The sequence below is a fragment of the Pseudomonas juntendi genome (assembly GCF_021560075.1).
Classification (GTDB): Bacteria; Pseudomonadota; Gammaproteobacteria; order Pseudomonadales; family Pseudomonadaceae; genus Aquipseudomonas; species Aquipseudomonas juntendi.
Map to the genome: position 1 here is coordinate 1,420,553 of NZ_CP091088.1, position 52,262 is coordinate 1,472,814.

Below are 52,262 nucleotides of genomic sequence, written 5' to 3' on the forward strand. Positions count from 1 at the left end.
CCTGGCGCAGGTTGATGTGCGCGATGAACACTTGCATGACGCCGACGAGGTTTTCGCCGTAATCAGCGGGCGCGCGCAAGTGGGGCTGCGGGTGGGCGAGTGGGTGTATTCGGTGTTGTGCGAGAAAGGCGATCAATTGCACGTGCCGGCTGGCACGCGGCGCTGGGTGGAGCTAGGTGAGGCGCCGTTCTGCCTGGCCTTGCGTTTGTACGGCAGCGAGCAGGGGGCGCAGGCGAGGTTCACCGGAGATGTGAGTGCGCGGGCATTTCTGGGCATTGACGAGTTGTAATGCCTGCACCGGACTTTTTGTGGGAGCGGGCATGCCCGCGAACACCGGTGTAGCCGGTGCCAGCCATGTCACTGGATTCTTCGCGGGCACGCCCGCTCCCACACAAGTTCCCCGCTCGACTACGCAGACCCTAGGGCTGTGTTATCTCCACAGCATTCAGCGGTAGGTCGGCAAGGCAAACCGTTGCTGGCTCTGCAGCATCGAGATCACCGGCAGCTCACTGGCCTGTTCAGCCAGGTCCCGGCGGATGGCACTGATGGCCCACGACAGCTGCTCAGCGCTGTGCAATTGCCCATAGGTCAGTACGCGTCGGGTCACTTTGCCATCAGCCGCACGCAGGGTCAGCAGGACGCCGCCGTCCGGGCGAGCCTGGGTGGTCACTTCGTAGGCCGAAAATACCGAAACGAATTTTTGCTGAATAAGGTCCATAGCAACTCCTGGCTGTTGTGTGGCAGACATGAGTAGGTAGTTGCAGTGACCGTGCCAGAATCTGAATTCATGGAAAGTCCTTTAAATTCAGTGGCTTGCGATGCTTTTGCAGAAGCGCTTCCGTGCAGCTTGCAAGGTCGTGCATTTTGCACAGTGCAATTTGCACGAAGCGGGCGTTGGCTATCGGCGCAATAGAATATGAACCTTTGACCGTAATTGCGTGCCTGACAAACACTTGGGCAATCATTTACGCAAGGAGGTTCCCGATGACCAGCCAAGCCGCACACGCCACCATGACCGATGACGAAACAGCAGCCTTTGCCGAGCAGGTGTTCGAACGAGCCCGCCAGGGCGATGCCGAGATGCTCGAGCGCTTGCTCGCCAGCGGCCTGCCGGCCAACCTGCGTAACCACAAAGGGGACACCCTGGTCATGCTGGCCAGCTACCACGGTCACCACGACGCAGTGCGTGTGCTGCTGGCCCACGGCGCCGACCCGCTGATTGCCAACGACAACGGCCAGTTGCCGATAGCCGGTGCCGCCTTCAAGGGTGACCTGGCAATGATCCGCCTATTGCTCGAGCACGGCGTGCCGGTAGACGCAGCGGCCCAGGATGGGCGCACGGCGCTGATGCTGGCGGCCATGTTCAACCGCTGCGAGATCCTCGATTACCTGTTGGCCGAGGGCGCCGACCCGGCGCGCCAGGACGCCCGCGGGGCCACCGCGCTGATGGCCGCGCGCACCATGGGCGCGGTGGATACGGCAGCACGCCTGCAAGTGCAGGCCGGCTAACGGCCTGGGGGCATTTGCGGCTATCCTTGGCGACTTTCACCCGCCGCAGGCCCCCCTCATGAAAACTCAGTTGCTCGAATTCATCAGCCTCATTGGTGCTGGCTGCATGCGCGAGGCCGACATCGAGCGCATCGCCGACGAGGCCGCTCAGGCTTACGCCGACCCGGCCGCGTTCCTCGCCGCCAACCCTGATATCAACTACGACGACACCTTCCCGATCCCGCTGGGCGAATGGGTGGTGCTGGGCAGCCTGCCGGACACCGTGGTGTTCCAGGCCGACAGCTACCTGGCGCTGTTCCAGCAGATCAGCGACTCGTTCGACAACAGCGTGCCGTTCACCCTCAAGCCCAAACAACTGGCCCGCACCGAGCCGCTGACTGCCTTGAACCGCATTCAGGTGCAGATGGGCGCGCTGAACAAGGAGGCCGGCGGTTATGTGCTGCTGAACTTCAGCCAATTGCTGGATGACGAGCTGCAGATGGTGATGGTGGGCCAGCACGACCTGGCGCGGGTGCTGGAACTGGGCGCGGAGCTGGGGATCAAGGTCGAGCCAGCCCTTGAAGCGCTGAAAGTTGCCGTGCATGCCTGAGGGCCTGTACAGCCAACCCAAAACTTCAGCCCAGCGCGGTATCCAGAAACATCATGACGGCAAACCCACCCATCAACCCCAGGGTCGCCGCCGTCTGGTGCCCGTTGCGGTGTGTTTCGGGGATCACTTCGTGGCTGACCACGAAGATCATCGCCCCCGCCGCCAGGCCCATGCTGATGGGGTAGGCGAGGGCGAAGCCGGTCGAGATGCCGAGCCCGATCACCGCCCCCAGCGGTTCCATCAGCCCCGAACCAATGGCCACCAGCGCAGCCTTGAAGTTCGACAAGCCGGTAGCGCGCAAGGCCAGCGCCACGGCCAGGCCTTCGGGAATATCCTGGATGGCAATGGCGCTGGTCAGCGGCAGGCCGATGTTCAGGTCGCCGTTGGCAAAGCTCACGCCAATCGCCATGCCCTCTGGCAGGTTGTGCAAGGTGATCGCCAGCACGAACAGCCACACCCGGTTGATGCGCTCGGCATCGGGGCCACACGGGCCGGTGCTTTCATGCTCGTGCGGGGTGAAGCGGTCCAGGCCTAGCATCAGTAGCACGCCCAGGCCCATGCCCAGCACCACGGTGAACGCCGCCGCCGGGCCGCTGCCGGTGATTTCGCGGGCGGCGTCCAGCCCCGGCAGAATCAGCGAAAACGAACTGGCTGCCAGCATCATGCCGGCGGCGAAGCCCAGCATCACGTCCTGGGTGCGTGCGCTCACATCGCGCAGCACCACCGCCAGCACTGCCCCCAGTGCCGTGGCGCCGAACCCCGACAACCCGCCCAGCAGCGCCAGGTGCAGGTTGTCGGCATGGTCGCCGTTCACCGCGTTCCAGAAGCTGGCCGCCAGCAATGCACAGACCGCCAGCAGGCTCAGCGCCAGCCCGGCGCTGAGCCACGGGGCATTCACGACCTGTTGGCGCCAGGCGTTGCGCAGCGAGGGTGGGGTAGGGCTTTGCGGCTGTGCGACGGGCATGCGGACCTCGGTTCAATGGCTGCTGGCAGTTTACTCAGGGACCTGCCGCCACCGCCAAGGATTCCCTTCTATTGCCGTGATAGCTGACTATGCTGTGCAGCACAGCCTTTGAAAGGGAGTCAAAGCATGGGGTCGACATTCAACAGCCTGGTTGGGCTGATCATTCTGGCGCTGGATATCTGGGCCATCCTCAACGTGATCAAGAGCGGCAGCGAGGTGGGCAGCAAGGTGTTGTGGATTCTGCTGATCGCACTGCTGCCCGTGGTGGGGCTGGTGATCTGGGCCATCGCCGGGCCGCGGGGGAATGTGCGGATCTGACCGCTCCATGCCCCCTGTAGGAGCGGCCTCGCGTCGCGATGGGGCGCGTAGCGGCCCTGAACGTGCACAGTGGCATACATTTTTGGGGCCGCTTTGCGCCCCATCGCGACGCGAGGCCGCTCCTACAGCCCAAATGAACGGCAATACACCCGTGACAAAATTTTCACATTGGTTTAAACAGAATCCGCACCCGCACAATGCTGCGTTGGCCCAGTGCCAGCGCCCTCTTCGCAACCCGCAATCCTAGGACCTTCCCATTCATGGCTAACACGGACGCCTTGAAGCAACGGGGCGCGCGAGCACCGTTCTCGCCCACCCTGAAATCCCACCTGGCCTACACGCTGCTCAGCGGCCTGGTGATCATGCTGATGCTCAGCCTCGTGCGCCTGGCGCTGTTGGTCTACAACAGCGATATGGTCGGCGATACCCCTTACTCCACCGTCGCCGAAGGCTTCATCAATGGCTTGCGCTTCGACCTGCGGGTGGTGGTGTACCTCAGCATTCCGCTGTTGCTGGCCATGCTCAGCCCCTGGGCCATGGCCCGGCGAGGAGTGTTCCGTTTCTGGCTGACACTCACCTCCAGCGTGGTGATGTTCCTTGGCCTGATGGAAATGGACTTCTACCGCGAGTTCCACCAGCGCCTCAACGGCCTGGTCTTCCAGTACATCAAGGAAGACCCGAAAACCGTACTGAGCATGCTCTGGTACGGCTTCCCGGTGGTGCGCTATCTGTTGGCCTGGGCCTTCGGCACCTGGCTGCTGAGCCTGCTGTTCAAGGGCATCGACCGCATCACCCGGGGCCAGGGCGCACAACGCGTGGCGCCGTGGTACAACCGCCTGGCCGTGTTCATGGTGGTCTTGCTGGTGGCCGTGGTCGCCGCCCGTGGCACGCTACGCCAAGGCCCGCCGATGCGCTGGGGCGATGCGTTCACCACCGACTCCAACTTCGTCAACCAGCTGGGCCTGAACGGCACCCTGACCCTGATCGACGCCGCCAAGAGCCGCTTCGGCGAAGACCGCGCCAACATCTGGAAGCCGGTACTGGAGCAGGGCCTGGCCACCGAAACCGTGCGCAAGCAATTGCTGACGCCGAACGACACCCTGGTCGATGCCGACGAAGCTGCCGTGCGCCGCGACTTCCTGCCGCCGGCCGAGCGCACCCTGCCGGTCAAGAACGTGGTGGTGATCCTGATGGAAAGCTTTGCCGGCCACTCGGTCGGTGCGCTGGGTAGCCCGAACAACATCACCCCGTACTTCGACAAGCTGGCCAAAGAGGGCCTGCTGTTCGACCGCTTCTTCTCCAACGGCACGCACACCCACCAGGGCATGTTTGCCACCATGGCCTGCTTCCCCAACCTGCCGGGCTTCGAATACCTGATGCAAACCCCGGAAGGCGGCCACAAGCTGTCGGGCCTGCCAGCCCTGCTCAGCGCCCGTGACTACGACGACGTCTACGTCTACAACGGCGACTTCGCCTGGGACAACCAGTCCGGGTTCTTCGGCAACCAGGGCATGACCACCTTCATTGGCCGCAACGACTTCGTCAACCCGGTGTTCTCTGACCCCACCTGGGGCGTGTCCGACCAGGACATGTTCGACCGCGGCAACGAGGAGCTGGCCAAGCACGACGGCAAGAAGCCGATCTATGCGTTGCTGCAGACCCTGTCCAACCACACCCCGTATGCGCTGCCCAAAGACCTGCCCGTCGAGAAGGTGACCGGCCAGGGCCGCCTGGACGAGCACCTGACCGCCATGCGTTATTCGGACTGGGCGCTGGGCCAGTTCTTCGAGAAGGCGCGCAAAGAGCCGTACTTCAAGGACACCCTGTTCGTGATCGTTGGCGACCACGGTTTCGGCAACCACCAGCAGGTCACCGAGCTGGACCTGGGCCGTTTCAATGTGCCGCTGCTGCTGATTGCCCCGGGCATTCAGGAGAAGTTCGGTGCGGTCAACCACACCGTGGGCACCCAGGTCGACATCGTGCCGACCATCATGGGCCGCCTGGGTGGCAAGGCCCGCCACCAGTGCTGGGGGCGCGACCTGCTCAACCTGCCTGAGGGCGACCAGGGCGTGGGCATGATCAAGCCGTCGGGCAGCGAACAGATCGTCGGCCTGGTACAGGGCGACCGCATTCTGATCGAGTCCAAGGACATGACCCCGCGCATGTACCGCTACCAGTTGGGCAGCGAGTTCAAGGCCGAGCTGATCGAAAGCCCCGACCAGCCGCAATTGCTCAAGCAGCTTGAAGCGTACATCCAGACCGCCACCAAGAGCCTGCTGGACAACACCGCCGGTGTGGTGCACGGCACGCCGAAGTAAAAGCTCGCGGGTCACCCGCTGCCACAGTGGCTGCGCCAGCTTCGTGCTGGCGCTACCCCTGCGGGCGGCCCTGGGTCGCGATGGGGGCCCCACGTTTCGACGCCTGCCGCTTTCATCCTACTGAACATTCTCCCTGCCCCAAGGTCAGTTGTTCAGGCGTAACACACACCCTGTGTTCCTTGACTCAGAGGGTCCGTTAGATGAAAGAGTGGGAAGTCATTTTTGCCGACCAGAAGGGCGAACCGTCCACTCTGGTGTTGAAAGCCGAGCATCGTCCTAGCGAGGAAGAGGCGGCGAGGGCCATTCGTTCTCACCTGTTTCCGGTAATGGCCGAGCTGGACCTCAACGACTTCCAGGACCGCAGCATTTCCCCCACTGCACGCTGGCTGCGTGAGCACAGCGGCGTAATGATCAAAAGCATTGAGGAACAGCCCTAACCCACACGTTTGCGTGGTGCCTTGGCAGGCGCTACGCTGTCAGCAGGTGCTCGCCTAATATGCGGGCTGGCACCGCATACATTCGCGTCTTGCATCAGCTCGTACTGCCCGGCCGCTGCCGGCAGGTGCGCAGTAGCACGGAAAGTCTATCCATTGCATTATTCAGGAGGACGTTTCATGAGCAGCCAGAACGACGATATCAGCAGCAACGTCCTGCGCCAGATGAAAGCAGGCGGTTTCGACTTCACCCAGATCCACCCCATCGAGTTCTATGCCGTATTCCCCGACGAAGCCGGGGCGCGCCGTGCTGCCAGGCAGTTTCGCGGCGAATCGCTCAATGCCCAGGTGAAGGAGGGCGACGGTGGCTGGCACCTGGAACTGAGCAAGGTCATGTATGCCACCTATTGTGGGATTGGCGACTTTGAAGAGGCCTTCGAGCAGTTGGTGACGCCCTATGGCGGCGAGGTGGAGGGTTGGGGGGTCAAGCACGAGCGGCTCACGGCCTAGCAGCCCTGCGTGGCCATCATCTCAGGCACACCCGCGCCAGGCAGGGGCGGGTTTACCCTAAGCAGCCACTAACGCTTGCGCTTGGCCATATGCTGCAAATAGCCCAGCAGCGCATCCAGTTCCTTGTCGCTCAGCACGCTTTCGGCAAAGCCCGGCATCTTCGCCTGTGGCCACTGCCGCAGGCTTTGCGGGTCGCGGATCAACATGCGCAAATAACCCGGCTGAAAGTATTCGGTGGGGTTGTGCGGCACATTCAAGTCCGGCCCAACCTGCGCATCCCCCGCACCGTTCAGGCGGTGGCAGGCCATGCAGTTTTGCTGGAACAGGGCAAAGCCCTGGCGTACGGGGCTGTCGGCGGGTAGCGTCGGGTCGGGCAGCAGTGCCGGGTACCGCTGGGCTACCGGGGCGAGCTGGCGCAAGGTGGCGATCTGGAACGGCCATTGCTCCGGACGTATACCGCCGGCCTGCGCTGCTGTCCACACCAGGTAGAACGGCCCTGCGCCAGGTTTGCCTGCACCCAGCGGTGGCCAAGGTTGGTTGGGGTCTTCCACGGCTAGCCAGGCCTGCGCCGGGCCTTTCTGCAACAGCGGCGCAGCGGGCATTTCTGCGGCAAAACCGTCCAGTGCCACCGCCTGCAGGTGGTCGCTGGCGGTAACGCCAGGCAACAGTGCAGCCAACGGCACCGCCCGGTACTGCATGGGGCGGTTGTAGGCTACGTCCTGCTCGATGCGGATGGTCTGCGCTTGCGGGTGGCTGAGCAGTTCGTCGCTGCTCCACTGGCGCTGGGTAGCGCCGAGTTCAAGGTGCAGTTGTGCCGCCGACAGTGGCAGGCTCAGCAGCAGCGCAAGCAGGGCAAGGCAATGGCGCATGGGTACACTCCGACCAGAGAGGCCAGCAGGTTACCTGCGTACTGCCCGTAGACGCCACTGCTGCAGTCAGCCGAACAACCGTGTCAGGTTCGGCACGATCAGCAGCAATGTAGTGGCGAATAAAATAAGCCCGGCTTGGCGTATTTTCGAATGTCTGAACATGGCGGACCGCCTTCTTGTTGTTATTCCTGAGTACCCGTTGGCTTCCTTGTCGCGCTTCGGGTCGATCGCAATAGCGTGGTGTGGCGCCTTAACTGCCTGCCTTTTATGAGTGGATATACAACCAACAGTAGGGCGTGCGTTATCCATGTTCGAGAACTCTTTGTTCTAGTAGTCGAGACTTTCAGGCCTCATGGCTATGAGGCCATGTGCCATCTCGCTAGCATGCTCTCGCTAGACGGTGGCGCAGCCATCCATAGGGCGCCGACAAAATGTGACCGTTCGTCAGTGCCGCCTACTTGCTTGTACGTGCCTTTCGCGTCAGGCTCTACAGCAGATTCCCACCCATGTCGTTCAGGACTAATCCTATGTCGTTACGCATCTGCATCCTTGAGACCGATGTTCTGCGGCCGGAATTGACGGCGCAATACCAGGGCTACGGCAGGATGTTCGAGCAGCTGTTCTCGCGACAGCCGATTGCCGCAGAGTTTCGTGTGTACAACGTGATGAACGGCGATTACCCCGCCGACAGCGAAGTGTTCGATGCCTACCTGGTCACGGGCAGCAAGGCAGACTCGTTTGGTACCGATGCCTGGATCCAGACGCTGAAGGCCTACCTGTTGAAGCTTTACGCGCGTGGCGAGAAATTGCTGGGTGTGTGTTTTGGCCACCAGCTGCTTGCGTTGACCCTGGGTGGCAAGGCCGAGCGTGCCGACAAGGGCTGGGGCGTGGGCATTCACCGCTACTCGCTGGCGGCGCACGCCCCGTGGATGGACCCTGAGGTGTCGGAGCTGACCTTGCTGATCAGCCACCAGGACCAGGTGACCGAACTGCCGGAAGGCGCCACGGTCATTGCCTCCAGCGATTTCTGCCCGAATGCGGCGTATCACATCCGCGACCAGGTGCTGTGCTTCCAGGGCCACCCGGAGTTTGTCCACGACTACTCCCGCGCGCTGCTCGATGCGCGCCAGGAATACCTGGGCGACGAGGTGTACCAGAAGGCGGTGGCCAGCCTGGCCAGCGAGCACCAGGGCGACCTGGTGGGCGAGTGGATGTTGCGGTTCATCCAGCAGCCGGTCAGCAAACACGACGCGGCGTAATGGCCGGGGGCTGCTGCACAGCAGCCCGATCGTGCCCCACGGCCGCCCCGGGGCTCAGCGCCCCATCATGTCCCGGACCATGCGCTGCTGCTCCATGATCTCGCGTTGGCGCTGGTCAATCTGCGAAGCCAGCGGGAAATTCCCGCCGGCCCGGCGCTTGGCGTAATCCAGCTGCTGGATCGCCTGGTCAAAGTCCCCCACCAAGGTGAAGTACTCTGCCCGCGCCCGGTGCAAGCCGATGGTATTGCCCGACAAACCGCGCACCTCGGCCATGTCGTACCACACGTCCGGATCATCCGGCCGGCTTTTCACCAGCTCGTCCAGCACTTTCTCGGCTTCGGCAGGCTTGTTCAGCTTGACCAGCAAATCGGCGCGCACTTGTTTCAGCGGGTAGTTGCCGGGGTATAGCTGCTGCATGCGCTCGGCGCGCTGCTGGGCATCGGCCAGGCGATTGTTGGTGATGTCCAGGTCAATCTGCGCCAGGTTGTAGGTGATGTCGTTGGGCGCCTTGGCCAGTAGCGGCTTGAGCATTTCCCGCGCTTCGTTCAGCTGGCCGCCCTTGATCTGCGCCAGGGCCAGGCCATAGCGTGCAGCATCGAGTTTGGGGTCTTCGTCGAGCTGGGCACGGAAGCGCTTGGCCGCCAGCCCTGGGATGCCTTCGTAGATAAGCGCCACGCGGGCGCGAATCAGCTGGTAGCGTGCGCTGTCTTCGATACCGCCCGGTGGCGCCTGGTCGGCGCGGTTGCGGGTGTCGGCGATCCGCGACTCGGTCACCGGGTGAGTCAGCAGAAATTCCGGTGGCTTGGCGTCATAGCGATACTGGCGGGCCAGGCGCTCGAACATGGTTGGCATGTTGCGTGGGTCGTAGCCGGCCTTTTCCAGGTTCAGGATGCCGATGCGGTCCGCTTCCTGCTCATTTTGCCGCGAGAACCGGCGCTGCTCCTGAATGGCCGCCGCCTGGGTGCCGGCAATCATGCCGATGCCGGCGTCGCCAGCGCCCCCCGCCGCCAGTACGATCCCGGCCAGCAGCGCTGCCATCATCGGCAGTTGCATGCGTTGCTGGGCCTCGACGCCGCGGGCGAAGTGGCGTTGCGACAAGTGCGCCAGTTCGTGCGCCAGCACCGAGGCGTATTCGCCTTCCGTCTGTGCGTTGAGGAACAGCCCGCCGTTGACCCCCACAATGCCCCCGGGCGCAGCGAAGGCGTTGAGCTCGCGGCTGTCGATGAGGATGAACTCCAGGCGCCGGTCCTGCAGCTGGCTGGTCTCGGCCAGCTTGTACACGCTGGTTTCGACATAGTCCTTGAGTTGCGGGTCGTTGAGCTGGTTGACCTGGCCGCGCAACAGGCTCAGCCAGGCGCGGCCGAGCTGGTGTTCCTGCTGCGGTGAGACGATCGCGGAGCTGGCGTCACCCAGTGATGGCAGGTCGTCAGCATGGCCGGGGAGGGCCAACAGGCAGGCCAGCGTCAGCAGGGTAGGGCGCAGTAGTTTCATGCACGAAGCTCGCGTCGGTGTCAAAGATAGCTACTGTAGCGGGCTCACACGTTGGCGACCAGTGGCGCTATTCTAGGCAGCCCTGCCAACAAGCAGTCTGGCAATGCCTTTGGAGATCCTGCAATGAGTGACACCCTGACCTGCGACGCCGTACTCGACGCCAGCGGGCTGAATTGCCCTTTGCCGCTGCTCAAGGCCAAGATGGAGCTCAACCGCCTGGCCAGCGGCGCGGTGCTCAAGGTGATCGCCACCGACACCGGCTCGCAGCGCGACTTCCGCACTTTCGCCACGTTGGCCGGTCATACCCTGCTGCAGGAAACGGCCGAGGCCGGCACCTACACCTACTGGCTGCGCAAGGCCTGAGTCTTTACCAAGGATCGTCAATGTTCAAAGTGCTTCGCGACTGGGTGCAGCGCTACTTCTCCGATGAAGAAGCGGTGGTGCTGGCGGTCTTGCTGTTCCTGGCGTTCACGGCCGTGCTAACCCTGGGTGGCATGCTCGCGCCGGTGCTGGCGGGCATGGTGCTGGCGTTCCTCATGCAAGGCCTGGTCAATGCCCTGGAGCGCTTGCGGGTGCCCACGCGGTTGGCAGTGATGCTGGTATTTGCCCTGTTCATGGGGGCGCTGGCGCTGTTCATGCTGGTGTTGGTGCCGCTGTTGTGGCACCAGCTGATCACCCTGTTCAACGAGCTACCGGGCATGCTCGGCAAGTGGCAGTCGTTGTTGCTGTTGTTGCCCGAGCGTTACCCGCACCTGGTGTCGGACGAGCAGGTGCTGCATGCCATCGAATCGGTGCGCGGTGAAATCGGCAAGTTTGGCCAATGGGCGCTGACCTTCTCGCTGTCCAGCCTGCCATTGCTGGTCAATGCCATGATCTACCTGGTGCTGGTGCCGATCCTGGTGTTCTTCTTCCTCAAGGACCGCGAACTCATCGGCCGCTGGGTCAGTGGCTACCTGCCACGCCAGCGCACCCTGCTGAACCGGGTGGGTAGCGAGATGAACCGGCAGATCGCCAACTACATCCGTGGCAAGGGCATCGAGATTCTGATCTGTGGCATTGCCACCTACATCGCGTTCATCAGCCTCGGGCTCAATTATGCCGCGCTGCTGGCGTTGCTGGTGGGGCTGTCGGTGGTGGTGCCCTATGTGGGCGCGGTAGTGGTAACGGTGCCGGTCACGCTGATTGCACTGTTCCAATGGGGCTGGGGCGATCAGTTCATCTACCTGATGACGGTGTACGCGATCATCCAGGCGCTGGATGGCAACGTGCTGGTGCCGCTGCTGTTTTCCGAGGCCGTGAGCCTGCACCCGGTGGCGATCATTTGCGCGGTGTTGTTGTTTGGCGGGCTGTGGGGGTTCTGGGGGATCTTCTTCGCCATCCCGCTGGCGACCCTGATCAAGGCTGTGCTGGATGCCTGGCCGCGGCAGGAGCCTATTGTTTCACCGATGCTGTAAATTTGGGGCTGCTTTGCAGCCCATCGCGACACAAGGCCGCTCCTACAGGCATCGCGATTTCCGATGATGCCGGCCCGCCCCCTCAGTACTGCCGGCCGCCCCCGCCCGGCGTAGGAGCGGCCTCATGTCGCGTAAGGGGCGCAAAGCGCCCCCAACGATCTCAAGCCTTGTTCAGTGCCTGAGCTGCTGCCAGCACGGCATCCACATGCCCGGGCACCTTCACCCCACGCCATTCCTGGCGCAGCACACCGTCCTTGTCGACCAGGAAGGTGCTGCGATCGACGCCCATGTACTCCTTGCCATACAGCTTCTTCAGCTTGATCACGTCGAACAGCTGGCACAGGGCCTCGTCCCTGTCGCTGATCAGCTCGAACGGGAAGCCTTGCTTGGCCTTGAAGTTCTCGTGCGACTTCAGGCCGTCACGCGACACGCCGAACACCACGGTGTTGGCTGCGGCAAAGGCTTCATGCTGGTCGCGGAAGCCCTGGCCTTCGGTGGTGCAGCCCGGGGTGCTGTCCTTCGGGTAGAAGTACAGCACCACCTGCCGGCCCTTGAGGTCGGCCAGGCTCACGGTTTGCCCGCCGGTGGCCTGGGCCTGGAAGTGCGCTACAGGTTGGTCGAGTGCTACAGCCATGATCGCTTCCTTACATTGGGTTCTGTGGGCGCCATGGCTCGATCAGCGCATCGAGGTTCAGGGCGTCGGCAAAGTCCAGGAACTGGTCACGCAACCAGCTGATTTGCGTGCCGGCCGGCAAAATGACGGTGAACTGGGCATTGAGCATGCTGCTGCCGGTCTGCGGCGCCAGGTAGGTATCGCACGTCATGGCTTCCAGCTCGACGCGGTGGTCGAGGAAGAACTGGCACAGCTCGTTGATGATGTCCGGGCGGTAGGCGGCGCTGACGTAGGCCACATAAGGCAGGGCCTGCGGGCGTACCTCCTGGTCGGCGCTGCGCACCACGTCCAAGGTCAGGCCGTGCTTCTTGCCCAGGCTTGGCAACATGGCTTCAAGGCGGGCCAGGGCGTCCCAGCTGCCGCCTACCTGCAGCACCAGGGCGCTGGTTTCGCCGTGGCGGCTCAGGCGCGAGGTAACCACCGCGCAGCGGTTTTCGAAGGCAGCGCGGCTGAGGACGTTGGCCAGTTCCATGGGGTTGGGCCCCAAGGCACTGATGACGAGGAATTGTTCGCGGACGGTGGGGGTGGACATGCAGCATTCCTAAAGCGATGAGCGGTCGGTACAGGACGGGAGAAAGCCTCCAGTCGGCAGGGCCCGGGGCTCGCATGCGAGGTCTTGGACGCTGGCCGGGAGCAAGGTCGACGGCCCGGCGGGCCGCGCTGCACCGATCAAAGCATCAAGGGTAGCGAAATAAGGCGCCGAGGGGAATGCTCCGCCCGCCTGCTTCGCTTGTGCAAGGCCGATGCCCCCAGTACCATTACCGCTCTCTTTTTCCGGCAGGAGCAGTTACATGATTGCGGGCAGTATGGTGGCATTGGTCACACCCATGGATGCACAAGGGCGTGTTGACTGGGGCAGCCTCGACAAACTTGTAGACTTCCACCTGGAAAACGGCACCCATGCGATCGTCGCTGTCGGCACCACCGGTGAGTCGGCCACGCTCGATGTCGAAGAGCACATCCTGGTCATCAAGCATGTGGTCGAGCGCGTCAAGCGCAGCAACAAGCCCATCCCGGTCATCGCCGGTACCGGTGCCAACTCCACTGCCGAAGCCGTGCACCTGACCCAGAACGCCAAGAATGCCGGCGCCGATGCCTGCCTGCTGGTGGTGCCGTACTACAACAAGCCAACGCAAGAAGGCCTGTACCAGCACTTCAAGCACATTGCCGAAGCCGTCGACATCCCGCAGATCCTCTACAACGTGCCGGGCCGCACCTCCTGCGACATGCAGGCCGAGACCGTGATCCGCCTGTCGACTGTGCCGAACATCATCGGTATCAAGGAAGCCACCGGCGACCTGGCCCGTGCCAAGGCCATCCTGGAAGGCGTTGCCAGCGACTTCATCGTCATGTCTGGCGATGACCCGACCGCTGTCGAGTTGATCCTGATGGGCGGCAAGGGCAACATCTCCGTCACCGCCAACGTCGCCCCGCGCGAAATGGCCGATATGTGCGAGGCCGCCCTTGCGGGCGATGCCGAGAAGGCCCGCGCTATCAACGAAAAACTCATGCCACTGCACAAAGAGCTGTTCTGCGAAGCCAACCCCATCCCGGTGAAGTGGGCGCTCGTTGAAATGGGCCTGATGAAAAAGGGTATTCGCCTGCCGCTGACCTGGCTCAGCGAAGGTTGCCACGACAAAGTCCGTACTGCCTTGCGCCAGTCCGGCGTACTGGTTTAAGAGGAAGTACACCGCATGAAGCGACTGGCTGGTCTTTCTGCCCTTGCCCTGATTATCTCCAGCACCAGTGGGTGTGGCTGGCTGTGGGGCGAGGATGGCTATTTCCGCGACCGCGGCAGCGACTACCTGCAGGCGCACCCTACCGCGCCCATGCAGCTGCCGCCGGACGCCAGCAACGTCAAGCGGCTCGACCCGCTGTTGCCAATTCCGCGTAACGTCGCCGATGACAACGTCACGGGCGAGTACGAAGTGCCGCGGCCGCAACCGTTGACCGGTGGCGCTGGCCAGGTCACCGACTACAGCCTGCAGCGCAGCGGTAGCAGCCGTTGGGTGCTGGCCCAGCACTCGCCGGCCGAGGTGTGGCCGGTGGCCCGCCAGTTCTTCGAGGACAACGGCTTCCGTATCGACGAAGAGCGCCCGCAGACCGGTGAATTCAACACCAGCTGGCAGCGCTTCGACGAGCTGTCGGCATCGCTCGGCCAGCGCCTGGCCAGCACTGCCAGCAGCGCTGACAGCGAAGTGCGCGTACGTGTGCGCATGGAGCCTGGCGTGCAACGCAACACCTCCGAGGTGTATGTGGTCAGCGTCGAGCGCCCGGCCGGCAGCACCGCCGAGCCCGCGTTCCCGTCCACCTCCGCCAATGCCGGCGCCGATGCCCTGCTGGTCGACGAAATGCTGGCCAGCATGAACCGCAGCGCCGAGAAGGGCGGTTCGGTGTCGCTGCTGGCTGAGCGTGATTTCGACGCGCCAAGCCGCGTCAGCCTGAGCGAGGACGGCAGCGGTAACCCGGTACTCTACCTGGGCTCCGACCTGGACCGCGCCTGGTCGGGTGTAGGTCGCGCCCTGGAGCAGGGTGGCCAGTGGCGTGTCGAGGACATCAACCGCAGCCTGGGCCTGTACTACATCAACCTGTCGGAAAAGCCTGAAGACAAGCAGAACCAGCCGGGCTTCTTCGGCCGCCTGTTCGGCAGCGAGCCCACCAAGGAAGAGCGTGAAGCCCGTGCCGAGCGCTACCAGGTGCGCCTGAGCAAGGTGGGTGAAAGCGTGCAGGTCACCGTCGAGAAAAACATCAACACCGTGGCGCCGCCCGATGTCGCCCGCCGCGTGCTGAGCGCCATTCAGGACCACCTGGGCTAAGTGCGCTTCGCGGTACTCGGAAGCGGCAGCCAAGGGAACGGCACGCTGATCGCCAGTGGTGACACGTTCATCCTGGTCGATTGCGGCTTTTCCCTGCGCGAAACCGAGCGGCGCCTGGCGCTGCTCGGGGTTTCGCCGGCGCAACTCAGTGCTGTGCTGGTCACCCACGAACATGCCGACCACGTGCATGGGGTCGGCTTGCTGTCACGGCGCTACAATGTACCGGTCTACCTCAGCCAAGGCACCCTGCGCGGCATGCGCAAGCCGGTGGAGGTGGCCGGTTTTCTGGCCTGTGGCCAAAGCCTGCATATCGGCAGCCTGCAAGTGAACGCCGCGCGGGTAGAGCACGACGCCTACGAGCCCTTGCAGTATGTGGTCGGTGACGGCAAGCGCCGTTTTGGCATGCTCACCGACCTGGGCTCGTACGACGCGCTGTTGCTGGAACGCTACCAAGGCCTGGATGCACTGCTGATCGAGGCCAACCACTGCCGCGACCTGCTTGCGCGCGGTCACTACCCGGCGTTCTTGAAGCGGCGGGTAGGGGGCATGCAAGGGCATTTGAACAATCACCAGGCCGCGCGCCTGGTGCACGAGTTGGGCTGGAACAACCTGCAGCACCTGGTGCTGGCCCACCTCAGCAGCAAGAACAACCTGCCACATCTGGCGCGCCAGTGCTTCGTCGACACCCTTGGGTGCGACCCGGACTGGCTCCAGGTGGCGAATCAGGAACACGGGCTCGACTGGCGCGAAATCGCCTAGCCCAACACCTCAAGCAAGCGGAGCCCAATCATGGAAAAACGCGACGAACTCTACCGCGGCAAGGCCAAATCGGTTTACAAGACCGATGACGCCGACCGCTTGATCCTGCTGTTCCGTAACGACACGTCGGCGTTCGACGGCAAGCGCATCGAACAGCTCGACCGTAAAGGCATGGTGAACAACAAGTTCAACGCCTTCATCATGCAAAAGCTGGAAGAAGCCGGCGTGCCGACCCAGTTCGACAAGCTGCTGGGCGACAACGAATGCCTGGTCAAGAAGCTGGACATGATCCCGGTCGAATGCGTAGTGCGTAACTACGCGGCCGGCAGCCTGGTCAAGCGCCTGGGCGTTGAAGAAGGCATCAAGCTGGAGCCCTCCACCTTCGAGCTGTTCCTGAAAAACGACGAGAAGGGCGACCCGTTCATCAACGAGTCCCACGTTGTCGCGTTCGGCTGGGGCACCGCCGAGCAGTTGGCAGAAATGAAAAAGCTGTCGTTGAAGGTCAACGAAGTGCTGAGCAAGCTGTTCGATGACGCCGGCCTGCTGCTGGTCGACTTCAAGCTGGAGTTCGGCGTATTCCACGGCCAGATCGTGCTGGGTGACGAGTTCAGCCCAGACGGTTGCCGCCTGTGGGACAAAGAAACCCGCAAGAAGATGGACAAGGACCGCTTCCGCCAGGGCCTGGGCGACGTGATCGAAGCCTACGAAGAAGTTGCCAAGCGCCTGGGCGTACCGCTGTAAGCGGTGCGTTCACGCAAGCGCCTGATACCACGCGATTTTTTTTAAAAAAAGGTTTGCGTTTTAAAAGAACGCTGGTATGATGCGCGGCATTGGAGAGATGCCGGAGTGGTCGAACGGGACGGATTCGAAATCCGTTGTACTGGCAACAGTACCTAGGGTTCAAATCCCTATCTCTCCGCCATATTAAAGGCCCCGAGCGCTGTATAGCCCTCGGGGCTTTTTTCATTTGGGGGAATTTTGGGGGAATGGGGGAGCGTGTATTTCCCCTAGGCGTTCGCTATCATTTCCCCCATGGCCTACTACGAAAAGCGCGGGGACGCCTGGCGCGCCCAGATCCGCCGCAAAGGATATCCAACCCTTTCCGCCACCTTTGACACCAAGGCAGAAGCCCAGCGATGGGCCGCCGAGATCGAAGGCGATATGTCGCGCGCTCGATTCGTCGACATGCGCGAAGCCGAGAGCACCACGCTCGCCGAGGCCCTGGACCGCTACCTGTCAGAAGTCACGTCCACCAAGAAGGGCGCCAAGCAGGAACAGGTTCGCATCAAGAAGTGGAAAGAGCACAAGCTGGCCAGCAAGGGGCTCGCCGCGATCCGCTCGAGCGACATGGCAGCGTATCGCGATGCTGAACTGAGGCAAGGGAAGTCTACGGCAACAGTACGCCTCAACCTGGCGGTGATCAGCCATCTCTACACCGTGGCCACCAAGGAATGGGGTATCGAGGGACTGACCAATCCGTGCCGAGCTATACGGATGCCCAAGGGCAGCAAGGAAAGGGATCGGCGCCCGACGCCGGCAGAGCTCGCCGCACTGTACAAGGCAGCCGGCCAGATGAATGCCCAGCTTCCGGTGTTCATTGAGCTGGCGGTGGAGACGGCGATGCGCCGGTCTGAGCTGTTGATGCTGCGCCGTGACCAGGTGCGCGGCAAAGTGGCCTATTTGGAAGACACCAAGAACGGTGAGCGGCGCGCCGTGCCATTGTCATCCCGGGCGATCGCTCTGTTGGAGGGCTTGCCCACGCCGATCGGTGGCGGCCGGTACTTCAACCTGGCACTCAACACGATCAGCAACTACTTCCCCCGGGCCTGCGTGGCCGCCGGAATCGAAGGCCTACGCCTTCACGACCTCCGCCATGAGGCGACCAACATTGCAAATGTTTCGCAAAACACAGCTATTACCCTGTAGGGGGCGAGCCTGACCGCATCGGCCTCATGCGTTGCGCATAAGGGGAGCACACTGAATTCGGAAAGTCATGCGCTACGGTTTTCGCGAACTGCTATGGGTGGGATTTCTTATACGTCTGGATCGGGAAGCCCGGCACTACTGAGCACCTTTCGAAGCACTTCGCGCTCTTCGCGATATGTCCAGGCACTTGGATGGTGGATTGCAAAATTCCGCGATGCCTCTTCCCAAGAGGTGTACCAGCTATCTTTTGCAGCGATGAACACCGGCGGGCGTCCTTCGAATTGGTCGCTGGTGATGTCAATGACGACGCCATCTAACTCAATCCAGGCATGAGAGCCACCGTCCTTTTCGCCGCAAACATACTCAACCCGCAACCCAAGCTGCGTATTGAAATAGTCACCGAGCAGTTCAGACACCACGCCGCAGCAGCCACATGGAAATTTCTTCAAGTGGTCCGGGAGTTGATCCAAGCCCTTCTGCTTCTCAAGCTCTTCCCGGAAGGCGTAGGCGACAAGGATATAGTCCAATGGGCTTTCCTCGGTATTCGTAATGAGTTCAGCGTCTCACGAGTCGCCGGAAACGAAAGGCCATAATCTGCCCTAATTGCTCGCGCCATCAGGTCACACAACGAAATATGTCCTGAAGATAACGGACTTGGTCGAAATCCCAACTCAATGCCGCAATTTTCCCACACCCAAGCGGTTTTCAACCCTCAATCCCGGCCCGCAACGGTACGAAACCTACGCCAAGCACAGCTCGAATGCCCGGCGAAGGGTGTTTTGATCAACGCTGAGGTACGGCTTGCTGTGATCCAGGTGTTGTTGGCCCAGGATAGTTTGCAGAGTCTCAACGTCACCTATCGCGGCCAGAGCTCGGGCAGCCAGCGAGCGCCGTCCACTATGCGAGCTACCGGGCTTTATAGCCGGCGGATCACCTGTTGGAGTGCGTGACAGGCCCGGTAAACCTTGCCGCCTTTCTCGCCTGTCCGCCAATTCGGCAGGCTGGGCTGACACTTGATCAGTTGTATCGTTTGTTTTCCTATTCCATTTGTATCAGTCTTGGCACTGGGCAAGCTTACAGGCTTTGCCAGTGTCTGAAGCCAACACCGACAGAGTGTTTCAAAAGCCAGCAGGAGCTGTGGTCGAACGCAAGCAGGTTGCCATGGAGGCACTATTGCCTCTAGCGCCTTAAGGTCGCTCGCAGGTCAGCAGTAGGGAAGCCAATATGCAAATCATCGTTCGGGGCAATGGGCTGCACAAAAGCGAGACAAATGCTCTGGATCAGATGCAGAAGCATCTGCGGGACAGTTGGTATGGCTACGCTTCAGTGCTAGTGGCCGACAAGCAAGGCTCGATGGAATTTGACCTTATTATCGTCACCCATGACCGGCTGCTGGTTGTCGAGCTCAAGGAATGGCATGGCAAGCTGACTAGCTACGATGGCAACTGGATCATAACGACCAAGCGTGGCGAGCAGAACCGAGGCAAAAGCGCATATCACCGTAAGCGCGACCAGGGCTACCGCCTGGCAGCCATCCTAAAGACTGAACTTGAACACAAGCTGGGGTATTGCCCCTATGTCGAGGCGCATGTCGTACTCTGCGGCAGCGCTACCCCGGAGTACCTACCGGAAAACGAACGTCAGTTCGTCCACACCCTGGAAGACTTTCTGAAGATCGGCGGTAAACACTACGAAGATTACGTTCAGAAAGTCAGGATGATCATATTCGATGAGATGGGCAGGTCGCGTCCGAACCAGAACCAGCCCATTTTTGACAGCTTCTTTCGTGGAAGTCGTGTCGAGCTCGCAGAGTTTCAATATCTTGAATACACGGCAGCCATTGCACCTGACCGTGTGCATGACCAGCACCTGTTCAGTGAGTACCCCGCCACGAACGCCGGCCCACCCATCAGCAAAGCCATGATGCGTCGCTGGGATCTGGCAGCACTGGGCCTGGCGTTTCACGATGACGAAACATGGCGTCGGATCGTTACCCGCGAGGACTTTGTGTTCCGAACCGCCAGCGCTGCCAACAGCCCACTGGAAGACTTCCTGCTGAGGCCCCTGTCTCCCATGGTGGAAGACAACATCACAAGCGACTGTGTTGAGTTGTTCGAGTTGCGCAAGAACACCCTGCGCCTTGAGCAGCATCTCAATCTTCACGGCCATAAATGGTCGGTGGATGATCGTCTCGACCTGACCAAAGCCTTACTTGCGCCCTTTGCTGAAATGCACAGCATGGGCTTCGCCCATCGAGATATTGATACCCAGAACCTTTGGTACTCACAGGATTCGCGCATTGTGCTGGCCTCAAGCTTTCATGCAGCGTTCATTCCTGACAAGGGCACAGTCAAGGATCTGGCTGAGCGCCTGAAAAGCAGCTCTACGCTGCTGCCCGAGGATGTCTACGCGGCCGAAGGGGATGTCCTCAGCCCTTTTGCGAAGGATGTGTACCTCTTGGCCCTTGTGGCCCACAAGATTTGCTTTCATGGCGCCAAGTTTGTCCTGGAAGAGGGAATTCCCGTCTGGCGTTCGATACCCAATGATCCCTTCGATGGCGAGTTGAATACTTTTTTTGCCAAGGCAATGGATCTTGAGCCGGAGAACCGCTTTGCCAACGCCTCGGAAATGCTTGCCGAGTTAAACACCCTGGCAATCGGCAAACCGCTGCAATACGACGACACACAGGAGGTCATGCAGGAGATCGCCAAAGGCGACTTCATCAAGGCCGACTGGAACCCTTACATGCTGATGAGTTACTTCCCTCCAGCACCGGGTGTAATCCCTGAGACGACAGCTGAGAAGATGGTCTATCGGTGCGTATTTGAAGGCGAAGAGGCACTTCTCAAATTCTGGCCGAAGGCTGTTGTAGACATCAAGAACCCTGGCATCAATCGCCGAATTCTGCGCATGCGTAAGCGTATCGAGCAGACTCTGGAAGACGAGTTACCATTACCGAGCCTGTTGAGCCATGGCATGTTTGCCAGCGGCAACGGACTGTTTGTGGTCACTCGGTTTGAGGAGGGCAAAAGCTGGCCAGATTTCATTGCAGGTCTGGACACTCTTGAAAAAAAGCTAGAGGCGGCCTCGGCGCTGTGCAACCTGCTGATCAATGTTCATGGCAGAGATTTCGCACATGGAGATCTGCACCCAGGCAACATTCTGGTGTGCCCAAGCCAGGCGGATGAGCTACTGTCCCTCATCTTCATTGACGCCCTGGATTTTGGCGATACGTCAGATCCGTACAACGTTGAGTATGGCCCGATCAATCCGGCGAGCACCGACAGCTTCGGGCGAGATTGCTATGCGGTCTATCAGATCGTTGAGGAGCTTCTGGGGGAGGAAGCTCCCAAGGCCCTAGCCATCGAGTTTGCCTTGGCCAAGGAGCAGCCTAACGGCATTCCGGTAGCCATCGATCCATTGGATGAAAGCATCAAGGCCGAACTTGAGGCCCTGAAAAAACCCTCACTCCCTGAAATACAGCCCCTCAAATTCGTAGCTGACGTTTTCAAGTGGCCTGCTACAGAAATGCTGCTTCAGGCAGGTGAATCGGCGTACTACCTGCAAGTCGAGCGTGCTGATCGTAACCCAGAGCAGCTGTACATAAAGATCACTGCGCAGGATAAGCGACTTAGTTTCAATTTCGACCCTGTGCGAGAGACCTTGTCGTCTGCATGGCTGTCGGACGTATCCTTCAGCGATTACATTTCCGCAGGCCATAAAGCTCAGGCTACCTTCACCCAACCTATTGCCATTCAGAAAGGTATTTCCACCAAGGCAACGGAAGAGGCATTCGTCCGCTTCCTGTTAAACCAGGAGCCCGTGCAGAGCTTCCTCAAGAAGTCTGATGAGGTGGAAGGCGAGGAGGTTGTCGAGGATGAATGTGATGCTTTCGTCGATCAGACAGTAAGGCCCTTCACCATTTGGAAGGCCATGCTGGAGACGGAGGGCGACCAATTGATGAGGGTTGAGATTGAAAACGCGACCTTCGAGGAGAGCCAGACCGGAGCGCTGCTAATCCCCTATGTGGCGCAGAATGGCCGGGATCTGGACTTCAACGAGGATGCAGGTGATATCGGCATCTACCTAGATGGTGAAAGTCGTCCATTTGGGGAAGTGGTTGCCGAGGAATGCAGCTCGACCCGACTGGCAGTGCGCATGTTTTCTGCCGGCATTCGCAGCGTGAAGCAAAAGCTGACTCCTGGTACGGAGCTGATTTTTGAGTCAAAACTCAACAATGCATCACGTGAGCGCCGCAAAAAAGCGATGGAGCGCGTGCTGAATGGTGTATCCCGCATCTCGAACCTGCCCGCCTATTTTGATCAGGACGGTGCACAGCAATCGAAAGTCATTGGCAAGATTCCAGAAGAAGTGGCGATCAGGGCTCGATACGACTCTGAATTCGAGCAACTGAACCCCCGGCAAATTGTGGCCTTCCAGCGAACCGTCTCCGAGGGCCCGATTTCTGTCCTCCAGGGCCCGCCAGGCACTGGCAAGACCGCTTTTGTCACCAAGCTGATCCACTACCTGTTCGAAAATGAGTTGGCGGGGAATATCCTTCTGGTGGGGCAATCGCATGCTTCGGTAGACACTGTGGCGATCAAGGCCCGAGAGCTGTGTTCAGCGCTTGGTACAGACTTGAGCGTCATTCGCCTGGGTCATGAATCGGCTATCGATGACCAAATGCTCCAGTGTCATTCCAGTTCGATCCAGCGCCAAATTCGCTACAAGTTTCAGCGTGAATATGAAAAGCGGATCAATGCGCTTTCCTCCCGCCTGATGCTCAGCCAGGAACTGGTGGAGGAATTGGCCAAACTGCATCGCAGCATCAGCCCAATTCTTGATCGAGTGCGCACGTATACCAAGCAGAGAGATGAAATTGCCGCCAAGCGCCAAATCAGTGAAGAAACGCGCATCGACAAGGTCATGGGCTATGACGCCAAGATCAAAAGCTGTGTGGAGTCGCTTCAGCACCACATGGACAGCCGAAAGTATGAGTTCAATCTACCATCACCTGCTGCTCCGGAGTTCTGGAGCGAGCTGTCCACTCAGGTGGCACGGCAGCATGGCGTCACCAATCAGCTGGCACTTCAGCGGTTGAACAATCTGATTGGAATCAGCCAGGACTGGATTGACGTATTGGGCTCAGGGGCTGCGAACTATGACAAGTTCCTGGTCAAGACCTCGCAACTGGTGTGCGGCACTCTGGTGGGAATCGGGGCGGGCGGTATTCACATTGAGGAGATGGAGTTCGACTGGGTCATTGTTGATGAAGCAGGGCGAGCACAAGCTTCGGAATTGATGATCGCTATGCAGTGCGGTCGCCGTGTTCTCCTGGTGGGTGACCACAAGCAGTTGGCGCCCATGTATGAGAAGAAACATATACGAGAGGTCGCCAGGAAGCTGCAGATTGATGAACGGGAGGTGCTCAAAACCGATTTTGAGCGCGCCTTTCTCGTGAACAATGGCATTGCCTTGGATACTCAGTACCGGATGATTGAGCCGATCGGCAAGGTCGTCAGCCATTGCTTCTATAACAACGAGCTGTACAGCTTCCGCAAGAAAGCTGATCCCTGGTGCTCGGAATTGCCTTATCCCTTGAACAAACCAGTCAGCTGGATCGACAGCGGCACAGGGGAGCGGGCGGTCAATGAAGACGAGCCTCAGAAAGGCAAGTTCGTGAACAAGCATGAGGTCGCTGTGTGCCTGCATCTGCTGCGGCAACTGGCACGCCCCGAGCACATGGAAAAGCTCAACGCCAAGCGCACTCCAATGAGCCCACAGCCGATTGGCTTAATCACGATGTACCGGGGGCAGAAACGTCTGATCGAAGAGGAACTGAGTCGAGCGGAATGGGCGGCCCCACTGCGCGATGCCGTCAGGATTGATACTGTAGATTCCTATCAGGGCAGCGAGAATGCTTTATTAATCCTCAGCTTAGTTAGGAATAATGACAAGGGTCTTCAAGGTTTCCTGGTAGATCAATCCAGGATCAATGTGGCGTTGTCCCGAGCCAAGGATCGCCTGGTGATCATCGGCTCCAAGCGCATGTGGAGTGGCGTGAACGCACCTTCCGCGTTGGGCAGCGTTGTTCGCTATGTATCCGAGCAGCACGCCATTTCGCCAGATGATTACGAAATCGTTGACGGCACCACAGTGATTGAGGGCCAGCGCAATGAATGATGAATATCAAGCCGCCGACGCCTCTGGCTTTCGCATCTGCAACACCATTTCCCTATTGGTGCCGGCGTATCAATACCAGATCAACTGTGCTTGGACGAAGGAGGTTTCCCTTCCTGCGGTTGAGGAGTTTACCTGCCGCTTGCTGCTGGCCTTGCAGGAAGTGCTGCCTGGCGAGATCCGAGATTATTTCGGCCTGTCTAAGCGCGAATGTGACGTGTTGATCGAGACGCTCATCCGTAACAAGCTGGCGGTCTACACCAATGATGGGCATCTGACGCCGTCATCGATGCTTATGGATCGCACCAAGGGCAGTTCATCGGCCAGTCCGAGCCTCACCAAGTATGAGGAGAGGATTGAGCGCCCCATCTTCGAGCTGCTCACCAAGACGATCATGCCGCCAAGCCAGCACAACCGAACCCGCTGGGGGCTTCCACAGATCCCTGTGCCGCCAGAAAGCAAGGGGTGGTCTGTACTGGCTGTCGCGGATGCCTTCGGCGATCAATACCGAGCTTTCCTAGATTTCTCGAAACTCTCCGAGTCGGAAACCCGCAAGACCCGACTCTACAAGGTCGGCACCTGTGACCAGATGGCCCCAGTCAATATCCAAGTGGATCTGGAAATCGGCTTGTTGCCAACGCAGGCCGGCAATGTTGAGATCATCAAACGTGTCGCCGAGAAAGTCGGGGGTACTCGCCAGCGCCCGTTAAGCATGGATCTGGAAGCCAAGATATCCGACTACCTCAACAGTCTCAGGATGCCCAAGGACGGGATGAGTCCACAGGAATACTGCCAGGAGTTCAAAGACGAGGTACTAGCACGTTACCTGGACGATCGAGGGTTGGACATCAACTCATGGCTGATCGATCACAAGGATCGCAAAACCGGGTATGGCAACCAGGAAACAAGGGCGATGATTGGACCCTTGTATGACAACAACAACCGAATCACTCTAGGCCGCATGCTGGAAGACCTCTCCAAGGACTGGCCTGAGGGTACGATTCACTCTGCCCTATGGTTGTCGAGCTCTGTCCCTCTTTGGGCGGCCAATGGAACGCTGCTGAGCGATTTCTGCCGCAAGACAGCAGAAAAGCTGAGCGAAGCCCCACATGTCAAAGGCAAGATCACTGCGATCCTGCCATTCGATGACAAGAAGGAGTTCGGCCAGCTGCGCAGCACCTACCATAACCGTATTCCAAACGGGATCGCGTTCGAAGGATCGGATCTTCAGGATCGTTTTGAAATCTTCTTGATCCCCGGCCAGCTCGCTGTGGTGCAGTACCACTTCCAGCCGAGCGATGATAGTGCTGCAACCGTGCCGATTGGCTACATCACCCGTGATCCTGTGCGTGTTGCCCACATCGACAATTTCCTCAACTCTCGGCTGTCCGGTCGGGGAGAGGGTTTTGTTGTGTGGAGCGAGGATTCGGAGAAGGACATCACCAATCACATGGAAAAGGATCGTCTAGAGCTGATTCAATCCAGTAGCCTGGGCTTTCCTATGACTAGTCAGGTGAAGCTTACAATTAGAAAGCCGCCCAGAAAGTGGTAAGTGAGCTTAAAACGGTTACTTGGACTGAATCGCCCCGGCTTTCCTAGAGACTCTCCAAGTTCTGGTGAACTTCCCCGGTGACATTCCCGTCCACAAAAGCCAGGGCAGCCAATTCAGGCGGGTGACCGTGCCGGTGCGGCTGGATCGAGCGATCATCTACACAGCCGTTAGACGGGCTTGGGCTCTTTGGCCTCCGCGTTGCTCTACCCAGCGGACAGCGCCAACAGGCGTTCAGAGCGGTTTCTATAATCGACTATAAAGACCTATAAAACCCATTCTAGAGCGGCTCACGCTATCTCCGCCACCGGCAAAGCGGAGAGCCATCGGGCTCGTTGCTGTTTTCCATCCAATACCTGCAAAGCAAAGAAGGTTGGTAGTCGACGAGCCACCTGCGTTCTGCAAGTGATCTGGGCTCAGTAACCCACAGGGTTGAGTCGGAACACCTACTCCTAACGCTGCGAGCAATGCTTAGAGCGGTCTTAAAGTACAGTGCCCTGGGTTCACTCGGAGTGATCGCGGGGCCCGGCGACCGACCTCAGCGGAACCGACTTCGCAGTCACGGCCAATCTAGTCTGCAAGTCCGCTATGAGCTTGTCGCGCTGCTGGATAGTGGCTTCAAGCTCCCGTACGCGGTGAGTCAGCAAATAGTTCTGACGAGCCCATGCAGTAATTTCATCTCGCGCCGCCTCGAGTGCCTCCCGATACTCGCGGGCCTTGGCCTGTGCTTCCCCCAGCTCCCCTTGCTTAGCCTCCAGTTGCTGCTTCGGCATGGTTTCGTTGAACTTGCGGATCGCCGTCAGGATGGGCTCGTGGAAACGATAAAGCGTGGAGCGATCGATACCCGCTTCTCTCGCCACTGTCGTTGCGCTGATCGCAGCGCCGCGCTTAACGCGGCGCGGATTGCCATTTCTTAGGCGAGCGAGCGCCAACTCTAGCTCTTGGCGGGTCTGCCGCTGCGACGCTTCCTTGTGCGCCCGTAGCGCCTCGGGATTACCTGCTGCGTCCACGCCGCTCATGCTTCCGACCTACTGCCATCGAGTTTGCTGATCACCTGATTCGCTTTCTCCAGAATGCGGTTGGCCCGGCTCTTGGCCGGTACGCCCATATCGGGTAGTTGCAGCACCACTAGTTGCTGCTCAGCAATTTCTTTCCAAACAGGAAGGTGTTCAGGGCCGATCAGCGCCATATTGCAGTCGACGCACATATCGGCCTCGAACAGACACAGCCCACCGCAGCTGCCCCCTTTGGCATTACCGGCGCACCAACTATGCCCGGTACCGTTGAGGGTGATCGTGCTGCTCAACTCCTGAATCAACTCGTCCTTGTTCTTGGCGGTGCGAACCATGGGGCGCCACGTGCCCAGCCAATCCTCACCTTTGGCCAAGGGGGTATCGGAGTCGAGGTAACCGGCCAGTATCTCCGCTTGGCGTTCCTGTTTAGCGCGCACCACGTCGTCCAGCAGACCGTTATCGATCTGGTACTCGTCGGCCCCGCCGTCGGCATACAACATGGTCATGTCGAGGCTCCAGTGCCCATAGTGCTCTTTTAGGTACAGCAGATCCCCCAGCTCCGAACGAGCATAGTTGTAGGCGAACGTGCGCCGGAACTGGTGGGAAGCCAGGTCCCACACTTCGCCGTTGTCGGCTCGGATCTGGAAATGCCGGCAGAAGTCCTTCAGCCACCTGTTGACGGCGGCGCCGCCCGGCATCACGGCCACCGGTCCCTGCTGGCTATAGTGCGTCGCCAAGAACAGCTTGTTCTTGCTCCTGGATATTTCCGCCAAGCGCTTTGCATGCTTCGACTCGATGGTTTCCAGCTTGCGAAGCTTCCGCTCTTCGTCCCGGAGCATCGATTGGAAAGGCTCGATCATGCGCTCGGCGAGATCGACCGCTTGCACCACGATCGGCGGCACTAGCCATTTGTGTGGTCGCTCGCCGGTCTTGTAGATCGTGCCATGCAACCAGATGCACTCGTAGCTGCCATCGATTCCGGGCTCCCTTGAGATGCACCCGGACTCCAAGGACATCATTTCGGAGTTGCGCAGGCCGGAGAACATGTTGATGCAGATGTAGCTGGCCGTCCTGAGTAGCGCCATTTCGGCATGCAGTTCTCTGAGCCCTGCATAGCCGTGTGCCCTGGCCACTTCCGTACCAAAGACCTGTCGATAGGCATGCCCTTTCACGCCACGCGCCTCGGCTGCCGCCATGGCCTGCTCCGCCTCGGCCTGAACGACCAAGATCGCCGGCGCACGCTGCTCAACGTACTCAATGGCTTTCTGAGCAAGCGGTACGAACACCGACTCGGGAATCACCGGCGTTTTCGGCACTCGGTGGGCCATGCGTTGGTCCATGCCGGCCAGCAGGGCAGCACTTTCAAATGGCCAGGGATGAGATGGCAGGTAGTCATCGATCTTCCCCACCTGCGCATACAACTTCTCGACCAGGAGCAACCTCTTCATCACGGTACTTTTGGCGGACTTTCCATCCTTGGCTGCCACTACGTACTCCAGGGTTCTGCCATCCAACTGGGCAAACCTGGTGATGCCTTGACTGACCATCCAACGCAGCAGAAACGCTAGGTTGCCCATCAGGGAGATCAGTGTCTTCAGCCCCAGGCGCTTCCCGCCCTCGATGGGATCGACATGAAGCGACCAAATGAAATCCTTGGCCGAGGCCAACAAGCTGCGATGCGCCTCGTCGGTCAGCCTTGAACCGTCCGGCAGCGCGATACCCCAGATGATCCGCTTTTCACCGTCCTTGGCATTCTCCCTTGAGATGTACGGCCAGAAATTCCAGACGTCATCTTCGTACCGGCTGATTACCACCGGCGAGCCTGCCGTATCGACGGCGGCCGAGACAGGCAAACGTGCTTTTTGCAGGAAAGTCAGATCTGCCAGGCGAGTAACGTCAAGCGGCAGCGGGATCATAATGCGGCTCCAGAGACCGCCCAGGCGGGATGAGGTGTCAGCCTGGCCTTGCTCTTTGCTGCCTCGACCAGGTCAGCCGGAAATTGCGTTGCTATGTCGTTGTCGATGGTCTTGATGACCCAGCCGTATGTCTTGACCCAGTGATGCGGGGCGATCTTGTTTCTTTCGGCAAGCAGCTTGTTGTAGAAGCTGAACATCTTCCAGAGATCGTCCTCGAAAACCACCATCTGCGGGCATCTGAAGCAGACCATGTACTTGCCGCAAACCTCTCCTCCCTCGCGAAAGGGATTCTTGCAGCGAGCAACGACGGTGTTGTATCCGCCGCTCAGGAGTTCGTGCACGTTCTGCAGCGGAATCCTGCCATCGGCGGCCAGTGCCGTGGCTTTTGTCTCATCCGCGGAAGTGATCCAGCCCACCATCGCTTGACCCACAAAGACATGATCCCGCTCAGCAACTGCCGGTAACGACACATAGTGGCGTGCGGTGGTCTCGGCGGATGCATGGCCCAGTGCGAGTTGGACTTTGCGAATATCTCGTGTTCGGGCATACAGGTTGGTGCCGAAGGTCGGGCGACAACGAGCGACGCTGAAGAGAAGGCGCTCCCCACGGTCATCCACCAGTTCATGTCGTGCCACGAAATCCGCGATGGCGTTTCGGGCATCCACTTGGGTGAAGCGGTTAACCCGCCCCTGACGGGTGGATCTTGGGTGGCGCCCGGTATGGGGCACCTGCCACAGGAATACGACGTCGCGATCCTCGGCGCGCGCTTCGTCGCTCAGTGAGCGGGTGAATTCAGCCAGCCACCGGAAGTGGTTGCCCACGGTGGTGGGAATCGTGAGTATCTGCTCTTGCTCAGCCCCCTGGTCGGCAGCCTGCGCCCGGTATGATGCGGCCTGCGTGGAACCGCCGCGGCGTTTTTCAGTGATGAGAACTTCCCGATCCTTGAGCGGATGGGGTTTTAGGCTATCTCGTCGCAGCTCAAGCAGGCCTTGAAAGTTCCGGCCGGTGGCCAATGCCAAAACGATCAGGTGCACCGCCAAAACCTGGGCCGGAGACAATGAGTCTTCGCCCCTTTCATTGTGAATCCGCTTCAAGTCTTGGTTGCACGCCGCAATGATCCTGTTCTGCTCGCCCTTGCTGTAGGACGCGCGCTTCGGCACCAACCGATTGATATTGGGGAACGGCGACTTGGGGAACCTCAACTGAGTGCTGACCGACTCCGGCGTCTTTTTCATTCGGTTGGTCAGCACTGTCTTCAGCGCAGAATAGGCGTTTTTCTTCGCCGAGAGTGACAGCGGTTGACCGGTCCGCCGCCCCCCGCCGGCGATGCGTCGCTCGAGCCACGCCAGGAAATCTCTGACCATCTTCTCGTCAATCTGGCTCAAGCGGCTGACAACGCAGCCACTCTTCTCAAGGTCATCCAAGAATGGCAAGAAGTAAGTGGCGAGTTGCTGAAATATCCCCTGCAGGGTGATTCCCACCAGCTCATGCCGCAGCGACCACACGGCATCCCGTACATGCATCACCAGGTCATCGCGATCACGCCGGCACCATGGATCGAAATCGAAGCGGATTTCACCATGGTGCTGACAGCTGATGGTGAAGCACCATGACGGCGGCAAATCGACAACAGTGCCATCCAGTGTGATGGACTCGACTTTCCGAACGACCCGCTTCCTGCCAATCATGAACGACTCCCTACGCGCTGCAGGACCTCTTCAACGTAACCGTCCACCTCATCATGTTTCAGCAGGTCCGCCGCATGCACGTAAACCTCGGTGGTGGTGATGCTCGAATGGCCCAGACGATCCCGTACCCAGTGCAACGCGCCATCCGTGCCGCGCCGCTCGGACATGCGCAAAAATTCGTAGGTGCCGAAGGTGTGTCGGAGACGATGAGGCGTGCACTTCACCCCAGACTTGGCCGAGGCTCGTTGAAAGGTCACATCCAAGCCATCCAGCGACAACTCAGCGCCATCACGGGTCAGGAAGAGCCTGGTTGTCTCCGCGCCATGGCGCTTGTGGTACATGCCGGCTAGTTTCGGTCGATCCCGCATCATGTAGTCGAACAGATGGCCCGCCAAGTCGTATGGCACCATCACCCAGCGCTCCTTGGAGCCCTTAGTCGGCGTAAGACTCGGATCGAGCGTCATCTTGATGGCCTTACTTGGGGAATGTCCGGCCGGCGTCGGCAGAACCCGAACATCGAGCGCGCAGGCCTCCTCACGACGCAGACCACATAGCAACATCAGGTAGGCCACCAGTTGCGTCCTGCGAGGCGACAGCGCCCCGATAAACTGGACGGCCTCCGGGATGCTCAGAAACTTGGGGAGTTGCTGCTGAGTACGCAAGGTCAACTCATTGGCCTGCAGGCGATTCCCTGAAGCATCGACGTGGGCCAAGAACCCCTTGGGTTTTGACACAAGCACATCCTGAGTTTCGAATGGCAGCTGTTCGGCCAAGCCCTGGCGAGCGCACCAAGTGTAAAACGCACTGGTGGTCGAAAGGCGCTTGTTGATCGTGGAGCGGGACAGGCCACGATCCAGCATCGAGTTGCGCCAGACCGCAATGTGCTCCTGGTTCACCCGAGTCCAGAACAAAGCGTTCTCTTCGAGGAAGGAGAAAAACTCGTAGAGGTGGTCTGCGTAGGTTCGCCAGGTGGCGGGAGAGCGAGTGCGCCCTCGCACGACCGCGATGTGGAAAAGGTAACGATTGGCCGACTCGATCAGCTCTGCACCGGCATTGGCCAGGAACGGAATCCCTGGCAAGGGCACGCCATTCAGCTCGAAACTCTCATCCGTGTAGAACACCCGCATAGGCCTTTCCCTTCTAGCAACACCATGATGGTAGTGTGCTGATTCTTAAGGATATTTGTCAGCAACACCTTGATGCTAGTAGAACATGAGTTCTCCCAGTCGTTTCTTCGAGCGCGGCTTCACGATGATGGAGGTCGCGAGTATCACCGGTCACAAGACCCTGGCGATGCTCAAGCGCTACACACACCTCAGCCCGCAGGACCTCGCCGAGAAACTCGGCTAGGCAGCGGCTTACATTCTCCACAGGTTACTCATCCTGCGTCTCTTGAAAAAAATGACGCCATAGCGTAAAAACCCCCGCTAAGCTTAGTTTTTGCGGAAAATCCGCAAAAATAGCCAGTTTGAGAGGGTAGGGAGCAAAATGCTCATCGAGTTCAGCGTCACCAACTTCAAGTCCATCCGTGAGCGTCAAACGCTTAGCATGGTCGCTTCCAACTACTATAAGGAGTTAGTAGATGAAAATACATTTGAAGTTGAGTCCGAGGAGAGTTTTCCTCGGTTGCTGAAAAGTGCTGTTATCTATGGGCCTAACGCTTCGGGAAAATCGACGCTAGTCGAGGCTATGGAATTTGTTGATAACTTCGTATGCACATCCTCCAATGAAAGTCAGTCTGGCGATAGAGTGGCGGTGGTACCATTCAAGCTATCTGCTGAAACTAGAAATGGTGATTCCCAATTTGATGTAGCATTTTTTGAGGAAGGCGTGCGCTTCGAGTTTGGGTTTTGTGCTAACTCAGAACGTGTGACCGCCGAATGGCTGTATGCCTACCCCAAAGGAAGGGCTCAGCGAATGTACACTCGTTACTACAATGATGATGTGGACTCTTATCATTATGTATGGGGGAAGAATTTTCTCGGAGGAAGACGTCGTACCGACTGGAAAAATAGCACTAGACCGAATGCTCTTTTCCTGTCCACCGCTGTGCAGCTTAATTGCGAGCAATTGCAGGCGCCTTTTAACTGGTTTAAAAGTCGGATTGCTACTCTTGACCCGAGTGTTCTTTCTGCAAGTTATACAATGAAACACTTCGAGGAAAGAAAATCAGCGATTTTGGAGTTTCTTTCTGCGGCAGATTTATTTATTGCAGATATTAAGATTGATAAAATCAAATTTGATCCTGCATTGGTCCCCTCAGATATGCCGCCAGGGCTCAAAGAGGAGGTCATCAAAAATATGTCTGGGAAAGAATTCGCGGAGGCAAAATTTTACTTAAAATCTGTTGATGATGGAGAGTTGATTGAATTCGCTGACGACGAAATCTCTGCGGGTACAAAAGCGTTGTTCAACTTCTCAGGGCCTTGGATTGATGTGGTAAGTCGGTCCCGGGTGCTTTTTGTCGATGAGTTAGATAGCAGCCTGCATCCGCTTGTAGTTCATCAGCTAATCCGCATCCTTCACAATTCCGGCAGACCTGTTCAGATGGTGTTCACTACCCATGATACTTCCATTCTTGGGCACAAAGGAATCTTGCGCCGCGATCAAGTATGGATGATCGAAAAAAGTGATCAACAAGCGAGCATTTTAACACCGTTGTCAGATTACTCCGTACGTGATGACGAAGCCTTGGAGAAGGGATATCTTGGTGGTCGTTATGGTGGAATTCCATTTGTAAAGGATCTATCAATTGGGAACTGATAATCTTCATCATAAGCGTAGAGCGAAGTCTTACGAGCGGAAGCTAGGCAAAAAGCCTCCGGGAATGAGGTTGTTGATTGTTTGTGAGGGCTCTAAGACGGAGCCCCACTATTTTACTGAGCTTAGGCATGATCAGCGTTTGAAAACTGCAAATATCCGGATTTGCGGTAAAGAGTGTGGGTCTGATCCTGTCTCTGTTGTCAAATACGCTGAAAAAATATTTGATGATGAGGCAGGCGCTTACGACAGGGTTTATTGTGTAATGGACACTGATACTCACGCTAATTTAGAGCGTGCGTTAAAGTTGATAGAGATGCGAGGAAACCCGTTCATAGCCATTGTCTCATCGCCGTGTTTCGAGTTTTGGCTTATGTTGCATCATCTCCTGCACCAGACCTCCTTCCGTGCCACCTCTACCAAATCTATTGGCGAAGTCGTCGAAAGCGCGTTGCGCAAGCTAGACAAAGCTTACACGAAAGGCAAGCCCGGGGTTTGGGCCAGATATAAAGATAAGCTGACAACGGCTATAGATAACTCTAAAAGAGTTCATAAAGTCGCGAAAGCTACCGGCAACACCAATCCGTCTACTGAGGTGCACGTAGTCGTTGAAGCGATGATGACCCTGAAGGCGTGATCAGGCGGCGTGGAGCGAAGGGGGTACCTTTCGCTTGCGCCCCGCCTTCTGCTTTTTGTGGTCTCCATCTCGAAACTCGCGCAGGAATCTGCGCACGTCCTCTTTCAGCCAGCAATGCCGGTTGCCCATCTTGAAGCTCTTGGGCAGCCACGGTACGCCGCGGCGAATCCCCTCCCTGATTGACGCCTCGGTGCGGCCCAGCAGCTTGGCCAGGCCCTCGACCGTCAGCACCTCTGTCTCTTCGCTCATACCTTGCTCCCGACCTGACGCGCCAGATTCTGGTTGTCACGCTGATCTGTCACGTCAGTCGTCTTCAGTTCATTGATCACTGATTCGATGCCAGCCACATAGCTGCCAGGCCGGCCTGCCGTTGCTCCGACCAATCGCTCTGCTACTACCTCTACCGGCGACCCCCGCAGCGAGGCGACCAGGTCAACGGCCCAGCGCCTCGCCTCCAAGTACATGAGCCGGTTGATTGGCCCGGTTGCAGGCATTGATACCCCTGAGGCCCTGATGCCTTGGTCCACGGCATGCGGAGCCGGTACTTTCGCGGCCGATCGCGACACGACCGAGTTGACCCGGCCGCGGCCCCGCTTGAGCCCCATCGACTCGATGATTTCCATCGCTGCCTGGCTCACATCCCGCTTGCTCATGAGCACCTCCGGAAATGGTCCGCCAGCACTCGGCGCCCGTCCAGGCCGCAGGCGGCGGACAGGTCGAGGACCTGCCCAAAGGTTGTTTCACGGTGCTGCAGGGCATCCCATAGCAGCAGGAGCAGGCCGGTCTGGCTCATGGCTGCTCCTCCGGCTTTGGCTCCTTGTCGCGATCAAGGAGTTTGTCGATGCGGGCAATCAGCCTGTCGCGGAAATTGTCATTTCCCTGATAGTCATTGATGAAGGCGATTGCCTCCCTGAGCAGCACGTCGGCCTCTGCCAGTTGCGCCTCGCGCTCTGCGAGCTTGGACGGCAGGTCGACCTGAGCGGATGCAGTAGAGGGCAGGTTGCCGCCCTCGACTCGAATGCGCTCGAAGATCTCTTGGCGATGCACGGCGACGCCTGCAGGGGCTTCCACCCCGATACGCGTTTGCATGCCTTTTACGCCCAGAATGGTCACAGCAATGTCGTTGTTGATGCGGATGGTCTCGCCAACACGACGGGTCAAAATCAACATGGTCAAACTCCTTGTAGGTGAGGGCGGCGAGCGCCGCCCTTCAGTTCACTGCGTTGTGCGCAGTTCGTTGCGTGGTACCCAGCCGCCGGTGGTTTTCACCATGCAGCCGACGTAGGGCGCGAACTTGGTTTGCCGCTCTGTCTGGTAGCCGTACCATTGGCACGACCCCCAGTTCACTGCGGCGGTGATTGCGAGCGCGGACAGGGCGAGCCCCGTAACCGCGCCCAGGCCAATGTGCTTTCGTTTCACGCCTCGATCCCGAAGTCTTTCGGGCGAAGGCCCAACTGCACGCCTACTTCGGCCAGGACCTTCAACTCTTCTGGGCTGATGTTCCCGTCACCTTCGGCAACGGTGATCATGTTCACGAACACCTCTTCAGCATCGAGGGGGTTGTTCTTGATGTCCGCGATCTCGCGCATGATGTTCATGCGCCCCAAGCGGAACCCGGCCTGCAGCTGCTCGGTGAACAGATTCACAGTGGCGGTGATTTCCTGGCCGAAGTGCTCGAGGTTTTTGTTGGCGCGGATCTGAATGTCGATCTGCGCTGCCTCATTCTTGCTGATCTCGCCATCAGCTGCAGCGACCAGCAGGCAGCCCCCTACGATGGCCTGCATCAGGTCGCGGTTTTCCAGCTTCTTGACTGCGCGCTTGGCGCCGAACAACTTCTTTCCAATGCCGAACATAGGTGTTTCCTCTGGTTGGTTGATGTTTCTTCGGGCAAGCCGGGGACCTGCCGCGTTTGTTGGCTTTCGCAAAAATCAGGGTTGGATCAAGTCAGGCGGGGAGCGTCACGCCACCGCCAAGGCGCATTCGGCGCGCCGGTTTGCTACACGGGTTTCAATCTTTCTTTCGCCACTGTTGCCACCGCGGCGGATGCGGGTGAATTCATCAGAGCTAGCGACAGAGTGGCCGACGAGGATGGCACACAGAGCAACAATCATCGGGGAGATCAGTCCGCGGCGCATTGCTTCAGCCACAAGCTGGGCACGCTTGATGACGCCGAGCTTAGTGCTGGCGGCAAGTAATCGCTTGTCGATGGTGTCCTTGGCTATACCTAGTTCCCGTGCGGCCTCTTTACTTGTCAGCCCGCATGCCACAGCCATGACGCACTGGAGCTCTCGCTCCGCCAAGCCCAGCCCAAGGCTGCCAGTCCAGTTCCCGAAAGTCAGTGCGTTCATGTGCTTCGCTCCGTGCGAGTGAGTTGATGGGGTGAATAATGGTTTCCCTTTATCCGCCTGTCAACAGGTATACCTTTATTTCTTGGCGGCGCTTCCCTCAGGCATCCTCACTTGGTTACCCTTTTCTGTATGGATATACAGTAATCAGGGGATGGGTGTGGCCAAGCAAAAAAAACAAGCGGCAGAGCAGCGCACAGAGATGACAGGCATGGAACGTTTGGTCTTGAGAGTTTCTTCGATGATCAACCACCCGATAGCTCAGACCCAGAGGTGGGTGACAATTCACCAGCTTGATACTGATAGTGATCAGAATTGGGAGGAGGTCATGAGCATGATCGCCGAAACCCCAGGAATAGAAATGACCTTCAGCGATGATGGAAGCGTGACGCTTCAGTGGGAGGCCGATGAAGAGCAGACCTCCACCTTGGCGATGGAGGGGGCAGAAGCCGAAGAGGAGGTCGCCGCCCCGTTTTGAGCCCGCATGTGCGCGCTGAGCCCTGACTCGGCGCGCTAGAGCAGGTTGCCATTCCAGACGTAGAGGACCTTTGCCTGGATGTAGGTCTCTTCTTTGCGGATCATCCGATCCTTATGTTTGGGGTTGTCGGAGATCATCTCGAAGTGCTCATCGTCCGCGACCTGCAGTCGCTTGATGTACTCATGGCCACCCCAGGATATGAAGTACACACCATCCCCCACGAACTCTCGAACGGTTACGTCGACGATCAGCGGATCTCGGTCTTTGATCGTTGGGGCCATAGACTGCCCCCACCCCGTGACGAGTTTCAGGTGGTGCGGCTCCTTGAAGTCCAGCCCCAGCTCTCGCAGGTGCCGCAGGCTGACGCGTACATCTCGGAGCATTTCCGGGTAGTCGTGCGTCACCTGGCCGCTACCCATTGCACCCCGCACGTCGTAATGTGCGATTCGGATCATATCGCCAGCGGAGCCACGGCTAGCGCCTACCTTTGCAGAGCCGTCGCCAGGGGGGGAATCGGTCTCTTCGGCAGCTTGGAGTAGACGATTGCGCGCCTCTTCCGACAGGCCCGAGCCCGTTTTTGCCAGCATCTGCCTGACCATGTCCGCAGCCGAGAGCTTCTGTATCTCCTCACCGACGAGAGCGTAACCTGGCTCGGTTGGGGCGGGAATGCTACCCACTCCCTCCGCCAACCATAGCGCGTCAACCCCGCAGATCTGGGCGATCTTCACCAGGTGGCTGCTGGATCGGGAGAGCCCTCTCTCGATTTCCGAGATTGAGGCTTGCGCGATGCCAGCCCTTTCGGCCAGCTCGGTCTGGGTAAGCCCTTTCAGGCGGCGGGCGTGTTTGAGTCGATCTTTGAGTTCCATAACGCACCAATCTAATGGTTAGCCTTTTTCCTTGCAAAAAGGTATGCCTCTAAAATACAGTAAAGGCATACCTCTATTCGGCGTTAAGCCCATGAATGAAATCTTCAATGACCTGGTCAAGTTTTTTGGCGGCCAGGTGGCAACAGCGAAAGCGCTAGGCGTGACGCAAGGCACTGTCAGCGGTTGGGTGCGCGGCGTCCATGGCTGCTCTGCTGATATGGCGCTGATCATTCAGGCCAAAACTCATGGGCGTTTCGCCGCTTCGTGCATTCGTCCATCGCTGGCGGAATCGCTTCCGACCTTGGAACAAAAGGTAGCAGCAAGAAGCCATCACGCGCAGCCCAACGAATCTGCTGTGAATTCATCCAGTACGGCGCTGGCCAGCTGATGAGCACCCACGCCGCTCAGTTTTTGTTGTCCGGCTGACTTTTCAGCAGGCAACAAAAAACCCGCTTGCCGGCGGGTTCTTTAGATCCGGTCCCTTGCCGGGGACCTTCTTGAAACGTCTTTGATTAGGAGACGGCGATATGTCGCACCCAAAAAATACCACCGAGGCACCGCCAACGCAAGCCGGCCCGCTTGTGACCATGGCGACTAAATTCAACCAGAACGGGGACGAGTACTTCTTTTCGACGGTGCCTGGGATCAGTTGCTCTGAGGCGTTCAACTTTGCAAGTGCCAATCTGAGCGCAGCAGAAGACCTGCTCGGCCAGCTCGTCCAGGTCAATGCAAGCTGTAACTTGGCCTTTGCGATCCGCGCATTGGTTGGCCAAGCGAGAGCGCTGATCGACTCCGGGGTTGGATCTGTCGAGCAGGCCGAAGACTTCGCGCCACAAAACCTTGTATCTCCGATTCGTGGCGCGGGGGTGTCGGAATGAGCCATCCCATGACCAGGTTTTCTTCCCCCGCCAAGCGCATAGAGGAGGGGCTTGAGCTGCTGGCGATCCTCGCCGAGGTGCTTGAGCACAACGGCGGTTTCAAGGACAGCGGCCCAGGCGAACACCCAGCAATGATCGGCGAACGCGGCGAGGACGGCATCATCCGTTCCATGCGAGTAATCGCCTGGGCGGCTCACCGTGAGTTTTGTCAGATGGCTACGGACTTGGAGATCCCCCAATGAACCAGATTGTCCCGGTGTGGCAGCCAGATGGCTTGCATGGTGAGATCGTCCACGACGTGACCCTCACCGCAGCGGATATCGCGCGTTTTAACGAAGCGCGCGAATCATTCAAGTTGATCAAAGCCTTGTACTGGGCGCATGTCGTGCCCTCGCTCGGCGGATTCGACAACCCTGTAGCCGGCGAACTTGAACGCCTGTTTGAACGTGTCGTTTTCGACACGCGAAACTTTATGTGGCCTCACCGCAACGCAGCTGCCTTCCATGATGCAAAGGATGTGGGAGGTGCAGCATGAGCAGCGTTATCAATTTCCCCGCCGCCCCCGCAGCTGAGGTGATCGACGAAGCCTTCTTCGAGAAGTTCGCCGATGCTGCCCTGCTGATGACGTGCTTCGAGACCGTCGCCAACGCCATCGAGGTGGTGGAGGAGGGCGTCAAGATCCATGAGCGCGACGAAACGCACATCAGCCTCATTGAGGCATGCATGGCGCTGGCGGTGCTCTTCCGTAGGCGAACTGGCTATGCCGTGCAGAATGTTTCTGCTGATCACCTGGAGAAGCAGCGCCAGGCGCTGTTGGCAGGAGAGGTGATCAGTTCTCTACCAATCCCTATCCGCCCGCCTGAGCTCAAGCCGTTGCCCGCGTCTGCTTTTGCCGGCCTGGCCGATCTGGAGCTGGCGCAGGCTGGATTCAACTACATCAGGCGTGTCGGTGAGCTCATCAACGGAAACTGCCCTCACTTGGTTGAGCTGGACCTGGCGAGAGCCCACTCGGTTGACGCCTTGAACGTATACAGCCAACTGATCTCCCGGCTTGCTGGCAGTGCTGCGCAGGATGTGAGTGCTTCTCTTCCGGCCATCACCGGTCCCTCATCGGAGACCCTCCAATGACCACGCCCCCAAACCATGCCCAGGCGCTCCCGCAGCGCGCTGTCGCGTCGATCATCACCGGCCCTTGGCCAAGCTACGCCGCATTCCGGGACCTGCCAGAGCGCGAGCGTTGGGTGCTGTACGGAAGCGCGAAGGCTTATCGCGAGGCGCTGGAGCTTCAGGGGTTCCAGATGGCCGAGAGCTACGACCAGTTTGTCCGGCGGGTGACCGCTGAGTTGGAGATTTGAACCGATGAGCGTTCAAGCAATGACCTGGGCCCTAGAACAGCAGGAGGTTGGCGAGCCGCATGCCCGGCACGTCCTGCTGTGCCTGGCCAACTATGCCGATCAGGATGGGCGCGCCGCATTCCCTTCGGTGGCTCGTCTTGCAGTCGATACCGGCCTGAGCCCTCGCACTGTCCAGTATCGGCTTCGAGACCTAGAGCAGAAGGGGGCGATCCGCCGGGGCAACCAAGCTATTCCCGCTGCCTACATCACCCAGCGCGATCGCATTCCGGTGTGCTACGACATCGCCATGGAGCGGGGTGCACAGCATGCACCCGGTGCACGCCAAGACGTACCGGGGTGCACGCCAGAACATAACGGGGTGCACGCCACGACAGAACGAGGTGCACAGCATGCACCCGAACCATCAATTAACCACCAATTAACCACCCATAACCGTAAAGAAGGCGCAGACGCCTCAGGTGATGGCAAAGGGAAGCGGAAGGCAAAGGAATCCTTTGACCCTCTGATGGCCAAGCCGGAGAACTGCTCTGATCGCGCTTGGGCCGACTTCTGCGAGATGCGCAAGGCAAAGCGTGCACCGCTGACCAGGCGCGCTTGTGACCTGATTGCCAAGAAGCTGGAAGGGCACCAGAACGCTGATGCGGTCCTCGACAAGTCCACCGTCAGTTGCTGGACCGATGTTTACCCAGAGGCGACGGCAAACGCTGGCGCACGGCCAGGCCGGCCTGGCGCATTCAACAACATCCCTCAGCACACCGATGACATGTACCAGGAGAGCCACGATGGCCGCCCAAATTTCTGATCTGTTTCACCGTACCCCGGCCAAGCGCATCTTCTCCGGCCAGTGCCCGGTGCATGGTCGCGTCGATATGAGCGAAGTCGAGCAGTTGGACGGCTCGATGCTGGCGCGTGGCTGCAAGCGCTGCGCTTGGGAGGCCTTGCATACCAGCCCCCGCGACTCGGCAGAACGCGCCCTGGCCACTGCCCAGCACAAGGTCGAGAAAGCCAGCGAAGCGCTGATCGCTGCCGGGATAACCCCGCGCTTTGCCGGCGCCACCTTCGACAGCTACCGCGCCGATACGGAGCCGCAGCACAGGGCTCTGGCCAAGTGCCAGGCCTATGCCGAGGAGTTCCCGGCCAATTTCCGGGCGGGCCGCTCCCTGCTGCTGACCGGCAACGTCGGTTGCGGTAAGACTCACCTGGCCAGCGCTATCGTCCGTACGGTGGTGGCCGATCAATGCCGTGCGCTGATCATCCCGGCCGGGGACATTGTGAGCATTGCCCGCGCTTCCATGGTGCCCGGCTCGGGCTACACCGACCGTGACGTGGCAGTCCATCTTGGCGGCCTGGACCTGCTGGTGATCGATGAGATCGGTGCGCAGAAGGGCAGCGAGTACGAGCTGGGCCTGCTGCACAGCATCATCGACCGCCGGTATCAGTCCGTGCTGCCGACTGTGGTGATCAGCAACTTGAACGCTGACGGCCTCAAATCCTACATCGGCGATCGCGCCCTTGACCGATTGCGTCAGAACGGCGGGCAGCAAGTCGGGTTCACTTGGGAATCGAAGAGGGCTGCGGCATGAGGGCTCTCTACAGCGACGAGGCTGAGCACGGGGTGCTTGGTGCGGTCATTCACGCTTCGCTGCAGCAAGACGAAGGCCTGGTCGAGGACATGCTCGGCCAGATGACCTCGGCCGACTTCTATCACGCCGACAATGCGGCCCTGTTCGAGGCCATGCTGGAGTGCCGCGAGCAAGCCATGCCCATTGATCCGGTGACCTTGGGGGCAGTTCAACGGCTGCTCCCGGGTGGCGACAACGTCATGGCCTATGCCGCTGAGCTGGCCAGCAAGGTGCCTTCTCTGGCCAACTGGAAGGCCTACGCTAAGCATGTTAAGGAATGGGGCGTGATTCGGCGCATTCTTGACGTGGCAGGCGGCGCGCAGGAAATGGTGCAGGCCGGGGCACCTACCGGCGAAGTAATCGCCGCTGCCCAGCAGGCCATGGCAGACCTGCGCAACCTTGATGGCGAGGCCAAGGGTTACAAGCGGCTGGATCAATGGATGGGAGATGCCGCCGTCCTGGTGGATGAAAAGCATCGAGGGGTGGCGCCGAAGTGGCCCTCCACGGGGCTCGAAAAGCTGGATGAGCTGGTCCAAGGCCTTCGCCCGAAGAAGGTGACCGTAATCGCCGGCCTGCCGGGCAGTGGCAAGACCACCCTGGCCCTGCAGATCGCACAGCACAACGCCGTCAAGGAGCGGAAGCCGTGGCTGGTGTTCTCCATCGAAATGCCCGGCGAAGAACTGGGGCTGCGCGCTATCGCCTCGCTTGGAGGGGTGGCTCTGCACAAGCTGGATAACCCGGCCCAGATGCGCGAAGACGACTGGGCCAGGATGAGCGGTGCCGTAGGATTGGCCCTGGAAGCCCCGCTCTTCGTCTGTGACGACCCGGTGCAGACGCCGTCCACTATTCGCGCCACGGCTCGGCAGTGCCAGCGCGAGCACGGACTGGCCGGCATCGTGGTCGACTACCTGACCCTGGTGCGCAGCGAGCGTGGTGGCCGATCTCGTACCGAGGAAGTGGGCAAGATCAGCAAGGCCCTGCTGCAGCTGGCCAAGGAAATGGCCGTCCCGGTCATTGAGCTGGCCCAGCTGAACCGTGACTCAACCAAGCGCCCTGGGAAGAAGCCCCAATCCAGCGACCTGCGCGACTCTGGTGAGATCGAGGCCGACGCCAGCTGCATCCTGATGGTGCATCGCGACATGGATACGGAGGAGGGCCAGAACGGTCTCACGGAGATCCTGATGACCAAGTGTCGCCATGCGCGGGTTGGCAGCTGCATCGTCCAGCAGGAGGGGCAGTATGGCCGGTTCGCCACCTACGCCGGTTCGCTGCCCAGCGATGATGAGGTCGAGGCTGGGCGTGGCAGCTACGCCCAGCGCTACAAGGGGGCCGACCTGTGACCGAGCCAATCAAGATGGCGCCATGCCCATTCTGCGAAGGGCCGCCCTGCATCACGGCCAAGGATGAAGACGGTACCGAAATTTCTGAGGGCCACACCTTCGACCCCTCTGACGAGTTCCCGATGGTCTCGGCGCACGTCTGGTGCCACGACTGCGGCGCGCAGGGGCCGAACATCGACACGCTGACCCTGGGCACGTTCGAGCGCCTGTATGACCTGCAGGTGGCGGATGTGATGCGGATCGCTGTCGAGAGCTGGAACAACCGCCACGCGAAGGCCCGCGCCTGCTATGACGCTGGCGATCAGAAGGGCCTGAACCTATGGCCGAGGAGGGACGCATGAGCGACACCAAGACCCTCACCGTTACCCTCAGTGACGCGGAGATCCGCCGGCACGCTGCTGGTGAGGTCTTCCAGCTGCGCGACACCCGCCACCGGGAGTTGCGGTTCCGTTTCTCGACTGTGGACCGTTCCCGCGGCGCCTGGCACGTCGTGGTGCGTGGGCGCTGGGGCAAGGCTGGCGATTACCCGGGCATCAACACCAAGACCATGCTGGCCACGCTGCCAGCGATCCTGGCTCGTCGTGCCGCCGATGCCGACGCCAAGTCCACCACCACCAGCTGGGCCACGGTGGGCGATGTGCTGGCGTGGTACCGCGATCGGATGAACCGTGACCGTGGCCTGTCGGCCAAACGCAAGGCCAGCGCCAAGTCAGCGCTTGATCGCCACCTGGTGCCGCGCCTTGGTGACTTGCCGCTGGCCGAGACCAACAAGCAGGCGATCGACCAGCGCCTGATGTGGCCGCTGCAGGAGCGCTATGCTCTGTCCTTCGTGCGCTCGGTCTACGGCGTCCTTTCGGTCGCGTTTCGCCAGGCCCTGCGTCTGGACATGCTGCCAGCCAATCCCATGGCCTCGCTGAAGTTCACCGACTTCGTGCGAACCCGGATCAGGCCGCGACCGGCGCGACTGCGCGGGGATGATGTGCCGGGCCTGCTGGCGGTGATGGCCGAGCGCTTCGAGGTGGAGCCGGCGGGCTGCATGCTGGCCCTGATGATGCTGTGCCACGGTTCGCGGCTGGGTGAGACCCGGCTGGCGCGCTGGCGCAATGTCAACCTTGAGTCGAGGCGCTGGTTCATCCCGGCGGGTGACACGAAGACCAAGGCCGAGCACACGCTGCCGCTGACCGCCCAGGCTTGCGCACTGCTCCGCCGGTACCAGCGCCTGCAGGCCGCCCAGGGTTACACCGGCCTGCTGTTGTTCCCGGGCAGCCACGGTGCACCGCTGAGCCCGAGCAAGGCCAACACCTTGTTCACCGATCTGGCCAAGGGCGAGTGGTCAAGCCATGACCTGCGCAAGGTGGCCCGCACAGCGTGGACCGACCTCGGCGTGGATTACATGGTGGGCGAGCTGCTGCTGAACCACGCCATGAAGGATCTCGACGCCACCTACATCCACACCACGGCCGAAGGGCTGAAGCGTCAGGCTCTGGAGGCCTGGCACCAGCACCTCGACGGGCAGGGGTTCGCCGTCATTCACACCGAGACATTGCTGGGACAGAAAACCGGGCCTGTAGCCGTTGACGCCACTACCTGGGCGGGTTGCGGCACCTCACAGCATCCATCCCAAGGGAGGATGCACGATCAAGATTCCAAGCCAGGAGATGGCCATGAGTAATGTTGCAGCGGCCATGCCGCGCAAAAGCTTGACCCCTGTAGAACGGCAGTTCTTGAAACAAGGCAACCGCCTGCTGCTGGACCAGGACAACGGCCGGATCGCTTCGGCAGCCCTGATGGACATCGTGGCCGACTGGCACGGCTCTCGTGCTGCCCAGGGCTTCGAGCAATATGCAAAGGCCTGGATCATCCAGGGCGGCGCCAAGAACAAACACGCCTACAAGCTGCTGTGTGAGCTGTTTGGCCTGGATACCGACCCAACGCCCCGGAGGGCTGCATGAAGAAACGAACCTACGCGGACAAGGCGCTGGGCGATACCGAGTACATGCTCGAGCAGTGGGGCTGGTGGCGAATGTGTGAGATGGGAGTGCCACGTTACGTGTCGCCTCTCTACGCACTCATGCGCGACAACGTTCCCAGTGAAGGTGGCATTCGCCAGCATGTGATCACTGACGACCTTGCGCTGATCATCGACGGCGCTGTGGCCAGGCTGACGAAGCGCAATCAGCAGATGGGGGATTTCGTGTGGGCTTACTACGGATCGAAGCACCCAGCCATGCGTGTTGGGAGGGAAGCGGGCATGTCTGAGCGCAAGGCGCGGGAGATCATCAAGGCCGGCGTTGCATGGATCGACTGCGCCCTCGAAGAAATTCGAGAGGCTGCATAAATAGCTCTATGCGGGCGGATAAACACCTGTTTTCATAGCAGCGTGTCCAGCTTGCAACGTTACGCGACACAGACAAACCCCGGCCATCGTGTCGGGGTTTTGTGTTTTTGAGGGGCTTCGATTCAGGTAGCCCTCCAGAAAAAGCATTTTTCTTGTATGAGGGAACGATTTGATAGCGCTATGATTCTGATAGGTTGCTACTCAATAATATGGAAGACCGTGAGTATGAAAAACGTTCTCGCCGTTGTGGCGCTTTCCCTTTTCGCTGCGTCCGCCGGAGCGGCTGAGCTATCCGGAGCGCTTGGCGCGACAGGCCAAGGTGGTCTTACAGCGCGCGTCGGCATTGGCTTTAACTGGGACAAAAGCTGGTTTGAATCCAGTACTGGCCGTCTCACCGGTTATTGGGATGCTGGCTACACCTACTGGGAAGCAGGCGATGCTTCAGGTGGGGCTCACTCGCTGTCCTTTGCGCCAGTTTTCGTTTACGAGTTCGGTAGCGGTAACGTGAAGCCATTCGTTGAGGCTGGCATCGGCCTGGCGGTCTTCTCTGGTACCTCCGCAGGTGACCAGGACTTTGGTTCGGCCTTCAACTTCGAAGACCGCATCGGTGCGGGCTTGAAGATCGGCGAGACGCAGAAGGTTGGCATCCGAGCGATTCACTACTCCAACGCTGGCATTAAGCAGCCCAACGACGGTATCGAGTCGTACTCGCTGTTCTACAGCCACCAGATTTAAAAAAGCACGATCCCTCTTTGCCCGCCCTGTGCGGGCTTTTTTGTGCGGATGACACGCTCAGGCAGCTGGACTAAGTCGGTAGTGGCGTCGATCAAAGCCGTGCGCTCCCTGATCGGCTACGCGATGAGAGTCTGGGGTATGTGACCCAGCGATCCAGGCCACCAAGCCGGGTATGCACCGGCCCTCCGCACCCATTCCAAGCCTCGGTATCTGCCGGGGCTTTTTCGTATCTGGAGGCTGTATGGAAAAGCTACAGCTCGACGTTGAGGTTGAGGGCGCCGCTGACTTCCTGCGCCCTCTGGGCGAAACGCTCAAGTCACTTGAACAGTTTCCCGAGCTGCCGCTCCAGGTCTTTCGTGACCTTGTCACCCACAGCCTTCATGAGTTTTCCGTAAGTCTCGACAGCGCCGCACTTGCCGCAGGTGACCTTCGAGTTGTTGTTCGGCCTAGCCGGAACCTCGAACTTGTCACTGCCGCACTTGGCGCACTTGAGGGTTACCTTCATCGTTTTTCGCTCCGTGAAACGTCTTGTGTGGAAACTCGACGATAGCACGGGGCTATCTTTTCACGTATCCAAGGGCTCGCCAGTTCGACGGGTCATTTTGTTTCTGGAGCACCACCTATGGCCGAGCCAAGTACCGGCGCCCTCGCAGTGACCGGCGTACTTGCCAGCGTCGGCTTGGGTGCCCCGGCATAGCTAATCATCCCCCTCAATGCGTACATCCGAGATACCCAAATCTGCGACCGCACTGCGGAGATCATCATGTGATAAGCGGCACGGCGCGCGCGCCTCAGACAAGGGGTCAGCGGGGGCATGCAGACGGAGGAGAGCGGTCAGCACATTGTCTTCGTTCGGCGTGCTAGACCAATCGCATATCCAGAATCTGGTATGGCCTTTGAGGTTGTAGTCGATGCGGTATTTCATAAGTTGCCGGACCTCCGCCATTGGACGTCAGTTATGCCGAAGCGCTCAGCAGCAGGCCGAGAGACTTTTCTGATATCCGAAGCAGTGAACTTAGGGATGACTCCAACGCCGGCTTCGCAGGCAGCCCAGTGCCAGGCCTCAGCGTTATCCATCCTCTCGGCGCGGACGATGAATTCGCGAGCTTCTCCATGGAGGTGATAAGCGACCACATAGATGTTACTGACGGGCATTTACTAGTTCCTTCTAGCGAAGCCAGATCGGCCAACATTCCTTTTAACCCCTAGGGATTCCGGGGGCAAGCATCCGGCCGGTTTAACGCCGGAGCACAATTCTCACGTACGGAGCAAGCAAATGGACCCGACCGACCTGGGCCCAGGCACAGCCACCTGGCTGGGCGGTAGTGGCATCGTTGTCACGGGCGCATTGCTATGGGTGCGCCGCTTCCTGTCCAAGGACGCTGCTGATCGCGCTATGGACAATGCCGATATCGGCACTGTCCGCCGGCTTAATGAACTGCTCGATTCCGAGCGAGAGGCCCGAAAGCTGGCCGAGGCCCGCGCCGATCAGTTCGCCAAGGAGCGCAACGAGTTGGCAGCAGCAGTTGGACGGATGGAAGGAAAGATTGAAGCGCTCACGTGTCAGGTGGGCCAGCTCACTGAGAAGGTGACCACGCAGAGCGCAGAGATCTCCCGGCTGCGTGCACAGCTTGGAGGTACAGCCTGATGGACAAATGCGCTTTGGAATTCATCGCTCGACGCTGGTGGCGACGGGCAGAGGTGTGGGTCATCGCTGTGGTGCTCATTGCAGGCGGTGCAGTTCTGGGTTGGCAGTCTGCTTATTGGTCGATGGCCAGCACTCAGTCGCACCAGGTCGACGAGATCCGGAAGGCCTACGACGCCGCAATGGCTGAACGTGACAAGCGTCTGGACGAGCTGACCAGAAAGGCCGAGAGCGCCGCGACCAAGGCGTCGAAGGCAGCCACTACCGCGACCCAGGCAGCCGACAAGGCTGATGAGGCGCTGAACCGGGTATCGCAGTAGCCGCGCCACAAATCAGACATGCGCCGTTTCGTGGCGCGAGCACGCTGATCATGCGTTCCGCCAGATTAGTGAAGCACTCGACCGAAGACCGGTTGAAGCTGATCCCTTTCGTGGATGACTCCGCGCGCTGCCTTGGTAATTACATCTTGCTGAAGCTGATTAACCTCCATGGTGAGGACACGAACGGCAGTTTGATAAACAACTGATCCGGACGCCTCGGGATGCTCCTCCAGTAGGCCTTCAAGCTTCTCGGTTAACAAAACGCACCTGTCTATAAGCTCTTCGATTTCTTTCATCACGGTTTCTCCAGATCTTTCCGCTACGACCATCCGGGCGGAATGTCGTTCCGACGACCCCGCGGATGCGCCGATTTCATTGCGCGAGAGAGCTTATCGAACATGGCCAAGCAACCCTATACACCATGCAGGCTGTATGTCGACGGTGCCGACGGCATTGCAGTCAGTGATTTCATAACCACTGCTGCCGGATCTGCCTATTTGGTGCAGACGCTGCGTGTGAGCCGCACCCGGCCAGAGCGAAAGTACATGGGCTGCTTGCGCTGGCCCATCGCCGAGATACCCGCCGATGCGCGGTGCTACCAGCTGACCTGGTACAGGAGGTGAGCAATGGCCTGTAGTGGATGCGCCGCTCGGCGCGAGTGGATCAACAAGTGGATGAAGGTGGCATATGAACGATCAAAGCAAATCGTTGGCGGTGGCGACCATCGTTCCAGCACCAAACACCAATCCGAACAGCCCGCACCTCGCGACGGGGACCAAGGTCCTGCTCAGTGATGGAAGTGAGCTGGAGGGCGTGTTGAGCATTGAGCTCAAGGTTTCGGTGGACAATCCGGTGTGGCATGCGGTGATCACCGTGCTACCTCGAGAGATTCCCGTTGTGACGGTGGATGCCCAGGTGGATCAGATCGAGGTCACCAGCCTCATGAGCGACTCGCGGCAGTGTCGGCAGGCAGAGCAATGAGCCTGGCTGTTGAAGAGCGAATGGATCAGCTCCTCGCTGAGCTGCAGAAGCAGACGAGCCTGCTTGAGCAGATAGCAGCGCAGAACCTGGCACTGATCGAAGCGCTGGCTGACGGTGACGATGTAGATCCTGACGCCGTGCCATTGGCCTACCTGGATGGCACGCCCGTTCACGGTGGCCGCTGATGGCCAGGCTCACGTCCCTCAAGCCACCGATGCAGGCGCAGCCATCAAGGCTGGCGACGGTCAACCCGGAGTCATGGCGAACGGCGAAGGATACAGCTGCCCAGCGTGGCTATGGGTACAAGTGGCAAGTGGCGCGGGCCGAATGGCTCCAGGCCAACCCGCTGTGTGTGTACTGCCAGCGTGAGGGGCGGGTGACCGCAGGTACTGTCGTCGACCACATCGTCCCGCACAGGGGCGACATGAAGCTGTTCTGGAACCGAGGCAACTGGCAGACCCTGTGCAGGCATTGTCACGACGTGGTGAAGGCAGCCGAGGAGGCCGCCGGCCAGATCGGTTGATGCACGGCGATGGCGTGCCTCAAGCGGTTGAAGCACGTCATTTCCCCGATTTCAAGGGGTGGGGTGGGGTGGGTCGAGAGTTCATGGCTTTTCGCTTCCAGACCACCTGCCCCCGCACGCGTGAAATTTTTCCCTGTTTCAGAGGTTTTTGTTAATGGCGTTAACATCGAAAAAGCGCCGTTTTGTCGAGTCCAAGGCTGCTGGAGCCTCGAATCGCGAAGCGGCGGAAGCCGCAGGTTACGCGGCGGGCAGCGCTTCGGCTGCAGGTTCTCGGCTCGCCAAAGACCCTGACGTTGTTGCCGCCCTGGAAAAGTTAAAGGCGCCCCGAAATGTTAAGCCTGAGCCGGAGCGCGAGACCTTCGAGGCCGACCCGCCAGGTGACGAGTCGGGCGACCTGGTTGACCTACCCAACACCGATGATCCGCTCGTTTGGTTACTGGCGCTGATGAACGATCCCCAGGCCAAGATCTTTGATCGGCGCAACGCCGCCCAGTCGGCGCTCCCGTACTTTCACGGCAAGAAGTCCGGCATGGGCAAAAAGGAACAGAAGCTCGAAGAAGCGGCGAAGGTGGGAGCTAGCGGCAACCGCTTCGGGCTGCGTGAGCGCCACTTGAAGGCCGTCAAATGAAGAAGTGGTCTACCGCGTGCCCCGACTGGGAGAGCAGGATCGTCCGTGGCCAGGCACTCGTGCCGGTGGAGCCCATCTTCCCCGAGCAGGCAGAAGATGCTCTCGACGTGTTCTGCAACCTTCGAATGGTTGATGCCGACGGTAGCCCCCTGATGGGGGATACCTGCCGCAGCTGGGTGCTTGATGTTGTGGCCGCGCTCTTCGGCGCGTACGACGCCGACGCCGGCCGCAGGCTGATCACCAACTACTTCCTGATGGTGAGCAAGAAGAACGGCAAGTCGACGATCGCAGCGGGCATCATGCTCACGGCCCTGATCCTGAACACCCGGCCCTCTGGCGAGTTCCTGATCCTGGCGCCCACGAAGGAAGCGGCTGACAACGCGTTCAAGCCGATCCGGGACATGATCGATGCGGACGAAGACCTGCAGGCCAGGTTCCATGTGCAGGAATACAACCGGATCGTCACCGACAACCTGAACAAGGCAAACCTGAAGGTGGTGGCGGCCGACTCGGCCACTGTCACTGGCAAGAAAGCGACTGGTGTGTTCATCGACGAGCTCTGGGAGTTCGGCAAGCAGGCCAAGTCGGCGAAGATGCTGGTCGAGGCCACTGGCGGCCTAGCGTCACGCCCAGAGGGTTTCGTTTTCTACTGCACCACCCAGTCCGATGAGCCGCCGGCCGGCGCCTTCAAGGCCAAGCTGGACTATGCGCGCAAAGTGCGTGACGGGGAGATCGAGGACCGGCGCTTCCTGCCGGTGATCTACGAGTTCCCGAAAGAGATGATCGAGCGGAACGAACATCGTGACCTGGCAAACGCCCATGTGACAAACCCCAATTGGGGGCTTTCTGTCGATCAGGAGGTGATCGAGCAGAAGTATCAGGAGGCGCAGGCAGAGGGCGAGGGAGCAATTCGCGGCTTCTTGGCTAAACACCTCAACGTCGAGATTGGGCTGGACCTGCGGTCGGACCGCTGGGCGGGCGCTGATCATTGGGAAGCTGGAGCCGAGGCTGGCCTGACTCTGGAGAGCCTGCTGCAGCGTTCTGAAGTGGTCACGGTGGGGATCGACGGAGGCGGCCTTGACGACTTGCTCGGCCTGACTGTGCTCGGTCGCGAGCCCTTCACTCGCCAATGGCTCCACTGGGCTCACGCCTGGGCGCACAACATCGTGTTCGAGCGGCGGAAGGATATCGCCAGTGCGCTGAGGGACTTCGAGAAGGCGGGCGATCTGACCGTCGTTGATCGACCAGGTGATGACGTCCAGCAGGTGGCTGACATCATCTGCGATATCAGGGACCGCGGCCTGCTGCCGGAGAAGCTGGCAATCGGTGTGGACTCGGCCGGTATCGGCGACATCGTTGACGAGCTGACCACCCAGGAGCGCGGGATCACCATGGAGCAGATCGTGGCCATCTCGCAGGGCTGGAAGCTCAACGGCGCGATCAAGACGACCGAGCGCAAAGTGGCTGGGGGCGAACTGGTCCACTGCGGCAGCGCGCTGATGAACTGGTGTGTCGGTAATGCCCGTGTCGTTCCGCAAGGCAATGCCATCACGATTACCAAGCAGGCCAGCGGCTCGGCAAAGATCGATCCGCTGATGTCGACATTCGATGCTGTTTCGCTGATGGCGCTGAACCCGGAAGGCTCTGGTGATCTCCAGGGCTTCTTTGACAACCCGATCATGGTAGGAATCTGATGGCCGACAAGAAACCGGGCCGGGTGAAGGCTGCGCTGCAAAACTGGCTCGGGGTGCCGATAGGCCTGAAGGACGGCGCATTTTGGCAAGAATGGTTCGGCAGCTCTGCATCTGGAAAGCACGTATCAGTCGACAAGGCCATGCAGTTGTCCACGGTATGGGCATGCGTAAGGCTGCTGTCCGAGTCCGTCTCTACGCTGCCGCTCAAGCTTTTTCGGCGCCTTCCCGACGGATCACGCGAGGTTGCCAAAGACCATCCGCTGTTCCGTGTGCTGTGCCGAATCCCAAACGCCGAGATGACCCCGCAGCGCTTCATGCTGCTGGTGGTGGCGAGCATCTGCCTTCGAGGTAATGCGTTTGTCGAGAAGAAGATGATCGGCAGCCGGATCATCGCCCTGGTGCCGCTTCTCCCCCAGTCCATGAGGGTGAAACGGCAGGACAACGGGCGTCTGAAGTACACCTACAACGAGAATGGCGTGGACCGCGACATTCCCGAGAAGAACCTGATGCACATCCGCGGCTTTGGCCTGGATGGGGTGTGCGGGATGCTTCCGGTAACCACTGGGCGCGAGATCTTCGGCTCGGCGATGGCGATCGAGGAGGCCGCGGCGAAGGTGTTCGCACAGGGCATGCAGGCGTCCGGCATCCTGAGCAGCGACGCCAAGATCACACCGCAGCAGCGCGAGCAGCTTCGGGCCAGCATGCAGGCGTTCATGGGGTCGAAGAACGCCGGCAAGATCATGGTGGCGGAGGCAGGCTTCAAGTACCAGGGCATCACGATGAACCCTGAGGCCGCCCAGATGCTGGAGTCCAGGTCTTTCGGGATCGAGGAAATGTGCCGTTGGTTCCGTGTGCCGCCCTTCATGGTCGGTCACATGGACA

65 protein-coding genes, 1 tRNA gene and 2 pseudogenes (2 of these 68 running past the window's edge) are annotated in these 52,262 nt (G+C 59.6%); 45 read left to right on the forward strand and 23 right to left on the reverse strand.

All coding sequences use genetic code 11. The features are described from left to right. A protein-coding gene (locus tag L1P09_RS06435; RefSeq protein WP_235768615.1) for an oxidase crosses the window boundary here: on the forward strand, positions 1–289 show its 3' portion. The gene continues 248 nt to the left of window position 1, outside the view; 289 of the gene's 537 nt are visible here — the last part of the coding sequence; the start codon falls outside the window, past its left edge; the stop codon is at positions 287–289. Positions 290–445: 156 nt separating this feature from the next. Here the strand turns inward: L1P09_RS06435 and L1P09_RS06440 are convergent, their stop codons facing one another. Next, positions 446–718 (reverse strand): DUF3509 domain-containing protein, encoded by a 273-nt coding sequence (locus L1P09_RS06440; protein WP_009683246.1) that lies wholly within the window; start codon positions 716–718, stop codon positions 446–448. A gap of 266 nt (positions 719–984) precedes the next feature. Between L1P09_RS06440 and L1P09_RS06445 the strand changes: the two genes are divergently transcribed. Further along, positions 985–1,509 (forward strand): ankyrin repeat domain-containing protein, encoded by a 525-nt coding sequence (locus L1P09_RS06445; RefSeq protein WP_054881728.1) that lies wholly within the window; start codon positions 985–987, stop codon positions 1,507–1,509. Positions 1,510–1,567: 58 nt separating this feature from the next. Further along, positions 1,568–2,098, forward strand: coding sequence for a hypothetical protein (locus tag L1P09_RS06450; RefSeq protein ID WP_235768617.1), 531 nt, complete (start codon positions 1,568–1,570; stop codon positions 2,096–2,098). Between the two features lie 25 nt (positions 2,099–2,123). Here L1P09_RS06450 and L1P09_RS06455 read toward each other — a convergent pair whose 3' ends face one another. Further along, a complete protein-coding gene (locus L1P09_RS06455; protein ID WP_009683249.1) occupies positions 2,124–3,062 on the reverse strand; it encodes a ZIP family metal transporter in 939 nt (312 codons plus the stop codon). 126 nt (positions 3,063–3,188) lie between these two features. On the opposite strand from L1P09_RS06455, the gene L1P09_RS06460 reads away from it, so the two are divergent. The 4 genes from L1P09_RS06460 to L1P09_RS06475 all read left to right on the forward strand — a co-directional run bounded on the left by L1P09_RS06460 (position 3,189) and on the right by L1P09_RS06475 (position 6,642). After that, positions 3,189–3,380 (forward strand): PLDc N-terminal domain-containing protein, encoded by a 192-nt coding sequence (locus L1P09_RS06460; RefSeq protein WP_009683250.1) that lies wholly within the window; start codon positions 3,189–3,191, stop codon positions 3,378–3,380. 260 nt (positions 3,381–3,640) lie between these two features. Next, the gene (locus L1P09_RS06465) at positions 3,641–5,698 is read left to right on the forward strand and encodes an LTA synthase family protein (protein ID WP_009682022.1); all 2,058 of its coding nucleotides are present in this window, start codon (positions 3,641–3,643) and stop codon (positions 5,696–5,698) included. Positions 5,699–5,898: 200 nt separating this feature from the next. Continuing rightward, complete coding sequence (locus L1P09_RS06470) at positions 5,899–6,135, forward strand: hypothetical protein (RefSeq protein WP_009682021.1); 237 nt, start codon at positions 5,899–5,901, stop codon at positions 6,133–6,135. Between the two features lie 177 nt (positions 6,136–6,312). Continuing rightward, positions 6,313–6,642 carry a ribonuclease E inhibitor RraB gene (locus tag L1P09_RS06475; RefSeq protein ID WP_054881731.1) on the forward strand — a complete coding sequence of 110 codons (330 nt, stop codon included), beginning with the start codon at positions 6,313–6,315 and terminating at the stop codon, positions 6,640–6,642. Between the two features lie 68 nt (positions 6,643–6,710). Here L1P09_RS06475 and L1P09_RS06480 read toward each other — a convergent pair whose 3' ends face one another. Together L1P09_RS06480 and L1P09_RS06485 are read right to left on the reverse strand one after the other, a co-directional pair. Beyond that, complete coding sequence (locus L1P09_RS06480; RefSeq protein ID WP_235768619.1) at positions 6,711–7,511, reverse strand: cytochrome c; 801 nt, start codon at positions 7,509–7,511, stop codon at positions 6,711–6,713. Positions 7,512–7,577: 66 nt separating this feature from the next. Continuing rightward, positions 7,578–7,820: a hypothetical protein gene (locus L1P09_RS06485; protein ID WP_235768984.1), complete on the reverse strand. Its 243-nt coding sequence runs from the start codon at positions 7,818–7,820 to the stop codon at positions 7,578–7,580. A 218-nt stretch (positions 7,821–8,038) separates the two neighbouring features. On the opposite strand from L1P09_RS06485, the gene L1P09_RS06490 reads away from it, so the two are divergent. After that, complete coding sequence (locus L1P09_RS06490; RefSeq protein WP_029887109.1) at positions 8,039–8,770, forward strand: amidotransferase; 732 nt, start codon at positions 8,039–8,041, stop codon at positions 8,768–8,770. Positions 8,771–8,824: 54 nt separating this feature from the next. Here the strand turns inward: L1P09_RS06490 and L1P09_RS06495 are convergent, their stop codons facing one another. Beyond that, a complete protein-coding gene (locus L1P09_RS06495) occupies positions 8,825–10,261 on the reverse strand; it encodes a M48 family metalloprotease (RefSeq protein ID WP_235768621.1) in 1,437 nt (478 codons plus the stop codon). Between the two features lie 123 nt (positions 10,262–10,384). Here L1P09_RS06495 and L1P09_RS06500 point away from each other — a divergent pair, with 123 nt between their 5' ends. Together L1P09_RS06500 and L1P09_RS06505 are read left to right on the forward strand one after the other, a co-directional pair. Then, positions 10,385–10,624, forward strand: coding sequence for a sulfurtransferase TusA family protein (locus L1P09_RS06500; protein ID WP_009682015.1), 240 nt, complete (start codon positions 10,385–10,387; stop codon positions 10,622–10,624). Between the two features lie 20 nt (positions 10,625–10,644). Further along, positions 10,645–11,715 carry an AI-2E family transporter gene (locus tag L1P09_RS06505; protein WP_029887111.1) on the forward strand — a complete coding sequence of 357 codons (1,071 nt, stop codon included), beginning with the start codon at positions 10,645–10,647 and terminating at the stop codon, positions 11,713–11,715. A gap of 160 nt (positions 11,716–11,875) precedes the next feature. On the opposite strand, the gene L1P09_RS06510 is transcribed toward L1P09_RS06505, so the two are convergent. Further along, the gene (locus L1P09_RS06510; RefSeq protein ID WP_192440529.1) at positions 11,876–12,349 is read right to left on the reverse strand and encodes a peroxiredoxin; all 474 of its coding nucleotides are present in this window, start codon (positions 12,347–12,349) and stop codon (positions 11,876–11,878) included. Positions 12,350–12,359: 10 nt separating this feature from the next. Further along, complete coding sequence (locus L1P09_RS06515; RefSeq protein WP_009682012.1) at positions 12,360–12,920, reverse strand: glycine cleavage system protein R; 561 nt, start codon at positions 12,918–12,920, stop codon at positions 12,360–12,362. A 259-nt stretch (positions 12,921–13,179) separates the two neighbouring features. On the opposite strand from L1P09_RS06515, the gene dapA reads away from it, so the two are divergent. The 6 genes from dapA (at position 13,180) to L1P09_RS06545 (ending at position 17,889) form a co-directional block, all read left to right on the forward strand. Then, the gene (dapA, locus tag L1P09_RS06520) at positions 13,180–14,067 is read left to right on the forward strand and encodes a 4-hydroxy-tetrahydrodipicolinate synthase (RefSeq protein ID WP_009682011.1); all 888 of its coding nucleotides are present in this window, start codon (positions 13,180–13,182) and stop codon (positions 14,065–14,067) included. A 15-nt stretch (positions 14,068–14,082) separates the two neighbouring features. After that, a complete protein-coding gene (gene bamC / locus L1P09_RS06525) occupies positions 14,083–15,204 on the forward strand; it encodes an outer membrane protein assembly factor BamC (RefSeq protein WP_009682010.1) in 1,122 nt (373 codons plus the stop codon). Next, positions 15,205–15,963 carry an MBL fold metallo-hydrolase gene (locus L1P09_RS06530; RefSeq protein WP_235768623.1) on the forward strand — a complete coding sequence of 253 codons (759 nt, stop codon included), beginning with the start codon at positions 15,205–15,207 and terminating at the stop codon, positions 15,961–15,963. Positions 15,964–15,993: 30 nt separating this feature from the next. Next, complete coding sequence (purC, locus tag L1P09_RS06535; protein WP_004375217.1) at positions 15,994–16,704, forward strand: phosphoribosylaminoimidazolesuccinocarboxamide synthase; 711 nt, start codon at positions 15,994–15,996, stop codon at positions 16,702–16,704. Between the two features lie 91 nt (positions 16,705–16,795). Next, positions 16,796–16,885, forward strand: a tRNA-Ser gene (locus tag L1P09_RS06540). A 110-nt stretch (positions 16,886–16,995) separates the two neighbouring features. Continuing rightward, positions 16,996–17,889, forward strand: coding sequence for a tyrosine-type recombinase/integrase (locus tag L1P09_RS06545; RefSeq protein WP_235768625.1), 894 nt, complete (start codon positions 16,996–16,998; stop codon positions 17,887–17,889). 107 nt (positions 17,890–17,996) lie between these two features. On the opposite strand, the gene L1P09_RS06550 is transcribed toward L1P09_RS06545, so the two are convergent. Next, on the reverse strand, positions 17,997–18,416 hold the full coding sequence (locus tag L1P09_RS06550) for a hypothetical protein (RefSeq protein ID WP_009681704.1): 420 nt from the start codon (positions 18,414–18,416) through the stop codon (positions 17,997–17,999). Between the two features lie 697 nt (positions 18,417–19,113). Here L1P09_RS06550 and L1P09_RS06560 point away from each other — a divergent pair. Beyond that, the gene (locus L1P09_RS06560; protein WP_009681705.1) at positions 19,114–24,072 is read left to right on the forward strand and encodes an AAA domain-containing protein; all 4,959 of its coding nucleotides are present in this window, start codon (positions 19,114–19,116) and stop codon (positions 24,070–24,072) included. Then, positions 24,065–25,621 carry a hypothetical protein gene (locus L1P09_RS06565; RefSeq protein WP_009681706.1) on the forward strand — a complete coding sequence of 519 codons (1,557 nt, stop codon included), beginning with the start codon at positions 24,065–24,067 and terminating at the stop codon, positions 25,619–25,621. Before L1P09_RS06560 ends, L1P09_RS06565 begins: the two co-directional genes overlap by 8 nt. A gap of 500 nt (positions 25,622–26,121) precedes the next feature. Here L1P09_RS06565 and L1P09_RS06570 read toward each other — a convergent pair whose 3' ends face one another. From L1P09_RS06570 to L1P09_RS06585, 4 genes are read right to left on the reverse strand one after another with little or no spacing between them, the layout of a single operon-like run. Then, positions 26,122–26,637, reverse strand: a complete 516-nt coding sequence (locus L1P09_RS06570; RefSeq protein WP_009681707.1) for a hypothetical protein — start codon at positions 26,635–26,637, stop codon at positions 26,122–26,124. Then, positions 26,634–28,547, reverse strand: coding sequence for a site-specific integrase (locus L1P09_RS06575; protein WP_009681708.1), 1,914 nt, complete (start codon positions 28,545–28,547; stop codon positions 26,634–26,636). The genes L1P09_RS06570 and L1P09_RS06575 overlap by 4 nt, the downstream gene beginning before the upstream one ends. Next, positions 28,544–30,235, reverse strand: coding sequence for a tyrosine-type recombinase/integrase (locus L1P09_RS06580; protein WP_235768627.1), 1,692 nt, complete (start codon positions 30,233–30,235; stop codon positions 28,544–28,546). The genes L1P09_RS06575 and L1P09_RS06580 overlap by 4 nt, the downstream gene beginning before the upstream one ends. Next, the gene (locus L1P09_RS06585) at positions 30,232–31,362 is read right to left on the reverse strand and encodes a tyrosine-type recombinase/integrase (RefSeq protein WP_009681710.1); all 1,131 of its coding nucleotides are present in this window, start codon (positions 31,360–31,362) and stop codon (positions 30,232–30,234) included. Before L1P09_RS06585 ends, L1P09_RS06580 begins: the two co-directional genes overlap by 4 nt. 97 nt (positions 31,363–31,459) lie before the next feature. Here L1P09_RS06585 and L1P09_RS06590 point away from each other — a divergent pair. The 3 genes and pseudogenes from L1P09_RS06590 to L1P09_RS06600 all read left to right on the forward strand — a co-directional run. Beyond that, positions 31,460–31,585, forward strand: a pseudogene (locus L1P09_RS06590) (site-specific integrase); the annotation flags it as partial. A 138-nt stretch (positions 31,586–31,723) separates the two neighbouring features. Further along, a complete protein-coding gene (locus L1P09_RS06595; protein ID WP_029887632.1) occupies positions 31,724–32,998 on the forward strand; it encodes an AAA family ATPase in 1,275 nt (424 codons plus the stop codon). A 64-nt stretch (positions 32,999–33,062) separates the two neighbouring features. Further along, a complete protein-coding gene (locus L1P09_RS06600; RefSeq protein WP_080709270.1) occupies positions 33,063–33,632 on the forward strand; it encodes an RloB family protein in 570 nt (189 codons plus the stop codon). On the opposite strand, the gene L1P09_RS06605 is transcribed toward L1P09_RS06600, so the two are convergent. From L1P09_RS06605 to L1P09_RS06635, 7 genes and pseudogenes are all read right to left on the reverse strand, one after another. Beyond that, the gene (locus L1P09_RS06605; RefSeq protein WP_029887634.1) at positions 33,633–33,881 is read right to left on the reverse strand and encodes a helix-turn-helix transcriptional regulator; all 249 of its coding nucleotides are present in this window, start codon (positions 33,879–33,881) and stop codon (positions 33,633–33,635) included. Then, positions 33,878–34,285 (reverse strand): hypothetical protein, encoded by a 408-nt coding sequence (locus L1P09_RS06610; RefSeq protein ID WP_029887635.1) that lies wholly within the window; start codon positions 34,283–34,285, stop codon positions 33,878–33,880. Before L1P09_RS06610 ends, L1P09_RS06605 begins: the two co-directional genes overlap by 4 nt. Beyond that, a complete protein-coding gene (locus L1P09_RS06615; protein WP_166524945.1) occupies positions 34,282–34,425 on the reverse strand; it encodes a hypothetical protein in 144 nt (47 codons plus the stop codon). The genes L1P09_RS06610 and L1P09_RS06615 overlap by 4 nt, the downstream gene beginning before the upstream one ends. Positions 34,426–34,622: 197 nt before the next feature. Further along, positions 34,623–34,802 (reverse strand): annotated as a pseudogene (gene csrA, locus L1P09_RS06620) (carbon storage regulator CsrA); the annotation flags it as partial. A 45-nt stretch (positions 34,803–34,847) separates the two neighbouring features. Further along, on the reverse strand, positions 34,848–35,051 hold the full coding sequence (locus L1P09_RS06625; RefSeq protein ID WP_029887637.1) for a hypothetical protein: 204 nt from the start codon (positions 35,049–35,051) through the stop codon (positions 34,848–34,850). Continuing rightward, positions 35,048–35,485 (reverse strand): tellurite resistance TerB family protein, encoded by a 438-nt coding sequence (locus tag L1P09_RS06630; RefSeq protein WP_016489238.1) that lies wholly within the window; start codon positions 35,483–35,485, stop codon positions 35,048–35,050. Before L1P09_RS06630 ends, L1P09_RS06625 begins: the two co-directional genes overlap by 4 nt. Before the next feature lie 105 nt (positions 35,486–35,590). Further along, entirely contained in the window at positions 35,591–35,980 is a 390-nt protein-coding gene (locus tag L1P09_RS06635; protein WP_064314529.1) for a LuxR C-terminal-related transcriptional regulator, read from the reverse strand. Positions 35,981–36,137: 157 nt separating this feature from the next. Here L1P09_RS06635 and L1P09_RS06640 point away from each other — a divergent pair, with 157 nt between their 5' ends. Next, positions 36,138–36,455 (forward strand): DUF1654 domain-containing protein, encoded by a 318-nt coding sequence (locus tag L1P09_RS06640; protein ID WP_064314540.1) that lies wholly within the window; start codon positions 36,138–36,140, stop codon positions 36,453–36,455. Positions 36,456–36,490: 35 nt separating this feature from the next. On the opposite strand, the gene L1P09_RS06645 is transcribed toward L1P09_RS06640, so the two are convergent. Continuing rightward, positions 36,491–37,321 carry an XRE family transcriptional regulator gene (locus tag L1P09_RS06645; protein ID WP_009681851.1) on the reverse strand — a complete coding sequence of 277 codons (831 nt, stop codon included), beginning with the start codon at positions 37,319–37,321 and terminating at the stop codon, positions 36,491–36,493. Positions 37,322–37,412: 91 nt separating this feature from the next. On the opposite strand from L1P09_RS06645, the gene L1P09_RS06650 reads away from it, so the two are divergent. The 14 genes from L1P09_RS06650 (at position 37,413) to L1P09_RS06715 (ending at position 45,589) form a co-directional block, all read left to right on the forward strand. Then, the gene (locus L1P09_RS06650; protein WP_009681850.1) at positions 37,413–37,709 is read left to right on the forward strand and encodes a Cro/CI family transcriptional regulator; all 297 of its coding nucleotides are present in this window, start codon (positions 37,413–37,415) and stop codon (positions 37,707–37,709) included. 139 nt (positions 37,710–37,848) lie between these two features. Continuing rightward, a complete protein-coding gene (locus tag L1P09_RS06655) occupies positions 37,849–38,199 on the forward strand; it encodes a hypothetical protein (RefSeq protein ID WP_064314528.1) in 351 nt (116 codons plus the stop codon). 8 nt (positions 38,200–38,207) lie between these two features. Further along, positions 38,208–38,441, forward strand: coding sequence for a hypothetical protein (locus L1P09_RS06660; RefSeq protein ID WP_064314527.1), 234 nt, complete (start codon positions 38,208–38,210; stop codon positions 38,439–38,441). Continuing rightward, positions 38,438–38,734: a hypothetical protein gene (locus tag L1P09_RS06665; protein WP_019438276.1), complete on the forward strand. Its 297-nt coding sequence runs from the start codon at positions 38,438–38,440 to the stop codon at positions 38,732–38,734. Before L1P09_RS06660 ends, L1P09_RS06665 begins: the two co-directional genes overlap by 4 nt. Continuing rightward, positions 38,731–39,327 (forward strand): hypothetical protein, encoded by a 597-nt coding sequence (locus tag L1P09_RS06670; protein WP_009681846.1) that lies wholly within the window; start codon positions 38,731–38,733, stop codon positions 39,325–39,327. Before L1P09_RS06665 ends, L1P09_RS06670 begins: the two co-directional genes overlap by 4 nt. Next, entirely contained in the window at positions 39,324–39,554 is a 231-nt protein-coding gene (locus L1P09_RS06675; protein WP_064314526.1) for a hypothetical protein, read from the forward strand. The genes L1P09_RS06670 and L1P09_RS06675 overlap by 4 nt, the downstream gene beginning before the upstream one ends. Positions 39,555–39,558: 4 nt before the next feature. Continuing rightward, on the forward strand, positions 39,559–40,356 hold the full coding sequence (locus L1P09_RS06680) for a helix-turn-helix domain-containing protein (protein WP_064314525.1): 798 nt from the start codon (positions 39,559–39,561) through the stop codon (positions 40,354–40,356). Then, on the forward strand, positions 40,337–41,137 hold the full coding sequence (locus L1P09_RS06685; protein ID WP_064314524.1) for an ATP-binding protein: 801 nt from the start codon (positions 40,337–40,339) through the stop codon (positions 41,135–41,137). The genes L1P09_RS06680 and L1P09_RS06685 overlap by 20 nt, the downstream gene beginning before the upstream one ends. After that, positions 41,134–42,516: a replicative DNA helicase gene (locus L1P09_RS06690; protein ID WP_064314523.1), complete on the forward strand. Its 1,383-nt coding sequence runs from the start codon at positions 41,134–41,136 to the stop codon at positions 42,514–42,516. Before L1P09_RS06685 ends, L1P09_RS06690 begins: the two co-directional genes overlap by 4 nt. Continuing rightward, positions 42,513–42,857, forward strand: coding sequence for a Lar family restriction alleviation protein (locus L1P09_RS06695; protein WP_064314522.1), 345 nt, complete (start codon positions 42,513–42,515; stop codon positions 42,855–42,857). Before L1P09_RS06690 ends, L1P09_RS06695 begins: the two co-directional genes overlap by 4 nt. Continuing rightward, positions 42,854–44,188 (forward strand): tyrosine-type recombinase/integrase, encoded by a 1,335-nt coding sequence (locus tag L1P09_RS06700; protein WP_064314521.1) that lies wholly within the window; start codon positions 42,854–42,856, stop codon positions 44,186–44,188. The genes L1P09_RS06695 and L1P09_RS06700 overlap by 4 nt, the downstream gene beginning before the upstream one ends. Then, entirely contained in the window at positions 44,181–44,468 is a 288-nt protein-coding gene (locus tag L1P09_RS06705; protein WP_029887649.1) for a hypothetical protein, read from the forward strand. The genes L1P09_RS06700 and L1P09_RS06705 overlap by 8 nt, the downstream gene beginning before the upstream one ends. Continuing rightward, positions 44,465–44,854 (forward strand): antiterminator Q family protein, encoded by a 390-nt coding sequence (locus tag L1P09_RS06710; protein WP_064314520.1) that lies wholly within the window; start codon positions 44,465–44,467, stop codon positions 44,852–44,854. The genes L1P09_RS06705 and L1P09_RS06710 overlap by 4 nt, the downstream gene beginning before the upstream one ends. A gap of 225 nt (positions 44,855–45,079) precedes the next feature. Further along, positions 45,080–45,589, forward strand: coding sequence for an acyloxyacyl hydrolase (locus L1P09_RS06715; RefSeq protein ID WP_016489223.1), 510 nt, complete (start codon positions 45,080–45,082; stop codon positions 45,587–45,589). A gap of 316 nt (positions 45,590–45,905) precedes the next feature. Here the strand turns inward: L1P09_RS06715 and L1P09_RS06720 are convergent, their stop codons facing one another. After that, a complete protein-coding gene (locus tag L1P09_RS06720) occupies positions 45,906–46,094 on the reverse strand; it encodes an ECs_2282 family putative zinc-binding protein (RefSeq protein ID WP_009685283.1) in 189 nt (62 codons plus the stop codon). A 416-nt stretch (positions 46,095–46,510) separates the two neighbouring features. Further along, positions 46,511–46,744, reverse strand: coding sequence for a DUF6555 family protein (locus tag L1P09_RS06725; RefSeq protein ID WP_009685285.1), 234 nt, complete (start codon positions 46,742–46,744; stop codon positions 46,511–46,513). Positions 46,745–46,865: 121 nt separating this feature from the next. Between L1P09_RS06725 and L1P09_RS06730 the strand changes: the two genes are divergently transcribed. Together L1P09_RS06730 and L1P09_RS06735 are read left to right on the forward strand one after the other, a co-directional pair. Then, a complete protein-coding gene (locus L1P09_RS06730) occupies positions 46,866–47,237 on the forward strand; it encodes a chemotaxis protein (RefSeq protein ID WP_009685286.1) in 372 nt (123 codons plus the stop codon). Next, a complete protein-coding gene (locus L1P09_RS06735; protein WP_012313242.1) occupies positions 47,237–47,554 on the forward strand; it encodes a YfgM family protein in 318 nt (105 codons plus the stop codon). The genes L1P09_RS06730 and L1P09_RS06735 overlap by 1 nt, the downstream gene beginning before the upstream one ends. Before the next feature lie 65 nt (positions 47,555–47,619). Here L1P09_RS06735 and L1P09_RS06740 read toward each other — a convergent pair whose 3' ends face one another. Next, the gene (locus L1P09_RS06740) at positions 47,620–47,850 is read right to left on the reverse strand and encodes a hypothetical protein (protein ID WP_042111232.1); all 231 of its coding nucleotides are present in this window, start codon (positions 47,848–47,850) and stop codon (positions 47,620–47,622) included. 102 nt (positions 47,851–47,952) lie between these two features. Between L1P09_RS06740 and L1P09_RS06745 the strand changes: the two genes are divergently transcribed. From L1P09_RS06745 to L1P09_RS06775, 7 genes are all read left to right on the forward strand, one after another. Beyond that, positions 47,953–48,177, forward strand: coding sequence for a hypothetical protein (locus L1P09_RS06745; RefSeq protein WP_009685289.1), 225 nt, complete (start codon positions 47,953–47,955; stop codon positions 48,175–48,177). Positions 48,178–48,241: 64 nt separating this feature from the next. Then, entirely contained in the window at positions 48,242–48,535 is a 294-nt protein-coding gene (locus L1P09_RS06750) for a hypothetical protein (protein ID WP_064314519.1), read from the forward strand. Positions 48,536–48,555: 20 nt separating this feature from the next. Continuing rightward, on the forward strand, positions 48,556–48,720 hold the full coding sequence (locus L1P09_RS06755) for a hypothetical protein (protein ID WP_232555000.1): 165 nt from the start codon (positions 48,556–48,558) through the stop codon (positions 48,718–48,720). Then, on the forward strand, positions 48,720–49,058 hold the full coding sequence (locus tag L1P09_RS06760) for an HNH endonuclease (protein ID WP_064314517.1): 339 nt from the start codon (positions 48,720–48,722) through the stop codon (positions 49,056–49,058). The genes L1P09_RS06755 and L1P09_RS06760 overlap by 1 nt, the downstream gene beginning before the upstream one ends. Positions 49,059–49,212: 154 nt before the next feature. Beyond that, positions 49,213–49,686, forward strand: coding sequence for a terminase small subunit (locus tag L1P09_RS06765; RefSeq protein ID WP_064314516.1), 474 nt, complete (start codon positions 49,213–49,215; stop codon positions 49,684–49,686). Continuing rightward, entirely contained in the window at positions 49,683–51,380 is a 1,698-nt protein-coding gene (locus L1P09_RS06770) for a terminase large subunit (protein ID WP_064314515.1), read from the forward strand. Before L1P09_RS06765 ends, L1P09_RS06770 begins: the two co-directional genes overlap by 4 nt. Continuing rightward, positions 51,380–52,262, forward strand: the 5' portion of a protein-coding gene (locus L1P09_RS06775) for a phage portal protein (protein ID WP_064314514.1). 515 nt of this gene lie beyond the right edge of the window; only the first 883 of its 1,398 coding nucleotides appear in the window; its start codon is at positions 51,380–51,382; its stop codon lies beyond the right edge, outside the window. Before L1P09_RS06770 ends, L1P09_RS06775 begins: the two co-directional genes overlap by 1 nt.

What these genes read in the sequence shown, in the direction of transcription:
- L1P09_RS06440 (WP_009683246.1), bottom strand. Translation starts at nt 718, where the DNA reads ATGGACCTTATTCAGCAAAAATTCGTTTCGGTATTTTCGGCCTACGAA.
- L1P09_RS06445 (WP_054881728.1), top strand. Translation starts at nt 985, where the DNA reads ATGACCAGCCAAGCCGCACACGCCACCATGACCGATGACGAAACAGCA.
- L1P09_RS06450 (WP_235768617.1), top strand. Translation starts at nt 1,568, where the DNA reads ATGAAAACTCAGTTGCTCGAATTCATCAGCCTCATTGGTGCTGGCTGC.
- L1P09_RS06455 (WP_009683249.1), bottom strand. Translation starts at nt 3,062, where the DNA reads ATGCCCGTCGCACAGCCGCAAAGCCCTACCCCACCCTCGCTGCGCAAC.
- L1P09_RS06460 (WP_009683250.1), top strand. Translation starts at nt 3,189, where the DNA reads ATGGGGTCGACATTCAACAGCCTGGTTGGGCTGATCATTCTGGCGCTG.
- L1P09_RS06465 (WP_009682022.1), top strand. Translation starts at nt 3,641, where the DNA reads ATGGCTAACACGGACGCCTTGAAGCAACGGGGCGCGCGAGCACCGTTC.
- L1P09_RS06470 (WP_009682021.1), top strand. Translation starts at nt 5,899, where the DNA reads ATGAAAGAGTGGGAAGTCATTTTTGCCGACCAGAAGGGCGAACCGTCC.
- L1P09_RS06475 (WP_054881731.1), top strand. Translation starts at nt 6,313, where the DNA reads ATGAGCAGCCAGAACGACGATATCAGCAGCAACGTCCTGCGCCAGATG.
- L1P09_RS06480 (WP_235768619.1), bottom strand. Translation starts at nt 7,511, where the DNA reads ATGCGCCATTGCCTTGCCCTGCTTGCGCTGCTGCTGAGCCTGCCACTG.
- L1P09_RS06485 (WP_235768984.1), bottom strand. Translation starts at nt 7,820, where the DNA reads ATGGATAACGCACGCCCTACTGTTGGTTGTATATCCACTCATAAAAGG.
- L1P09_RS06490 (WP_029887109.1), top strand. Translation starts at nt 8,039, where the DNA reads ATGTCGTTACGCATCTGCATCCTTGAGACCGATGTTCTGCGGCCGGAA.
- L1P09_RS06495 (WP_235768621.1), bottom strand. Translation starts at nt 10,261, where the DNA reads ATGAAACTACTGCGCCCTACCCTGCTGACGCTGGCCTGCCTGTTGGCC.
- L1P09_RS06500 (WP_009682015.1), top strand. Translation starts at nt 10,385, where the DNA reads ATGAGTGACACCCTGACCTGCGACGCCGTACTCGACGCCAGCGGGCTG.
- L1P09_RS06505 (WP_029887111.1), top strand. Translation starts at nt 10,645, where the DNA reads ATGTTCAAAGTGCTTCGCGACTGGGTGCAGCGCTACTTCTCCGATGAA.
- L1P09_RS06510 (WP_192440529.1), bottom strand. Translation starts at nt 12,349, where the DNA reads ATGGCTGTAGCACTCGACCAACCTGTAGCGCACTTCCAGGCCCAGGCC.
- L1P09_RS06515 (WP_009682012.1), bottom strand. Translation starts at nt 12,920, where the DNA reads ATGTCCACCCCCACCGTCCGCGAACAATTCCTCGTCATCAGTGCCTTG.
- dapA (WP_009682011.1), top strand. Translation starts at nt 13,180, where the DNA reads ATGATTGCGGGCAGTATGGTGGCATTGGTCACACCCATGGATGCACAA.
- bamC (WP_009682010.1), top strand. Translation starts at nt 14,083, where the DNA reads ATGAAGCGACTGGCTGGTCTTTCTGCCCTTGCCCTGATTATCTCCAGC.
- purC (WP_004375217.1), top strand. Translation starts at nt 15,994, where the DNA reads ATGGAAAAACGCGACGAACTCTACCGCGGCAAGGCCAAATCGGTTTAC.
- L1P09_RS06545 (WP_235768625.1), top strand. Translation starts at nt 16,996, where the DNA reads ATGGCCTACTACGAAAAGCGCGGGGACGCCTGGCGCGCCCAGATCCGC.
- L1P09_RS06560 (WP_009681705.1), top strand. Translation starts at nt 19,114, where the DNA reads ATGCAAATCATCGTTCGGGGCAATGGGCTGCACAAAAGCGAGACAAAT.
- L1P09_RS06565 (WP_009681706.1), top strand. Translation starts at nt 24,065, where the DNA reads ATGAATGATGAATATCAAGCCGCCGACGCCTCTGGCTTTCGCATCTGC.
- L1P09_RS06570 (WP_009681707.1), bottom strand. Translation starts at nt 26,637, where the DNA reads ATGAGCGGCGTGGACGCAGCAGGTAATCCCGAGGCGCTACGGGCGCAC.
- L1P09_RS06575 (WP_009681708.1), bottom strand. Translation starts at nt 28,547, where the DNA reads ATGATCCCGCTGCCGCTTGACGTTACTCGCCTGGCAGATCTGACTTTC.
- L1P09_RS06580 (WP_235768627.1), bottom strand. Translation starts at nt 30,235, where the DNA reads ATGATTGGCAGGAAGCGGGTCGTTCGGAAAGTCGAGTCCATCACACTG.
- L1P09_RS06585 (WP_009681710.1), bottom strand. Translation starts at nt 31,362, where the DNA reads ATGCGGGTGTTCTACACGGATGAGAGTTTCGAGCTGAATGGCGTGCCC.
- L1P09_RS06595 (WP_029887632.1), top strand. Translation starts at nt 31,724, where the DNA reads ATGCTCATCGAGTTCAGCGTCACCAACTTCAAGTCCATCCGTGAGCGT.
- L1P09_RS06600 (WP_080709270.1), top strand. Translation starts at nt 33,063, where the DNA reads ATGAGGTTGTTGATTGTTTGTGAGGGCTCTAAGACGGAGCCCCACTAT.
- L1P09_RS06605 (WP_029887634.1), bottom strand. Translation starts at nt 33,881, where the DNA reads ATGAGCGAAGAGACAGAGGTGCTGACGGTCGAGGGCCTGGCCAAGCTG.
- L1P09_RS06610 (WP_029887635.1), bottom strand. Translation starts at nt 34,285, where the DNA reads ATGAGCAAGCGGGATGTGAGCCAGGCAGCGATGGAAATCATCGAGTCG.
- L1P09_RS06615 (WP_166524945.1), bottom strand. Translation starts at nt 34,425, where the DNA reads ATGAGCCAGACCGGCCTGCTCCTGCTGCTATGGGATGCCCTGCAGCAC.
- L1P09_RS06630 (WP_016489238.1), bottom strand. Translation starts at nt 35,485, where the DNA reads ATGTTCGGCATTGGAAAGAAGTTGTTCGGCGCCAAGCGCGCAGTCAAG.
- L1P09_RS06635 (WP_064314529.1), bottom strand. Translation starts at nt 35,980, where the DNA reads ATGAACGCACTGACTTTCGGGAACTGGACTGGCAGCCTTGGGCTGGGC.
- L1P09_RS06645 (WP_009681851.1), bottom strand. Translation starts at nt 37,321, where the DNA reads ATGGAACTCAAAGATCGACTCAAACACGCCCGCCGCCTGAAAGGGCTT.
- L1P09_RS06650 (WP_009681850.1), top strand. Translation starts at nt 37,413, where the DNA reads ATGAATGAAATCTTCAATGACCTGGTCAAGTTTTTTGGCGGCCAGGTG.
- L1P09_RS06655 (WP_064314528.1), top strand. Translation starts at nt 37,849, where the DNA reads ATGTCGCACCCAAAAAATACCACCGAGGCACCGCCAACGCAAGCCGGC.
- L1P09_RS06660 (WP_064314527.1), top strand. Translation starts at nt 38,208, where the DNA reads ATGACCAGGTTTTCTTCCCCCGCCAAGCGCATAGAGGAGGGGCTTGAG.
- L1P09_RS06665 (WP_019438276.1), top strand. Translation starts at nt 38,438, where the DNA reads ATGAACCAGATTGTCCCGGTGTGGCAGCCAGATGGCTTGCATGGTGAG.
- L1P09_RS06670 (WP_009681846.1), top strand. Translation starts at nt 38,731, where the DNA reads ATGAGCAGCGTTATCAATTTCCCCGCCGCCCCCGCAGCTGAGGTGATC.
- L1P09_RS06675 (WP_064314526.1), top strand. Translation starts at nt 39,324, where the DNA reads ATGACCACGCCCCCAAACCATGCCCAGGCGCTCCCGCAGCGCGCTGTC.
- L1P09_RS06680 (WP_064314525.1), top strand. Translation starts at nt 39,559, where the DNA reads ATGAGCGTTCAAGCAATGACCTGGGCCCTAGAACAGCAGGAGGTTGGC.
- L1P09_RS06685 (WP_064314524.1), top strand. Translation starts at nt 40,337, where the DNA reads ATGGCCGCCCAAATTTCTGATCTGTTTCACCGTACCCCGGCCAAGCGC.
- L1P09_RS06690 (WP_064314523.1), top strand. Translation starts at nt 41,134, where the DNA reads ATGAGGGCTCTCTACAGCGACGAGGCTGAGCACGGGGTGCTTGGTGCG.
- L1P09_RS06700 (WP_064314521.1), top strand. Translation starts at nt 42,854, where the DNA reads ATGAGCGACACCAAGACCCTCACCGTTACCCTCAGTGACGCGGAGATC.
- L1P09_RS06705 (WP_029887649.1), top strand. Translation starts at nt 44,181, where the DNA reads ATGAGTAATGTTGCAGCGGCCATGCCGCGCAAAAGCTTGACCCCTGTA.
- L1P09_RS06710 (WP_064314520.1), top strand. Translation starts at nt 44,465, where the DNA reads ATGAAGAAACGAACCTACGCGGACAAGGCGCTGGGCGATACCGAGTAC.
- L1P09_RS06715 (WP_016489223.1), top strand. Translation starts at nt 45,080, where the DNA reads ATGAAAAACGTTCTCGCCGTTGTGGCGCTTTCCCTTTTCGCTGCGTCC.
- L1P09_RS06720 (WP_009685283.1), bottom strand. Translation starts at nt 46,094, where the DNA reads ATGAAGGTAACCCTCAAGTGCGCCAAGTGCGGCAGTGACAAGTTCGAG.
- L1P09_RS06725 (WP_009685285.1), bottom strand. Translation starts at nt 46,744, where the DNA reads ATGCCCGTCAGTAACATCTATGTGGTCGCTTATCACCTCCATGGAGAA.
- L1P09_RS06730 (WP_009685286.1), top strand. Translation starts at nt 46,866, where the DNA reads ATGGACCCGACCGACCTGGGCCCAGGCACAGCCACCTGGCTGGGCGGT.
- L1P09_RS06735 (WP_012313242.1), top strand. Translation starts at nt 47,237, where the DNA reads ATGGACAAATGCGCTTTGGAATTCATCGCTCGACGCTGGTGGCGACGG.
- L1P09_RS06740 (WP_042111232.1), bottom strand. Translation starts at nt 47,850, where the DNA reads ATGAAAGAAATCGAAGAGCTTATAGACAGGTGCGTTTTGTTAACCGAG.
- L1P09_RS06745 (WP_009685289.1), top strand. Translation starts at nt 47,953, where the DNA reads ATGGCCAAGCAACCCTATACACCATGCAGGCTGTATGTCGACGGTGCC.
- L1P09_RS06750 (WP_064314519.1), top strand. Translation starts at nt 48,242, where the DNA reads ATGAACGATCAAAGCAAATCGTTGGCGGTGGCGACCATCGTTCCAGCA.
- L1P09_RS06755 (WP_232555000.1), top strand. Translation starts at nt 48,556, where the DNA reads ATGGATCAGCTCCTCGCTGAGCTGCAGAAGCAGACGAGCCTGCTTGAG.
- L1P09_RS06760 (WP_064314517.1), top strand. Translation starts at nt 48,720, where the DNA reads ATGGCCAGGCTCACGTCCCTCAAGCCACCGATGCAGGCGCAGCCATCA.
- L1P09_RS06765 (WP_064314516.1), top strand. Translation starts at nt 49,213, where the DNA reads ATGGCGTTAACATCGAAAAAGCGCCGTTTTGTCGAGTCCAAGGCTGCT.
- L1P09_RS06770 (WP_064314515.1), top strand. Translation starts at nt 49,683, where the DNA reads ATGAAGAAGTGGTCTACCGCGTGCCCCGACTGGGAGAGCAGGATCGTC.